Below are 57671 nucleotides of genomic sequence, written 5' to 3' on the forward strand. Positions count from 1 at the left end.
ACATTCCCATACATTCCTATAGTTAATATGTTTCTTTCTTCTGGAAGCTTATCTGAATCCTCATTTGGTATATACACTTTGCCTATTTCAAATAATCTAGCTTCTTCATTATTTCTCGAGTAATTACGACCTAAACATTCCATCATAGATGCTATGGTTGTAGTTCTCATTATACTATAATCTTCTCCTAGAGGATTTTTTATAGTAACCACGTTTCTAAGCTTACTATCTTCTGGCACTAAAATTTTATTAAAAATTTTAGGACTTACAAAAGAATAGCTTATAGATTGATTAAGCGCACTGGAAGTTAAAGAAAGCACTACTTTATCTTCTAATTTTTGCTTTTCACTTTTTCCACTTTTTGAAGTGGCACAATTAGGCACCGTAGATGGTATATTGTCATAACCATATATTCTAGCTATTTCTTCGGCGATGTCTTCTCTTATATTAATATCAGATCTATTTGTAGGTACTTTTATAATTAAATAATCACCTTTTATTTCTGTAGCTAGTTCTAATCTATCCAAATATGTTTTCATATCACCCTTGGATATATCGGTTCCTAAAAAGCTATTAATCCAAGTTGCATCCACTTCTAAAGTATGATGTTTTAGAATTTTCGGATATACATCTATACATCCTTCCATTATTTCACCTGCACCTAATTCTTGTATTAAATTGCAAGCCCTATCCATAGCCATTTGGACCATATTAGGATCTAAATCTTTTTCAAATTTTGAAGATGCATCAGTTCTTAGTGATAATCTTTTAGAAGCAAGTCTAATATTTACTCCATCAAAGTTCGCACTCTCGAATATTATGCTTGTGCTATCTCCTTTAATTTCGGAATTTAAACCTCCCATTATGCCTGCAAGACCTATAGTTCTATCTCCATCTTTTATATTTAAAATGCTTTCATCTAATTCTCTTTCTACTTCATCCAAGGTAATAAATTTTTCGTTAGGATTAGCTCTTTCAATTACTATATTATTAGTAGTAATTTGCCTAGCATCAAAAGCATGCATAGGTTGACCAAGCTCTACCATAACAAAATTTGTAATATCCACTATGTTATTTATTGGTCTAATTTCTGCTTCTAAAAGTCTTTCTTGCATCCATTGTGGAGAAGGCTCTATTTTAACATTTTTTATACCTTTTAACATGTACCTTCTACAAAGTTCATCTTTAATATTAACCTTATAAATATCTTCCACATTGTCAGCTGCGGTAGCTTTATAATCAAGGGCTGGTTTTCTATATTCTATACCTAAAGTCGCAGCTGTTTCTCTAGCTATGCCTAGAACACTTAAGCAGTCTGGTCTATTTGAAGTTATTTCAAAGTCTATTAGTACACTTTGAAGCTTTAAAACTTCTTTTATGTCTTTCCCAATAGGAGTATCCCCTGGAAGTATCATTAAGCCATGAACAGGTTCATCCCCAGCAATTCCCAGTTCTTCCTCAGAACAGAACATGCCATTTGAAACTATACCACGAAGCTTACCTTTTTTTATTTTTAATCCTCCATGCAAACTTGATCCATGAAGTGCTACTGGTACAATATCTTGCTCTTTCATATTAGTAGCCGCCGTAACAATTTGTGTTGGAAGGTCTAATCCTATATTTACTTGACATATAACCAACGCGTCAGCATCTGGGTGTTTTACTATTTCTATTATTTTTCCTGTAACAACATTTTCAATTTCAGCACCTGATATAATAATCTCTTCTACTTTTGAACCAGACATAGTTAGTTTATCGGAAAGTTCCTTTGCTGAAATATTTATATCAACATAATCTTTAAGCCATTTAACTGGTACTTTCATTTTATATCCTCCTAGCATTGTATTTTTACTAAACACTTGTCAAGAGTTTAGCTTCTTGTATTCTTATAAGTAGTAATTATAACTTTATACTTAGAATTGTTTTAAAAATCTCATATCACTTTCATAAAGTGCTCTAATATCATCTATTCCGTATTTTAACATTGTAATTCTATCAAGACCAAATCCGAAAGCAAATCCACTATAAACTTCTGGATCAATTCCACAATTTCTTAAAACGTCTGGATGAACCATTCCGCAACCTAAAAGTTCTATCCAACCACTACCACTACAAACCTTGCAGCCTTTACCATTACACACAAAACAAGTAGCATCCATCTCAGCTGAAGGTTCTGTAAACGGAAAATGATGTGGTCTAAACTTCATTTCCATTTTATCGCCAAACATCTTTTTGGTAAATAGCTCTAAGGTTCCTTTTAAATCGGCAAAAGTAATACCCTTATCTACTATTAATCCTTCAATTTGATAAAATATTGGTGAATGAGTAGCATCTACTGCGTCTGATCTATAAACCTTACCAGGTGAAATCATTTTTATAGGTGGTTTCTGAGCTTCCATAGTTCTTATTTGTACTGGCGAGGTTTGAGTTCTTAAAACTATACTATCATTTATATAAAAGGTATCTTGCTCACCTCTTGCCGGATGATTTTTAGGTATGTTTAAAGCCTCGAAATTATAATAATCTCGCTCTACTTCAGGACCTTCTTCAATAGCGAATCCCATAGATAAAAATATATCATTAACTTTTTCAAGCGTTAGATCTAATGGATGTCTTTTCCCTACTATTTGTTTTTTTCCTGGCAATGATATGTCTATAATTTCACTTTTTAGCTTTGTTTCCACTTCATGTTTTTTAAATAAATCTGAGGCTTTAGTTATAAGTATTTCTATGTCTTCTCGAACTTCATTTGCTAATTTACCAACAATTGGTCTTTCCTCATTTGATAGCTTTCCCATGCCCCTTAATATTTGTGTTAATTCACCTTTTTTACCTAAATATTTAACTCTAATATTTTCTAAATCTGTTTTAATATTTGTTCCTTTTAGTTCTTGCAACGCTGCTGCTTTTATGGATTCTAACTTTTCCTTCATAATCAACACTCCTTTCATATTTATGCAATTTTTACATTTAATAATCTTTTATAAAACAAAAAAAACCGTCCACAATGAAGGGACGGAAAATCCGCGGTACCACCCTAATTGACTTAAATAAAAGTCCTCTTAGATAAAGTTATCGATTCTACCCGCTAAGCAACTACTTTATTTCGCTGCTAGAACTCTGGAGTGAACTTCGATATAAAAATGTCCTTTAGAAGCTCTCAGTCTAAGGCTTCTTATCCCTGTAAGTATTCTTATATTTACTCTCTCCGTCATAGTTTATTATTATTTAAAAGTATACAAAACATTATAACCACAATCACAAAAAAATTCAACTATAAATTCAAAAATCCTATATTATTTTTTTGCCTTACCACTTCATACATCATAATTGATGCAGCCACTGCTACATTTAAAGATTCTGCACCACCAGGCATAGGAATTTTAATTTTCAAATCACATAGGTCATAAACTTGGTTGCTTATTCCATTGCCTTCATTTCCAACCGATATAATAACTTTTTCTTTTAAATCTACCTCATAAAAATTTTTATCAGTGTCCAGCGAACTAGCAACTAGTTTAAATCCACTATTCCTAAGTTTTTGCACCAATGATAAATCATTATCATAAAGAACAGGTATTTTAAAAATAGAACCCATGGTTGCTCTTAAAGTTTTCTCATTATAAATATCCACAGTACCTTTTGTAATTATAATCCCTAATGCTCCTGCCGCATGAGCTGTTCTAATTATAGTTCCCATATTACCAGGATCTTGAATTTTATCAGCTAGAATATAGAACCCATGGTGGTATTTAATTTCTACAGGCTTATTGCGAACAACAGCCATAATACCTTGTGGATTCTCCGTATCAGAAATACTTTTAAACAAACTGTCGCTAATGCTATAAACTTTAGTATTACTTTGTAGCTTGTTTTTCAAAGAAGAGTCTTCATATTTTATCTCTCCTCTTGAACTTATAAAAATATTTACCACTTCGAAATCGGAATCTATTGCTTCCTCTGCAAATCTAAAGCCCTCAACTAAAAACATATTACTGCTTATTCTATATTTTTTTTCTTTTAACTTTTTAATATCTTTAATCAATAAATTATCTTTACTTTGAATATATTCCAAACTCAATACCCCTTATTTAACTAGACTTTCTAATTTATTTAATTCTTCAATACTGCCTATCGCCACAATAATATCACCTTGTTCAATTACAGTATCCGGCAGCGGAGAAACATCAATGTCATTATTCCTTTTTATAGCCATTACATTTATGCCGTATCGAGCTCTTATATTCAATTCTCTTACGGTCTTATTATGCCACTCTTCCGGACTAACAACTTCTGCTATACTATAATCAGGAGATAATTCTATGTAATCTAATATATTCGATGAGACTAAATTATGAGCAACGCGTACACCCATATCTCGTTCTGGAAAAACCACTCTATTTGCACCTATTTTATATAATACTTTAGCATGCAGTGCATTAGTTGCTTTTGTAACTACATATTTTACGCCGAGTTCCTTAACTAAGAGTGTTGCTAAAATACTAGATTGGATATTAGTACCTATACTAATAACTGCACAATCAAAATTACGAATACCAAGAGCTCTTAAGCTATTTTCATCATTTGCATCAACTTGAACTGCATGAGTCACTTTATCTGAAATATTCTGAACTACATCTTCATCAAAATCAACTGCTAATACATCATTCCCTAGTGAATATAAGGTCTCAGCAACGGATGTTCCAAATCTTCCAAGTCCTATAACAATGAACTGTCTTTTACTCATTAACGCCACCCCTATCCAATTAAAATTTTCCCCTCTGGATATTTTATAGTTCCAGATTTAGAATTTTTAGTTTTAGCTAATGCCAATATTATAGTAAGCAGTCCAACTCTCCCTGCATACATTGTAAGACTTATTACTATCTTACCTACAAATGTTAATTTTGTAGTTAACCCTAGGGTTAACCCAACTGTAGCAAATGCTGAAGTAGCCTCATATAAAAAGTATTCAAAAGGAATATCCTGCTGCTCAGTAATAGATAATATCATGGTAACTGTTATAACAAGCAGTAAGGAAAGAATAGTTATTACAACGGCTTTATATACAATATCCTTGCTTATGCGTTTTTTAGATATTTCAGTATCGTCACGGCCGCGAACAACAGACACTACAGTCATAAAAAGCAAAACCGCAGTGGTTGTTTTTATTCCACCAGCCGTTGAGCCAGGAGATCCACCAATAAACATTAAAATTATTGTTAAAAACTTGCCTGCCATAGTCATTTTGTCTAAGGGGATAGAATTAAACCCAGCCGTTCTTGGAGAAACTGATGCAAAAATAGAAGATAAAAATTTGCCTTTAAAAGACATTCCTTGCATAGTGTAAGGATTATTCATCTCAAAAATATACATAAGTATTGCCCCTCCAACAACTAACACTAGGGTGGTATAAATAACTACTTTAGAATGTAAGGACAACTTTTTAAGCCCCTTGGAATTATAGACTTCTGCCCAAACATAAAATCCTAAACCACCTATTACAATTAGTGCTGAAATTGTCAATATTATTACAGAATTATTTGCATAAGCAGTAACACTACTGAAGTTTCCCATCAGGTCAAACCCAGCATTACAAAAAGCAGAAACCGCATGGAATATGCTATAATAAATTCCTTTGGCTAATCCAAATTGAGGAATAAATTGTGTTGAGAATAACACTGCACCTATTCCTTCAACAGAAAATGTAAATATCAATATATATCTAGCCATTTTAACTAACCCTTGTAGTGAATTAACATTCATAGCTTCCTGCATTATTAATCTTCCCGTTAATGTTATTCGTTTACCTAAAATCAAAAAAACTAGTGTGGTAATAGACATGAATCCCAGTCCACCGATTTCTATAAGTAACATTATCACCGTTTTACCAAAATATGTCCAGTATGTTCCTGTATCTAAAGTTACTAGTCCTGTAACACAGACAGCAGAAGTAGAAGTAAATATACAATCTATAAAGGGTGTAATTTTACCACTCTGAGAAGCTATAGGTAGACTAAGCAATATTGCACCTATGAATATCACTATAGCAAAACCTAATACAAGTATCTGAACAGGAGTATATATGTATTTCCTTTTAACAGCCTTAATACTTGATTCCAAATTAATCACCTCTAAATTTTACCATTAATGTCATATCACTATATTATAGCACCTAACATATTTTATTGCTAATTATATTATTTATAATATTTTTGTGAATAATGCAATAAAAAATGTAGCCTTAAAGGCTACATTTATAATAAATAGTTTTTAAGCTTGTAATTGTTTTTTTGCAACTTCTACTAATTCAGCAAAAGCTTTTGGATCATTTATAGCTATTTCAGAAAGCATTTTTCTGTTAATTTCTATGCCTGCAAGTTTCATTCCATTCATAAATCTTGAATATGAAAGGTCACTAAGTCTTGAAGCAGCATTGATTCTAGCAATCCAAAGTTTTCTAAAATCTCTTTTCTTTAATCTTCTTCCAATATAAGCATTTCTTAATGCTCTTATTACTGATTCATTAGCTGTTTTAAACAACTTGCTTTTTCCACCATAGTATCCTTTTGCAAGTTTTAATACTTTTTTATGGTTTTTACGAGCGTTAACTGCCCTCTTTATTCTTGCCATTTAATATTCCTCCTAATCACCATTCACTTATAAGTATGGTAACAATTTTCTCATTGCTTTCAGTTGAGTTGTTGAAACAAACGCAGTTTTTCTAAGGTTTCTTTTTGTCTTTGAGCTTTTGTGCGTTAATAGATGACTCTTAAAAGCTTTCGCTCTTTTTAACTTTCCTGTACCTGTCTTCTTAAATCTTTTTGCTGCGCCTCTATGTGTCTTCATTTTAGGCATAATAAAATTCCTCCTCTCGGTTATGCTCTTTTAGGAGCTAAAATCATTATCATATTTCGTCCTTCTTGCCTGGCTGCTTTCTCAACAATATAAACATCACCGATTTTTTCTACAAAAGAGCTTAGTATCTTATATCCCACTTTTGTATTTTCAATTTGTCTTCCTTTGAATCTAATGGTTATTTTTACCTTATCTTCATCCAACAAAAATCTTTTAGCATTGCTAGCCTTGATTGCAATATCATGGTCTTCTATTGTTGCATTTAGTCGTATTTCCTTAAGATTTACAACTTTTTGCTTCTTCTTGGCTTCTTTTTCTTTTTTCTGTTGTTCGTAGATAAACTTACCAAAATCCATTATTCTACATACTGGTGGCTTTGCAGTAGGGGACATCATAACTAAATCCATGTCTTTTTCCTCTGCTTGTTTTAAGGCATCTTTAGTATTCAAAATGCCTAATGCAGAACCATCAGCTCCTATAACTCTTATTTCTATGTGCCTTATTTCCTCATTCATCATGAAATCTTTGTTTTTACTAATAATTTTCACCTCCTAGGTGTATTAAGAAAATTTTATAATATTAAAATAATAAAAAGGACAGCAAATGCCGTCCTTAATAGTAACAAATTTAAATTACTAATTAACCTAACTAGCATTACTGTTAGGTGAGAAACGGCTGTTTCTTCTTGTGAAACACAATTCTATTATATTAAAATATTTTTTTATATTTTCATTCACAACAATTAAAACTATACTATTTAAATCTATGTTTGTCAACATTTTTTTGTTTTTATTTTAAATATAGACATCTTTGGCTTGTTGTTTTTTGAGATATCATGATTACCATAGTTTTATACCATTTTTTATCTTTTCACATGCAGCGCACTCTTCACAATAATAAACCTTATCCACAAAGACTTTACTTATAGTTTGTAATAATTCCTTGTTTTTACAATTATAGGCACAGTGTATAATTATCTTTTTAGGAGCACTAGTTATCATTGTACTAATTATAAGTTCTTCTGTATTTTCCTTTGAATCAAATTTAACTTTTGGTAGTTCCATTAGCATATCTCCTGCTAAATCATTTCCTTGTTCATCTCTTAAGTAATACTCTCCATTTTTTTCGATTAAAATATTAATCTCATCTACCTTGCTTTCTTGAATTTCAACAAAATATTTAAGTAGATTTATAAACTCATTATATTCTTTTTCTACCATATATTCTTCTACAACTTTATCAACCATACACTCTAAATCAGTTTTTAGGGCTTTTGTCCTAAAAGTTAAAAATCCACTTATATTAATTTCATTATTTTCTTCTATGCATTTAGTTATTTTATCCATTATACTATTTTTTCTATTTATACAATATACCGCATTAGGACCTGATATTGACCCCTCACCGAGCAAGGCTTCTTGTATTCTAGGCCTAACCTGTTTCATTTCATCATATCCAAGAAAAAAATAAGTTTCAGTTAGAAAATCATTCATTTCTTTTTTACAAAATTCCCTTATTACTATTTTATATAACATATTAGCAATATTTAAATTAAACATTTTTATACTACTATCACTTAAGTTATCATCCCCACAAAAAAATTTTATGAAGTGAGTGTCTTCTATTATACACTCTGCTATACCTAAAATCATCTTTTTATGTTCAAAGCACTTTGTAATGTCTTTGATTTCACCAATAATGCATTCCATACTGCTATTATATACAACAGTTAATAAAAGCATTTCGCACGCTCCCTTCTCATAAGATAGTATGTGTGTAAAATTAATGGATATGCAAAATACATTAAACAATAATCGACATATTGCAATCTATAATAGCTTTATGTTATAAAGTAAGCTATACAAATAAAAAAATATATATGAAATAAGAGGATGAAAATGAAAAATCTTATTGTTGATTTTAGAATTCATAATGAAGAGAAAAAAAATTTAATTTCTCTGGGATATAACTTACTTATTTGCCCTCCTAGTAATCTTTTATATGAGGCTATATGTGGTCACCCCGATATGCTCATGCATATTTGGGGTCATAGTATTATGGTGCATAAGGATATGAGCAATGAATTTATACAGGAGTTAGATTTGCTAAATTACAAAGTTTATAAATCAAATTCAACCCTGCAAAGTTTATACCCTTATGATATATGCCTCAATGCATTGTGCATTGGAAATCTTTTTGTTCACTCTGTTAATTATACAGATGGTAGTCTTTTATCATTTTTTAAAGACAAAAAAATAATAAATGTAAAGCAAGGTTATACAAAATGTTCTACTTGCATAGTAAATAATCACGCAGTCATCACTAGTGACGTTTCTATTGCCAAAGCCTTGAGTCTTGAAAAAATAGATGTTTTATTAGTACCTCCTGGGGATATTCTCCTTCCAGGACTTAACTACGGTTTTATCGGTGGAGCAACCGGCCTTCTTTGCGATAACGTCTTAGCTTTTTATGGTCACCTAGATAACTATTTGTATGGAAAAGAAGTATTAAAATTTTTGAACAAACACAAGGTAGAACCTGTGTTTTTAAGAAATGGGAAACTAGTTGATAGAGGGAGTATTTTTAGAATTTAGTAAAAACTAATGATTAGATTATCTTGCTACTCTGCTCCAACAGTTTTTTCTTAGATTTTGTTCATAATATAAAATAAAAAGGCTATTACCTAAGTTACTGGGTAACTTAGGTAATAGCCTTTTATTTCCCTTTATTTCATTTTTCATTTTATCCCACAGGATTTTTGAAAACATATTATATTTTGCTCTCTCAAAAACCGTTGAAAATTCTATATTTTTATTGGCACAATATAAAGTTTTTAATACAAAATATATAATTGATTTAATATTGTTGCATTAAAATTCCATTTATGATTTGTGCATTTAATTTTACATTATCATTATCAGTCATTTCATTGTGCTTACCATAACCTTGGTAAACCTTAAAGCATTTCTTAGTTAAATCTGCCCATTCATTTGCTTTCTTCAATTTAATATTTAAAGTATCTTCATCAATATTTTCAGATGAACTTAAAATCAAATTAATATTTGCATTGATTTTGCCCTCATTAATAAGTTCATTTAAATATGATGTAAATTTTTCTAATTTCCTTTGTACATTTTCGCTTATATATTCTAACATAAAAGGTGCATTTATACGTGCATATTCATTTACTCCATCAACCATACCTTTCATTACCTTTAAATTCTCTGAATCACCTTTAATTTTTTCATCTCGTATATTACTGTCCAGTAATATGATATGATCTACCTCGTAACCGCTATTCTCTAATTCTTTGGTTACTTCAAACGCTAAATTCCCACCTGCTGAATATCCCATTAAGATATATTTACCTCCTTTTTGAATATTAACAATCTGTTTTACATATTCCTTAATTCTATTTTCATCTTCAATAAAATCAAAACTATATAATGTATGATGCTCCATATACTTTGCAAAATCCTTATACGTGATTCCATATCCAATAATAGGTGGGAAAAGAAATATATTCTTAGTTTTTGTATCATTTAACTTTATTACTACCTCACTTTCCGAATAATCCTTATATGCGGTAAATATATCTTTATTTAGTAAGCATTTAGATATATCTTTAATAGTAGGTATTTTAAAGATAACCTTAAGTGGTACTTCTACATTAAACTCCTTATATATTTTTCCAACTAATATTGTAGCTTTTAATGAATGCCCTCCAAGCTCAAAAAAATTATCATTTATTCCTATTTTCTCTACTCCTAACACTTCACTCCATATTTTTACTAAATTTTCTTCTACCTCATTTCTTGGTGCTTCGTACTCTGTACCTGTTGCTATGTTTCCATCTGGTTTTGGTAATGCCTTTCTGTCTATCTTTCCATTTGGTGTTAATGGCATTTTCTCTATCTGCATAAAATATGATGGCATCATATACTCTGGAAGCTTTTTTAATAGATGTTCTCTTAGTTCCCCCACTGTTATTTCCTGTTCTGATATCAAGTATGCGCATAGGTAGTTATTTCCACCCTCATCTTCTCTAGCTATTACCACTACTTCCAGAACAGCTTCATAAGTTAAAATATTACTCTCTATTTCTCCAAGTTCTATTCTAAAGCCTCTTATCTTTACCTGCTGATCCACTCTTCCGAGGAATTCTATATTTCCATCTGGTAGCCATCTTGCTAAATCACCTGTTTTATATATTCTTTCCTTTGAAATAGAAGAATTTGCTATGAATTTTTCACTTGTTAATTCTTCCCTACTTAAATAACCTCTTGCGAGCCCCTCCCCTGACACACATAATTCTCCTTCTACTCCTATTGGTATAAGTTTGCTGTTTTTACTTAAAATATGACATTTAACATTATTTATCGGCCTACCTATTAATGTGTTAATGTTATCTTTATCCACTTTATAAACAGATGTACAAACACTGTTTTCCGTAGGTCCATATTCATTATAAAGCTGAACATTTTTTAGCTTTTCATAATGCTCAATTGCTAGTTCCCTAGTAAAACTCTCTCCAGCTACCGTGATTCCCTTCATATTTACAAATGAATTTCCTATTTCTTTTAACATTGTTCTATAAAAACTTGGCACTAAAAGCAAATATCCCACATTATTCTTTTTAATACAAGTTTCAATATACTGTAAATTCAACTTATTATCTTGCCCTATTAAAATAAGCTTTGCACCTGAAAGTAATGGCGTAAATATGTCTTCAACAGAACTATCAAAGGAAAATGATGGTATCTGTAATACTGCATCCTCGATACCAAATTTATAATATTTTATCCGCCATAAAAGAGTATTAATAATTGATTTGTGCTCAATCATGACTCCTTTTGGCATTCCGGTTGAACCCGATGTATATATTAAATAAGCTAAATTCTTTGAAGTATTTACATTTTCTAAGTTTTCTCCAATCTGCACATATGTTTTTTCATCTTCTAAATCTATAATTTCTCCATTGAAATTTGTTTTTTTAATAAATTTTCTTTGTACTAAAAGCACATTAGTTCCACTGTCGCGCAGCATATAACCTATTCTATCCTCTGGATATTCTGGGTCTATTGGTAGATATGCTCCTCCGGCTTTAAGCACTCCAATTATTCCTACTATCATTTCAATAGAACGCACTACCATTATTCCAACTATACTATCTGATTTTACCCCTCTTTCTCTTAAGTTTCTTGCCAATCTATTTGCTCTCTCATTTATTTCTCTGTATGTTAATTCTTTGTCTTCAAGTACTATTGCTATATTATCTGGAGTCTTCTGGGCCTGTTCTTCAAATAATTCATGTATTGTTTTATCTCTTGGATAATCTGCATAAGTATCATTAAACTCAAATAACAGCTTGCATTTTTCTTCTTCTGTTAACATATCTATTTCATTTAGCTTGATTTTTATATCTGTAGCTACTGCTTTAAGAATGTTTACAAAGTGTTCTACCATTCTTTCTACTGTTTCTGTTTTATATAACTTTGTACCATATTGCAACTCAAATATAACTTCTTCTTCTACTTCAGTTGCCACAAATGTTAAATCAAATTTAGATATCCTATTTTCCTGCTTATATCCTTTGAATATTAAATCTTTTAGTTCAGCATCCCCTGAATCCATATTCTGCATTGTAAACATTACATCAAATAATGGATTTCTACTTATATCCCTAGGTATATTTAATTTGTCTACTAACTCATCAAATTGATAATCTTGATTTTCATAAGCCTTTAACGCATTCTCTTTTACTTCATTTAGGAAATATTCATATGTCTTACTGCCATCTAGATGATTCCTCATAGCAAGAGTATTTACAAACATCCCTATGATCTTCTCAATGTCCGCATGTGGCCTCCCTGCTATTGTGCTTCCTACTATAATATCTTCCTGTCCACTATATTTTGAAAGTAATATATTTACTCCTGATAAAAGCACCATGTACATAGTACTGACTGTTTCTTTTGATATCCGCTTTAAATCTTTTGTAAGCACCTTATCTAATTTAAAGCTTATATTTTTTCCTTCAAAACTTTGCATTAATGGTCTTTTGAAATCTGTTGGCATATTTAATACTGGTATTTCATCTTTGAATATATTTGTCCAATATTCCTTTTGTTCTTGCATTACGTCTGATTTTAAAAGGTTATTTTGCCACTGCGAATAATCTTTATATTGAATTCTAAGCTGCTCGAGTTTATTGCCTTCATAAATCTTTGCAAATTCATTTGTTAATATTCCCATAGATACACCATCTGATATTATGTGGTGCATATCAAACATTAATATATACTTTTCTTCTTTCAGTTTTATAAGTCCCACTCTTAGTAATGGCGCCTTGTTTAACTCAAATGCTTTCACAAAATTTCTTACTATATTATCTATTTCTTTATCTGTACTTTCTATGCAATCTACATCAAAACGATCTAATTTAAAATTCACACCCTCATTTACTCTTTGTACTATTTTACCTTCTATTGTTTCAAAAGATGTTCTTAAGGTCTCATGTCTTATTATTAACTCCGCAAAGGATTTTTCTAATCTTTCTACATTAAGTCTTCCTTCTACCATCATAACTCCAGGCATATTGTATCCTGTACTTTTTAAATCAAACTGTTGTAGCAAATACATTCTCTTTTGCGCTGAAGATGCTTCATAGTATTCTTTCTCTTCCACTATTTCTATTGATGAATATATACTCTTTTCTGTGCTTTCTATATATTTGCTTGTCCCCTTTATAGTTGGAGATTTGAATATTTCTCTAAGTGGCACTTCCACATTTAACTCTTTGTGCATTTTTGAAACTAATGTTGTTGCTTTAAGGGAATGACCCCCAAGTTCAAAGAAATTATCATTTATCCCTACCTTTTCTACTCCTAGCACCTCGCTCCATATTACCGCCAGTTTCTCTTCCACTTCATTTCTTGGTGCTTCATATTCTGTTCCTGTTACTATGCTTCCATCTGGCTTTGGTAATGCCTTTCTATCTATCTTTCCATTTTGTGTTAATGGCATTTTCTCTAATTGCACAAAGTATGATGGTATCATGTACTCTGGGAGCTTCTTTGATAAATACGCTCTTAATTCTCCTACTGTTAATTCTTTTTCTAATACTAAATATGCACATAAATATTTAGCCGCATTTTCATCTTCTCTATCTATTACAACTGTTTCTATTACTTCTTCATAGTTTAATAGCTGACTTTCTATCTCACCAAGTTCTATTCTAAATCCTCGTATTTTAACTTGATGATCTATTCTTCCAAGGAATTCTATATTTCCATCTGGTAGCCATCTTGCTAAGTCCCCTGTTTTATATATTCTCTCACCTTCATTAAGTAGATTTAAAGTGAATTTTTCTGCTGTTAACTCTGGATTGTTTAAATAGCCTCGTGCCAAACCTTCTCCTGCTATACATAGTTCACCAGGTATTCCTATAGGACTTACTTTATTGTTTTTTCCTATAATATAAATCTTAGTATTTGCAATTGGACTTCCTATAGATACGTTTCCTGTGTTTTCATTTATGTCATTGATAACATAATATGTTGTAAAAACTGTACTCTCAGTTGGTCCATATACATGTATTATTCTGTTTTCGCCCATATATTCTAATGCCTTTTTAGCATGAGAAATTGATATCCGTTCCCCTCCAAACATTACTTTTCTTATATTATTAAAGCATTCTATTTCATTGTCCACTAGGATATTAAATAGAGCAGTTGTCACAAAAAAAACACTTACTTTTTCATGGACAATTAACATACTAAGTTTTTCTGTATTAAGTACAATTTCCTTTTCTATTAAAATAAGCTTAGCCCCATTAAGAAGCGCTCCATATATATCAAATACAGAACCATCAAAGGCATAATTTGATAATTGTAAAATTATATCATTCTTAGTTATATAAATATAATTTGTATTTTTTACAACTCTACTTACATTGTAATGTATTACCTCTGTTCCCTTAGGATTTCCTGTGGACCCTGATGTATATATTACATATGCCAAATCCTTTGATGTATTTATATGCTCTAAATTATATCCATTTTCCGCATACACACTTTCATCCTTTATATCCAATACCGTTATATTTGCTTCTACTCTATCTAACAAAGAGCTCTGTGTAAGAAGTATTTTTATGTTACTATCCTCAATCATATACTTAATTCTGTCCTCCGGATATTCTGAATCTATTGGTAAGTATGCTCCGCCAGCTTTTAGAACTCCCATTATTCCTACTATCATTTCAACAGAACGCTCTACCATTATTCCTACTATACTGTCAGGTTTTACTCCTTTTCCTCTTAAGTTTCTTGCCAATTTATTCGCTCTCTCATTTACTTCGCTATATGTTAGTCTTTTGTCTTCAAATACAATTGCTATATTATCTGGAGTCTTTTCGACCTGTTCTTCAAACAATTCGTGTATTGTTTTATCTCTTGGGTAATCTGCATAGGTGTCATTAAATCCATTCAGAAGTTTGTGTTTTTCACCTTCTGTCATCATTTCTATTTCACCTAATTTAATCTTTATATCCCCAGTTATCACTTTAATAATATTCACAAAATGTTCTACCATTCTTTCTATTGTTTCTCTTTTATATAGCTTTGTACTGTATTCAAGATTGAGTATAATTTCTTCCCTTACCTCACTTGCTAAGAATGTTAAATCAAATTTTGCTACTTTGTGTTCCTGTTTATATCCTTTTAATATTAAATCTTTTAGTTTAATATCCCCCGAATCAATATTCTGCATTGTAAACATTACATCAAATAATGGACTTCTACTTATATCTCTAGGTATACTTAACCTATCTACTAACTCATCAAATTGATAGTCTTGATTTTCATAAGCCTTTAACGCATTTCCCTTTACTTCCTTTAGGAAATCCTCATATGTTCTACTTCCATCTGGATGATTCCTCATAATAAGGGTATTTACAAATATTCCTATGATTTTCTCAAGGTCTGCATGTGGCCTTCCTGCTATTGGACTTCCTACTATAATATCTTCCTGCCCACTATACTTTGAAAGTAATATATTTACTCCTGATAAAAGCACCATGTACATAGTACTGCCTGTTTTTTTTGATATCTGTTTTAGATTTTTTGTAATTTCCTTATCTAATTTAAAGTTTATATTTGCTCCTTCAAAGCTTTGCACTAGTGGTCTTTGAAAATCTGTTGGCATATTCAATACTGGTATTTCATCTGTAAATCTGTTTATCCAATATTCTTTTTGTTTTTGCATACCGGCTGACTTTAAAGAGCTATTTTGCCACTGCGAATAATCCTTATATTGAATTCTAAGCTGTTCTAATTCATTGCCTTCATAAATTTCTGCAAATTCATTTATTAATATTCCCATAGATACACCATCTGATATTATGTGGTGCATATCAAACATTAATATATGCTTTTCTTCTTCCAGGTTTATAATCCCTACTCTTAGCAATGGTGCATTATTTAAATCAAATGCTTTTACAAAATCCTTTACTATTTTATCTATAGCCTTGTCTGAGTTTTCTATGCAACTTACTTCAAAATAATTTAATTTAAAATCTACACTTTCATTTATTCTTTGTACTATTTTACCTTCTATTGTTTCAAAAGATGTTCTTAGGGTCTCATGTCTTCTTATTAAGAGCGCAAAGGATTTTTCTAATCTTTCTGCCTCAAACCTTCCTTCTACAAGCATAACTCCAGGCATATTGTATCCTGTGCTTTTTAGGTCAAACTGTTGAAGCATATACATTCTTTTTTGTGCTGAGGATGCTTCATAGTATTCTTTCTCTTCTACTATTTCTATTGATGAATATATACTCTTTTCTGTACTTTCTATATATTCGCTTATTCCCTTTATAGTCGGTGATTTGAATATTTCTCCAAGTGTCACTTCTACGTCTAACTCTTTGTGTATTTTTGAAACTAATGTTGTTGCTTTAAGAGAATGGCCCCCAAGTTCAAAGAAATTATCATTTATCCCTACTCTTTCTGCTGATAATACATTCTTCCATATTTCTACAAGTTTTTCTTCTATCTCATTTCTTGCTGCTTCGTATTCTGCACCTGTTACTATGCTTCCATCTGGCTTTGGTAATGCCTTTCTATCTATCTTTCCATTTGGTGTTAATGGCATTTTATCTAATTGCACAAAATATGATGGTATCATGTATTCTGGTAGTTTCTTTGATAGATACTCTCTTAATTCTCCTACTGTTAATTCTTTTTTTGATACTAAATATGCGCATAAATATTTAGCTCCATTTTCAGCTTCTCTATCTAATACGATTGCTTCTTTTATATCTTCATAATTTAGTAACCGACTTTCTATTTCTCCAGGTTCTATTCTAAATCCACGCACCTTAACCTGATGATCTATTCGTCCAAGAAACTCTATATTTCCATCTGGTAGCCATCTTGCTAAATCCCCAGTCTTATACATTCTTTCTAAAGATACAAATGGACTTTCTATAAACTTTTCTGCTGTTAACTCAGGTCTATTTAAGTATCCTCTTGCGAGCCCATCTCCTGATATACATAGTTCACCAGACATTCCTATTGGTTGTAAAGCATTAGTCTTATCAATAATATATATTTGTGTATTAGATATTGGTTTCCCTATATTTATATCTCCCGACCCCGTAAGGTCTTTTATTGATGACCATACTGTAGTTTCTGTAGGACCGTACATGTTATATATCTTTATATTTGAATAATTATTAAGTTCCTTAAGTAGGTTTTTAGGAAAACTCTCTCCACCTACCATAACTATTTTCAAAATTTTAATACTTACTTTGAAGCTCTCATCTAACATTAATAGCTGTAACCTTGATGGAGTAATCTGTAATACTTCTATATTATTTTTTATGATAATCTCATTTAATTTCAAAGAATTCACTTGTTCATTTTCATCTGCTATAACTATTTTAATTCCTTTTAATAATGGTACTAATGTCTCAAGAGCAAATATATCAAAAGTAATGGTGGTTAAACAAAGAATATTTTTATACATTAATAAATCTATTCTATTACATACACTTACTCCAAAATTGTTTAATGCTTTATGATTAACCATAACCCCCTTTGGATTTCCAGTACTTCCCGATGTATAGATTATATAAACTAAGTCCTTTGAGGTATTTATATTTTCCAGATTTTCCATACTATAAGCATATATAAACTCATCACTTAAGTTTAATTTTTCCCCATCAAATTCTAATTTATTTAATAGGTGTTGTTGCGTTAACAATATCTGTATTTTACTATCCTCCAGCATGTAGCTTATTCTATCCACTGGGTATTCTGGGTCTATTGGCAGGTATGCTCCTCCAGCTTTTAATATTCCCATTATCCCTACTATCATCTCAAAAGAACGTTCCACCATTATTCCAACTATACTATCGGGTTTTACTCCTTTTGCTCTTAAATTCCTTGCCAGTCTATTTGCTTTCTCATTTAGTTCCCTGTAGGTTAGTTTTTTGTCTTCAAATACAATTGCTATATTGTCTGGTGACTTCTCTACCTGCTCTTCAAACAATTCATGTATTGTTCTATCTCTTGAGTACTCTGCATAAGTATCATTAAACTCATATAGTAGCTTATACTTTTCCTCTTCTGTCAGCATTTCTATTTCACTTAATTTAATTTTTGTGTCTGCGGATACTGCTTTAAGAATGTTTATAAAGTGTTCTATCATTGTTTCTATTGTTTCTCTTTTATACAATTTTGTACTGTATTGAAGATTTAGTATAATATTTTCTACCATCTCACTTGCTGAGAATGTTAAATCAAATTTTGCCACTTTTTGTTCTTGATTATATCCTTTAAATACTAGGCCTTTTAGCTCAATCTCCTCTGAATCCATATTCTGCATTGTAAACATTACATCAAATAATGGATTTCTACCTATATCCCTAGGTATACTTAGCTTGTCTACTAACTCGTCAAATTGATAATCTTGATTTTCATAAGCCTTTAGCGCATTTCCTCTTACTTCCTTTAGAAAATCTTCATATGTCTTACTTCCATCTAGATGATTCCTCATAGCAAGCGTATTTATAAATATTCCCATGATTTTCTCAAGGTCTGCATGTGGTCTTCCTGCTATTGGGCTTCCTACTATAATATCTTCCTGTCCGCTATATTTTGAAAGTAATATGTTTACACCTGATAAAATCACCATGTACATAGTACTACCCGTTTCTTTTGATATCCGTTTTAAATCTTTTGTAAGTTCCTTATCTAATTTAAAACTTATATTTTCTCCATCAAAGCTTTGTATTAGTGGCCTTTGAAAGTCTGTTGGCATATTTAATACTGGTATTTCATCTTTGAATATATTTGTCCAATATTCCCTTTGTCCTTTCATTAAGTCTGATTTTAAAAGGCTATTTTGCCATTCTGAATAATCTTTATATTGAATTCTAAGCTGTTCTAATTCAATTCCTTCATAATTTTTTGAAAATTCATTTATTAATATTCCCATAGATACGCCATCTGATATGATGTGGTGTATATCGAAGATTAGTATATGTTTATCTTCTTCTAGTTTTATAAGTCCCACTCTTAGTAAAGGTGCCTTATTTAAATCAAATGCTTTTATAAAATCTTTTACTATACTATCTACTGCTTTTTCTTGATTTTCTATGCGACCTACTTCAAAACAATTTAATTTAAAATTCACACTTTCATTTACTCTTTGTACTATTTTATCTTCTATTGTTTCAAAAGATGTTCTTAAGGTCTCATGTCTTCTTATTAATTCAACAAAGGATTTTTCTAACCTTTCTACGTTAAGTCTTCCTTCTACCTGCATAACTCCAGGCATATTGTATCCTATGCTTTTTAGATCAAATTGCTGAAGCATATACATTCTCTTTTGCGCTGAGGATGCTTCATAGTATTCCTTCTCTTTCACTATTTCTATTGATGAGTATATACTCTTTTCTGTGCTTTCTATATATTCGCTTATTCCCTTTATAGTCGGTGATTTGAATATTTCTCTAAGTGGCACTTCAACGTTTAACTCTTTGTGTATTTTTGAAACTAATGTTGTGGCCTTAAGTGAATGTCCTCCAAGTTCAAAGAAATTATCATTTATCCCTACTCTTTCTGTTGCCAGTACTTCCTTCCATATTGCTACAAGCTTTTCTTCTACCTCATTTCTTGGTGCTTCATACTCTATTCCTGTTATTATGCTTCCATCTGGTTCTGGTAATGCCTTTCTATCTATCTTGCCATTTGGTGTTATTGGTATTTTCTCTAATTGCACAAAGTATGATGGTATCATATACTCCGGCAATTTTTTTGATAAATACTCTCTTAATTTCCCTACTGTTAATTCTTTTTCTGATACTAAATATGCACATAAATATTTAATTCCATTATCATCTTCTCTATCTAATACGATTGCTGCCTTTACTGATTCATAATTTAGTAACTGGCTTTCTATTTCTCCAAGTTCTATTCTAAATCCTCGTATTTTCACCTGATGATCTATTCTTCCTAAGAATTCTATATTCCCATCCGGTAACCATCTTGCTAAATCACCTGTTTTGTACATTCTCTCTTCAGATACAAATGGACTTTTTATAAATTTTTCTGCTGTTAGATCTGGATTATTTAAGTATCCTCTACCAACGCCCTTTCCCGCTATATATATTTCTCCAACAATTCCTACCGGAAGTATTTCAAGATTTTTTCCTAATATATATATAGATTCATTACTCATTGGTTTACCAATAGGAATTGTTTCTAAGTCTTTTATTTTATTCGAATCGATATCATAAGATATTGAATCAACACAACATTCAGTAGGTCCATAGATATTTACTATATTATGTTTAGTTTCGCCAAATTTATCAAAAAATTTTCTTACTGTTTCGCACGAAAGAACATCCCCACCTATAATAAAACATTTTACATTTAAGCTTGTATTTTCTTTGTATCTAGCATTAACTAACATACTCATATGAATAGGTGTTCCATCAGAAATATCAATTAAGTTATTATTATAGTATTCTAGTAATAACTCGCCAGATGTTCTTGCCTCTTCAGGTACAATAAGTAATTTATGCCCCAATAAAATCGCAGGAAATATCTGTTGTACAGATGCGTCAAACACATATGGTGCAACTAAGGCAATATTTAAATTTAATCCATTATTCAGATATATATCATTAATCAATGCAAAAATTGTATTCAAAACATTTTTATGTTCAATTAGTACTCCTTTAGAATGACCTGTAGAGCCTGATGTATATATCACATAGGCCAAATCCTTAGGTGTGTTTGTATTCTCTAGTTTCGAAGAACTTTCCGCATATACTTTTTCATCTTGCAAATCTATTTTCTCACCTTTAAACACAACTCTTTCTATTAATGTATTTTGTGTGAGTAATATGCTTGCATTGCTATCATTAAGTACATACTTTATACGTTCCTCTGGATATTCTGGATCTATTGGCAAATATGCTCCACCAGCTTTTAAAATTCCCATTATTCCTACTATCATTTCAATAGAACGCTCTACCATTATTCCTACTATACTGTCAGGTTTTACTCCTTTTTTCCTCAAGGTTCTTGCCAATCTATTTGCTTTCTCGTTTAGTTCTCTGTAGGTTAGTTTTTTGTCTTCAAATACCACTGCCACATTATCCGGAGTCTTTTCTACTTGCTCTTCAAATAACTCATGTATTGTTTTATCTCTTGGATAATCTGCATAGGTGTCATTGAATTCATACAGAAGTATATGCTTTTCTTCTCCTGAAATCATTTCTATTTCACTTAACTTAATATTTGTATCACTAGTTATTGCTTTAATAATGTTTACAAAGTGTTCTACCATTCTTTCTACCGTTTCTGTTTTATATAGCTTTGTACTATATTGCAATTCAAATATAACTTCTTCTTCTACTTCAGTTGCCACAAATGTTAAATCAAATTTAGCTATCCTATTTTCCTGCTTATATCCTTTGAATATTAAATCTTTTAGTTCAATATCCCCTGAATCCATATTCTGCATTGTAAACATTACATCAAATAATGGGTTTCTACTTATATCCCTAGGTATATTTAACTTGTCCACTAATTCATCAAATTGATAGTCTTGATTTTCGTAAGCTTTTAACGCATTTCCCCTTACTTCCTTTAGAAAATCTTCATAAGTCTTACTCCCCTCCGGGTGATTCCTCATAGCAAGGGTATTTACAAACATTCCTATGATTTTCTCAAGGTCTGTATGCGGCCTTCCTGCTATTGGGCTTCCTACTATAATATCTTCCTGTCCACTATATTTTGAAAGTAATATATTTACTCCTGATAAAAGCACCATGTACACAGTACTGCCTGTTTCTTTTGATATCCGCTTTAAATCTTTTGTAAGCCCCTTATCTAATTTAAAGCTTATATTTTCCCCTTCAAAACTTTGCATTAATGGTCTTTGAAAATCCGTTGGCATATTTAATACTGGTATTTCATCTTTGAACCTATTTATCCAATATTCCATTTCTTCTTGCATTATCCCTGATTTTAAAAGGTCATTTTGCCACTGCGAATAATCCTTATACTGAATTCTAAGCTGCTCGAGTTTATTGCCTTCATAAAGCTTTGAAAATTCATTTATTAATATTCCCATAGATACGCCATCTGATATGATGTGGTGCATATCAAACATTAATATATGCTTATCTTCTTCCAGTTTTATAAGTCCCACTCTTAGTAATGGTGCCTTATTTAACTCAAATGCTTTTACAAAATCTCTTGCTATATTATCTGTTTCTTTATCTGTACCTTCTATGCAATCTACATCAAAACGATCTAATTTAAAATTCACACATTCATTTACTCTTTGTACTATTTTACCTTCTATTGTTTCAAAAGATGTTCTTAATGTTTCATGTCTTATTATTAACTCCGCAAAGGATTTTTCTAATCTTTCTACATTAAGTCTTCCTTCTACCATCATAACTCCAGGCATATTGTATCCTGTACTTTTTAAATCAAACTGTTGTAGCAAATACATTCTCTTTTGCGCTGAAGATGCTTCATAGTATTCTTTCTCTTCCACTATTTCTATTGATGAATATATACTCTTTTCTGTGCTTTCTATATATTCGCTTGTCCCCTTTATAGTTGGGAATTTGAATATTTCTCTAAGTGGCACTTCCACGTTTAACTCTTTGTGCATTTTTGAAACTAATGTTGTTGCCTTCAGTGAATGTCCTCCTAGTTCAAAGAAATTATCGTTTATCCCTACTCTTTCTGCTGCCAATACGTCCTTCCATATTGCTACAAGTTTTTCTTCAACTTCATTTCTTGGTGCTTCATACTCTGTTCCTGTTACTATACTTCCATCTGGTTTTGGTAATGCCTTTCTATCTATCTTTCCATTTGGCGTTAATGGCATTTTCTCTAATTGTACAAAGTATGATGGTATCATGTACTCTGGCAAGTTTTGTGATAAATAACTTCTTAATTCTCCTACGGTTAATTCTTTTTCTGCTACTAAATATGCACATAAATATTTAGTTCCATTTTCATCTTCTCTATCTATTACGATTGCTTCTTTAATTGCGTCATAATATAGTAATTGACTTTCTATTTCTCCAAGCTCTATTCTAAATCCACGTATTTTTACCTGATAATCTATCCTTCCCAGGAATTCTATATTCCCATCTGGTAGCCATCTTGCTAAATCTCCTGTTTTGTACATTCTGTCACCTATAAATGGATTTTTAATAAACTTTTCTGCTGTTAGCTCTGGATTATTTAGGTAACCTCTTGCTAGTCCTTCTCCTCCAACACACAATTCTCCATATATTCCTACTGTTTGTAAATTACCATACTTATCTATAATATAAGCCGTTGAATTACTAATTGGCCTACCGATAGGAATATTAGTTTCGTATTCTTTATCTATTAAATAGCAGGTTGAAAAAGTTGTGTTTTCTGTTGGTCCATACCCGTTAATTATTTTTAAATTTCTGCATTCCTCAATTACTTTATTTATATGATTAGTTGGTAATACATCTCCACCTACTAGCAAATATCTTAAATTTGCAAACATTGCAGGTCTTTCTTCAGCCATAAAATTAAACAATGAGGCCGTTAACCACAGTATGGTAATATCGTTTTCATTTATATACTCTTCCATGCTTTCTATATTTAAAATAATATTCTTACTGCCTAAATGCAACTCTAATCCATTTAAAATTGCCCCCCAAATTTCAAAAGTAGATGCGTCAAAGGCTAATGTTCCTGTTTGTAATATTTTATCGTCTTTTTTAAAAGATATATAATTAGTGTTTTTTACTAGTCTTATTACATTCTTCTGTTCTACCATAACTCCCTTAGGATTTCCTGTGCTTCCTGATGTATAGATTACACAGGCCAAGTCCTTTGAAGTATTTAGGGTACCTACGTTGTCCACATTTCGCCCGTATACACTCTCATTTCGTATATTAATTATTTCTCCATCAAAGTCTAATTTGTCTAACAAATATTCTTGCTTTAGGAGGATTTTTGCTTTTGCATCCTCTATCATATACCTTATTCTATCCTCTGGATATTCTGAATCTATCGGCAAATATGCTCCTCCGGACTTTAATATCCCAATTATCCCCACTATAGTTTCAACAGAACGTTCTACCATTATTCCAACTATACTATCAGCTTTTACTCCCTTTTCTCTTAGCATTCTTGCTAATCCATTAGCTCTATGGTTTAACTCTCTATAGGTTAATTTCTTATTTTCAAATACAACAGCTACATTATGCGGAGTCTTTTCAACCTGCTCTTCAAATAATTCATGTATTGTTTTATCTCTTGGATAATCTGCATAGGTATCATTGAACTCGTACAATAGTTTATGTTTTTCTTCCTTTGTAAGCATTTCTATTTCACTTAACTTAATTTTTGTGTCTGCAGCTACTGCTTTAAGAATGTTTACAAAGTGTTCTATAATTGTTTCTATTGTTTCTCTTTTATATAGCTTTGTACCGTATTGAAGATTTATTACAATCTCTTCTTTTACCTCACTTGCTGAGAATGTTAAATCAAATTTTGCTATTTTATATTCCTGCTTATATCCTTTGAATATTAAATCCTTTAGCTCAATCTGCTCCGAATCCATATTTTGCATTGTAAACATTACATCAAATAATGGATTTCTACTTATATCTCTAGGTATACTTAACTTATCTACTAACTCATCAAATTGATAATCTTGATTTTCATAAGCCTTTAGCGCATTTCCTTTTACTTCCTTTAAGAAATCTTCATAGATTTTACTTCCCTCTGGGTAATTCCTCATAGCAAGGGTATTTACAAATATTCCTATGATTTTCTCAAGGTCTGCATGTGGCCTTCCCGCTATTGGACTTCCTACTATAATATCTTCCTGTCCACTATATTTTGAAAGTAATATATTTACTCCTGATAAAATCACCATGTACATAGTACTGCCTGTTTCTTTTGAAATCCGCTTTAAATCTTTTGTAAGTTCCTTATCTAATTTAAAGCTTACATTTTCTCCTTCAAAGCCTTGCATTAGTGGTCTTTGAAAATCTGTTGGCATATTAAGTACTGGTATTTCATCTGTAAATCTATTTATCCAATATTCTTTTTGTTCCTGCATTCCATCTGATTTTAAAAGTCTATTTTGCCACTGCGAATAATCCTTATATTGAATCCTAAGCTTCTCTAATTCCTTGCCTTCATAAATCTTTGAAAATTCATTTATTAATATTCCCATAGATATACCATCTGATATTATATGATGCATATCAAACATTAATATATGCTTATCTTCCTCTAGTTTTATAATCCCCACTCTGAGTAATGGTGACTTATTTAAATCAAATGATTTTATAAAACCTTTTACTATTTTATCTATAGCCTTGTCTGAGTTTTCTATGCAACTTACTTCAAAACAATTTAATTTAAAATCTACACTTTCATTTATTCTTTGTACTATTTTATCTTCTATTGTTTCAAAAGATGTTCTTAAGGTTTCATGTCTTCTTATTAAAAGAGCAAATGATTTTTCTAATCTTTCCGCCTCAAACCTTCCTTCTACCAGCATAACTCCAGGCATATTGTATCCTGTGCTTTTTAGGTCAAACTGTTGAAGCATATACATTCTCTTTTGTGCTGAGGATGCTTCATAGTATTCTTTCTCTTCTACTATTTCCATTGATGAATATATACTCTTTTCTGTACTTTCTATATATTCGCTTATTCCCTTTATTGTTGGTGATTTGAATATTTCTTTCAAAGGCACTTCCACATCCAGTTCTTTATGCATTCTGCTTGATAGCACTGTTGCCTTTAATGAATGTCCTCCAAGCTCGAAGAAATTATCATTTATTCCTATTTTTTCTATGCCTAATACTTTACTCCATATTACTGCAAGTTTTTCTTCTACCTCATTTCTTGCTGCTTCATATTCTACACCTGTTACTATACTTCCATCGGGTTTTGGTAATGCTTTTCTATCGACCTTCCCATTTGGTGTTAACGGAATTTTCTCTAATTGTACAAAGTATGATGGTATCATATAGTCCGCTAATCTTGTATGTAAATACTGTCTTAACTCTCCTACATTCATTTTTTTATCCATTACTAAATATGCACACAAATACTTATCGCCATTATTATTATCTTCAACTGTTACCACGGTTTCCTTTATTAGTAAATGTGACAATAATACATTCTCTATTTCTTCTATTTCTACTCTAAATCCACGTATTTTTATTTGCTTATCTATTCTACCTATAAACTCAATACTTCCATCTCTTAAAAATTTTCCATAATCACCAGTTCTATATAGTTTAAACTGTTTATTATCTATAGTTTTCATTATATATTTTTCTGCCATAAGCTCAATACTGTTTATATATCCAGTCCCTACACCGTCTCCACCTATACATATTTCTCCCACCACCCCCACTGGCAGAAGGTTGAAATGTTTATCTAATACATATACCTGAGTATTATTTACTGGCTTACCTATAGATGTTAAATTTGAATCGGCTTCAAAATCTATTAAATTTGCAATACACCCTATAGTTGTTTCTGTTGGACCATAATGATTCATTATCCTTATATGATCATAATATTCATGAATTTTATTTATATCCTCTACCTTTATATTTTCTCCACCCACTGCAATAAACCTTAACTCATTCCACTTGTCTACCTCTTTAAAGCTATCGCTATTGATAAGTATATTAAGTAATGACGGAGTAATCTTTATAAATGTTATGCCCTTGTCTGACATATAATTTATCAATTTCTTAGGTTCCAAGCACATTTCCTTCTTAATAATATGAATTTCACACCCGCTTAAAAGTGCAGAATAGAAACCTGTATAACTTAAATCAAATGCTAATGATGTAAGTATCATCGTCTTATCTACATATTGAAGTTCAGCTACACTCTTAAACCAAGTTATATAATTTGTAATATTACTGTGCTTTATTCCAACACCCTTAGGTTTTCCTGTAGTTCCTGATGTATATATTACATAACTCAGGTTATCCGATGTACACTGAACATTTAAGTTCTTATTACTGCCAACATATAGTTTTCTATCATTTAAATCTATTATTTCTCCATCAAATGATATATTTTCTACAATCTTGCTTTGTAATAATAGTATTTTAGTTTTACTATCCTGAAGCATATACAATATTCTGTCCACTGGATACTCTGGATCTATTGGTAAATATGCTCCCCCTGCTTTTAAAATTCCTATTATTCCTATAATGGTTTCTAAAGAGCGTTCTACTATTATTCCTACTGTTCTATCTGGTTTTACTCTCTTTTCCGTTAAAATTTTTGCCAACACATTTGCTCTTTCATTAAGCTCTCTATATGTTAGACATTCATCATCAAATACCACTGCCACATTATCTGGCGTCTTCTCAACCTGCTCTTCAAATAATTCATATATTGTTTTATCTCTTGGATACTCTACATAAGTATCATTAAAATCATATAAAATCTTTTGTTTTTCCTCTTCAGTTATAAATTCTATTTGATCTAATTTTATATCCAGATTATTAAGTACTTGATGTGAAATATTCAAATACTTATCACAAAATCTTTTAACTGTATCCCTTTTAAATAACTTAGAATTAAAAACCACTTCAAACAAAATCGAATCCTCGTTTTTTTCAATTAAAAAAGTCATCTCATTTTTAGGTGAATTAGTTATATATTTTATATGTTCTTTATTATGAATATTTTTCATTACAAAATTAACAGGTAATAATGACATAATTTCATCATTACTATCCATATGTTTAAAAATTTCTTCTAAAGGATAAATTTGATTTTCATATGTTTCTTGTACTGTTTTTCTTAGATTTAATATTATTTCTTTAAATGTCATATTTTCATCTAAGTAACTTTTCATTAATAAAACTGTATTTAAACTTTCTTGTTGATTCGATTTATAATAAACAGTTGTTCCTATAGTCAGCTCCTCTTGTGCACTATACTTAAACATCTCTATTTCAAAAACTGAAAGTAACACAACATAAATGGCTAGATTTTCACCCTTTGTGATATTAACTGTTCTATTATATGAATTGCCAGTTAATTCGAAACTAATACTCTCTTTTTCATAATCAAATTTTCTTTCAAAATCCGTAGGCAATAATAGTTTTTCTGTTGGCGTTGAAAATATATTAACCCAATATTGTTTTGCCTCTTTCATTTGTTCCAATGAATTAATTACAATATTATGTTCACTCATTAAAATTTCCTCCTTAATTAAAAATCAAACTCTATATCGTGTTTGGAATCTTCTTTTATTCTTTTGACTTTTTCACTAATCGTATTAACCTCAATTTCATTCAATAATAAAATTTTATTAAGTTTAATATTTTTATCACTAATCACTGTTGTAATTATATTTTTAAAATACCTTATCATTTTATCTATGGTACCTCTTTCAAATAAATCTGTACTATATTCAATACTAAATATAATTTCTTCTCCAACTTCGCTTGCTATAAACTTCAAGTCAAATTTAGCTATTTTATGATCTATATCATAGTTTCTAAATGTTAAATCCTTTAGTTCTATCTTCTGTAAGTCCATATTCTGCATTACAAACATTACATCAAACAGTAAATTTCTATTTCTATCCCTAGGTATCTTCAGCTTGTCCACTAATTCTTCAAATTGATAATCCTGATTTTCATATGCCTCTAATGCATTTTCTTTTACTTCCTTTAAGAAATTTCGAAAAGTTTTATTTCCTTTTGGATAGTTTCTCATGAGAAGAGTGTTTACAAATACCCCTATAATTTTCTGTAAATCTGCATGCCTCCTTCCTGCTATGGGGGTTCCTATTACAATATCTTCTTGTTCACTATATTTTGTTAATAGTATATTTACGCAGGATAATATTACCATATACATTGTTCCGTCAATTTCTTTCGCTATTCTATTCAACTCACCTGTAACCATCCTATCTAATTTAAAGCTTATGATGCTGCCTTCATATCTTTGGATTATTGGTCTTGCATAATCTATTGGCATATTTAATGTTGGTATTTTACCTGAAAATCTATTTATCCAATATTCTTCTTGCTTTTTCATTCCCTTTGATTTTAACAGTTTATTTTGCCACTCTGAATAATCCTTATATTGAATTCTAAGCTGTTCTAATTTATTTCCCTCATAAATTTTTGCAAATTCATTTATTAATATTCCCATGGATACCCCATCTGATATAATATGGTGCATATCAAACATTAATATATGTTTTTCTTCTTTCAGTTTTATAAGTCCAACTCTTAGTAATGGTGCCTTATTTAAATCAAATGCTTTTACAAAATCTCTTACTATATTATCTACAGCTTTTTCTTGATTTTCGTTGCAATCTACTTCAAAATGATCTAATTTTAAATTCACACTTTCATTTATTCTTTGTACTATTTTATCTTCTATTATTTCAAAAGATGTTCTTAAGGTTTCATGTCTTCTTATTAATTCAATAAAGGCTTTTACTAATCTTCCTGCCTCAAATCTTCCTTCTACCCACATAACTCCAGGTATATTGTATCCTGTACTATCTAACTCAAACTGTTGTAGCATATACATTCTCTTTTGTGCTGAAGATGCTTCATAGTATTCTTTATCTTCCACTATTTCTATTGATGAATATATACTCTTTTCTGTGCTTTCTATATATTTGCTCATCCCCTTTATAGTTGGGAATTTAAATATTTCTCTAAGTGGTACTTCTACATTTAACTCTTTGTGTATTTTTGAAACTAATGTTGTTGCCTTAAGCGAATGTCCACCAAGTTCGAAGAAGTTATCATTTATCCCTACTCTTTCCACTGCCAATACGTCCTTCCATATTGTTACAAGCTTTTCTTCTATCTCATTTCTTGCTGCTTCGTATTCTGCACCTGTTATTATTTTTCCATCTAGCTCTGGTAATGCTTTTCTATCTATCTTTCCATTTGGTGTTAATGGCATTTTATCTAATTGCACAAAGTATGACGGTACCATGTACTCTGGTAAGGTTTTTAATAGATGCTCTCTTAATTCTCCTACTGTTAATTCTTTTTCTGCTACTAAATATGCACATAAATATTTAGCTCCACTTTCATCTTCTCTATCTATTACAATTATTTCTTTAATCTCTTCATAATTTAGTAACTGACTTTCTATTTCTCCAAGTTCTATTCTAAATCCACGTATTTTTACCTGATGATCTATTCTACCTAAATATTCAAGTTCTCCATTAACAAGTACTCTTGCTAAATCACCTGATCTATAAATTTTTTCTTCTGGTTTATATGCATTAAATACAAATTTTTGTTCTGTTAATTCCTTATTATTTAAATATCCGCGTCCTACACCTTCCCCTCCAACACATAGCTCTCCTGCTACTCCTATTGGTTGAAGCTTTAAGTTCTTATCCATTATATAAGTTGATAACGTTGGAATCGGATTTCCTATATTGCTTATCTTTTGATTTATTTCTTTTTTTCCGATTTCTTTGTAAGTAACATGCACTGTTGTTTCTGTTATTCCATACATGTTAATTAATTTTGTTTCTGAATATTTTTTCATCCATTCACTTAACATTTCAGGTTTTAATGGTTCCCCACCAAAAATTACATATCTTAATTTCAAATCTTCTGTATTGTAATTTAATTCTTTATTCATAAGATTATAAAACGGTGTTGGAATTTGATTTAGTATTGTAACCCTTTCTTGTTTAAGAGTCTTCAAGTATTCTTCTGTATCTCTTGCTGTATTTCTTGAAATTAAAACTAATTTACCCCCATAAAGTAATGCACCATACATTTCCCAAACTGAAAAATCAAAACAATATGAATGAAACATTGTCCATACGTCTTTATCACTAAAGTCAAACTTCATTTTTTCATTAAACATTAACCTTACTACATTTCTATGTTCTATCATTGCACCCTTGGGCCTTCCTGTAGTTCCCGATGTGTATATTATATAGGCTAAATCCTTTGGCATATTTATATTCCTTAAGTTTGTCTGATCATGCACATACGATTTTTCATCTATTAAATCTATTATCTCTCCTTGAAAAGCTACCTTCTGTACTAGGTTGTTTTGTGTTAAAAGTATGTTAGTTTTGCTATCATCTAGAATATACTTTATTCTATCCTCTGGATACTCATTGTCTATTGGTAAGTACGCCCCTCCAGATTTTAATATTCCCATTATTCCTACTATCATTTCAACAGAGCGCTCTGTCATTATTGCTACTATACTGTCTGGTTTCACTCTTTTTCCTCTTAAGTTTCTTGCCAATCCATTTGCTCTATCATTCAACTCTCTGTAAGTTAGTTGCTTATCTTCAAATACTATTGCTATATTATCTGGCGTCTTTTCAACCTGTTCTTCAAATAATTCATGTATTGTTTTATCTCTTGGGTAATCTGCATAGGTATCATTAAATTCATACAGAAGTTTATGTTTCTCTCCTTCTGTTAGCATATCTATTTCACTTAGCTTAATTTTTGTATCTATAACCACTGCTTTAATAATATTTACAAAGTGCTTTACCATTCTTTCTATTGTTTCTCTTTTATATAATTTTTTACTATATTCTAGTTCAAATATAATTTCATCCCCTACTTCACTTGCTGAGAATGTTAAGTCAAATTTTGCAACTTTATGTTCTTGCTTATATCCTTTCAATATTAAATCTTTTAGTTCAATATCCACTGAATCCATGTTCTGCATTGTAAACATTACATCAAATAATGGATTTCTACTTATATCCCTAGGTATACTTAATTTATCTATTAATTCATCAAATTGATAATCTTGATTTTCATAAGCCTTTAATGCATTTTGCATTACTTCCTTTAGAAAATCTTCATAGGTCCTGCTTCCCTCTGGATAATTCCTCATAGCAAGCGTATTTACAAACATTCCTATAATTTTCTCAAGGTCTGCACGTGGCCTTCCAGCTATTGGGCTTCCTACTATAATATCTTCCTGTCCGCTATACTTTGAAAGTAATATATTTACCCCTGATAAAAGTACCATGTACATTGTACTTCCTGTTTCTTTTGATATTTTTTTTAACTCCTTTGTAAGTTCCTTATCTAATTTAAAGCTTATATTTTCTCCTTCAAAGCTTTGCATGAGTGGTCTTTGAAAATCTGCTGGCATGTTTAATACTGGTATTTCACCTTTGAATCTATTTATCCAATATTCCTTTTGTTCTTGCATTGCCGCTGATTTTAATAGGCTATTTTGCCACTGCGAATAATCTTTATACTGAATTCTAAGCTTCTTAAGTTTATTACCTTCATAAATCTTTGAAAATTCATTTGTTAATATTCCCATAGATACACCATCTGATATGATATGGTGAATATCAAACATTAATATATGCTTATCTGCTTCTAGTTTTATAAGTCCCACCCTTAGCAATGGTGCCTTATTTAAATCAAATGCTTTCACAAAATCTTTTACTATACTATCTATCGCTTTTTCTTGATTTTCTATACGACCTACTTCAACACAATTTAATTTAAAATTCACACTTTCATTTACTCTTTGTACTATTTTATCTTCTATTGTTTCAAAAGATGTTCTTAAGGTCTCATGTCTTATTATTAATTCAATAAAGGATTTTTCTAACCTTTCTACGTTAAGTCTTCCTTCTACCTGCATAACTCCAGGCATATTGTATCCTGTGCTTTTTAGATCAAATTGCTGAAGCATATACATTCTCTTTTGCGCTGAGGATGCTTCATAGTATTCCTTCTCTTTCACTATTTCTATTGATGAGTATATACTCTTTTCTGTGCTTTCTATATATTCGCTTATTCCCTTTATAGTCGGTGATTTGAATATTTCTCTAAGTGGCACTTCAACGTTTAACTCTTTGTGTATTTTTGAAACTAATATTGTTGCCTTAAGCGAATGTCCTCCAAGTTCGAAGAAATTATCATTTATTCCTACCCTTCCTATTCCTATTCCTAGTACATGCTTCCATATTGTTGCAAGTTTTTCTTCTACCTCATTTCTTGGTGCTTCGAATTCTGCACCTGTTACTATGCTTCCATCTGGCCTTGGTAATGCCTTTCTGTCTAGCTTCCCATTTGGTGTTAATGGCATTTTATCTAATTGCACAAAGTATGATGGTATCATGTACCCTGGGAGTTTCTTTGATAAATACGCCCTTAACTCTCCTACTGTTAGTTCTTTTTCTGATACTAAATATGCACATAAATATTTAGCACCATTTTCATCTTCTCTATCTAATACAATTATTTCTTTAATGGCTTCATGGTTTAGTAACTGATTTTCTATTTCTCCAAGCTCTATTCTAAATCCACGTATCTTTACCTGATAATCTATTCTTCCAAGAAATTCTATATTTCCATCAGGCATCCATCTTGCTAAATCCCCAGTCTTATACATTTTCTCTCCAGATACAAATGGATTGTCTATAAACTTTTCTACTGTTAACTCAGGTCTATCTAAGTATCCTCTTGCCAGGCCATCTCCTGATATACATAGTTCCCCAGGCACTCCTATTGGCTGCAAGTTCTTGTTTTTATTGATTATAGCTATTTGGTTATTTTGTAATGGTGTTCCTATTGTTGACTCATATATATTACATTTAGTAGTAATTGAAACAACGGTAGTTTCTGTTGGTCCATAATGATCATACAAATTATATCCTTTTTCAATTACCTTGTTTTTTACATTTTCATTCAATTTTTCTCCACCACAAATTATTATAGATAAACTTTTCATGTAATCATTTTCTACAATTAATTCTTTTAATGTGGCTGGTACAAGTTGGACTATGTTTATATTCTTTTCTGTCACATACTGTAAAAATTTATGTTTATCGATAATATCATATTTAGGTAGAATGTACATTGTAGCACCATTTAATAAAACAACTATTGTTTCCTCTATAGATGCATCAAAGGATATATTCGTACTTTGTAACATATTCAAATTCTCTTTAAGATTATATCTATCACCATACCAATAAGATAAATTAACAACACCTAACTGTTCAATCATTACCCCTTTAGGCTTGCCTGTTGAACCTGATGTATAAATAACATAAGCTAAATCTCTAGAACTATTTACCACATCTAAATTTTGCCCAATCCCCCCATAGTATTTTTCATCTTCTAAATCTAAAAGTTCTCCTTTAAAGGTGGTTTTCTCCTTTAATTTACTTTGAATTAGAAGTATCTCTACGTTGCTATTTTCTAACATATACTTAATTCTTTCCTCTGGATATTCTGGATCTATTGGCAAGTATGCTCCACCAGCCTTTAGAACCGCCATTATTCCTACTATCATATAAGTAGAACGCTCTACCATTATTCCTACTATACTATCAGGTTTTACTCCTCTTTCTCTTAAGTTTCTTGCTAGCTTATTTACTTTCTCATTTAGTTCTCTGTATGTTAATCCTTTGCCTTCAAATACTACTGCTATATTGTCTGGAGTCTTTTTAACCTGTTCTTCAAATAATTCATGTATTGTTTTATCTCTTGGATACTCTGCATAAGTATCATTAAACTCATGCAGCAGTTTTTGCTTTTCCCCCTCTGTAAGCATTTCTATTTCACTTAACTTTATATATATCTTTCTAGTTATTACTTTAAGAATGTTTACAAAATGTTCTACCATTCTTTCTATTGTTTCTCTTTTATATAATTTTTCACTATATTCTAGTTCAAATGTAATTTCATCCTCTACTTCACTTGCTGAGAATGTTAAATCAAATTTTGCTACTTTATGTTCTTGCTTATATTCTTTAAATACTAAATCTTTTAGTTCAATATCCTCTGAATCCATATTCTGCATTGTAAACATTACATCAAATAATGGATTTCTACTTATATCCCTAGGTATACTTAACTTGTCTACTAACTCATTAAATTGATAATCTTGATTTTCATAAGCTTTTAATGCATTTTCTTTTACTTGCTTTAGGAAATCTTCATAGGTTCTGCTTCCCTCTGGATAATTCCTCATAGCAATAGTATTTACAAACATTCCTATGATTTTCTCAAGGTCTGCATGTGGTCTTCCTGCTATTGGGCTTCCTACTATAATATCTTCCTGTCCACTGTACTTTGAAAGTAATATATTTACCCCTGATAAAAGTACCATGTATATAGTACTGCCTGTCTCTTTTGATATGCGCTTTATTTCTTTTGTAAGTTCCTTATCTAATTTAAAGTTTATACTATCGCCTTCAAAGTTTTGCATTAGTGGTCTTTGAAAATCTGTTGGCATATTTAAGACTGGTATTTTATCTGAAAATCTATTTATCCAATATTCTTTTTGTTCTTGCATTACCTCTGATTTTAAAAGTCTATTTTGCCACTGCGAATAATCTTTATATTGAATTCTAAGCTGCTCGAGTTTATCGCCTTCATAAATCCTTGCAAATTCATTTGTTAATATTCCCATAGATACACCATCTGATATAATGTGGTGCATATCGAACATTAATATATGCTTATCTTCTTTTAGTTTTATAAGTCCCACTCTTAGTAATGGCGACTTGTTTAACTCAAATGCTTTTACAAAATCGCTTACTATATTATCTATTTCTTTATCTGTACCTTCTATGCAATCTACATCAAAACAATCTAATTTAAAATTCACACATTCATTTACTCTTTGTACTATTTTACCTTCTATTGTTTCAAAAGATGTTCTTAATGTTTCATGTCTTATTATTAACTCCGCAAAGGATTTTTCTAATCTTTCTACATTAAGTCTTCCTTCTACCATCATAACTCCAGGCATATTGTATCCTGTACTTTTTAAGTCAAACTGTTGTAGCAAATACATTCTCTTTTGTGATGAGGATGCTTCATAATATTCTTTTTCTTCTACTATTTCTATTGATGAATATATACTCCGTTCTGTGCTTTCTATATATTCGCTTGTCCCCTTTATAGTTGGAGATTTGAATATTTCTCTAATTGGTACTTCCACATTTAATCCTCTGTGTATTCTTGAAACTAGCGTTGTTGCCTTCAGTGAATGTCCCCCAAGTTCAAAGAAATTATCATTTATCCCTACTTTTTCTGCTGCCAATACGTCCTTCCATATTGCTACAAGTTTTTCTTCAACTTCATTTCTTGGTGCTTCATACTCTGTTCCTCTTACTATACTTCCGTCTAGTTTTGGTAATGCCTTTCTATCTATCTTTCCGTTTGGCGTTAATGGCATTTTCTCTAATTGTACAAAGTATGATGGTATCATGTACTCTGGCAAGTTTTGTGATAAATAACTTCTTAATTTTCCTACGGTTAATTCTTTTCCTGATACTAAATATGCACATAAATATTTAGTTCCATTTTCATCTTCTCTATCTATTACAATTGATTCTTTTATATCTTCATAATTTATCAATTGACTTTCTATTTCTCCAAGTTCTATTCTAAATCCACGTATCTTAACTTGATGGTCTATTCTTCCGTGGAATTCTATATTTCCATCTGGTAGCCATCTTGCTAAATCACCTGTTTTGTACATTTTCTTCTCCAAAGCAAAAGGACTTTCTATGAACTTTTCTAAAGTGAACTCCGGCATATTTAAATAACCTCTAGCTAATCCTTCTCCTGATATACAAAGTTCACCGCAAACACCAATAGGCACAATGTTATTCTCTTTATCTATAATGTACACCTCAGTGTTTTGTATAGGCCTTCCTAATGTTACTTTTTCGCTCTCTTTACATACAGCTGTTAATGCATCTATTGTTGTTTCTGTAGGTCCATAATGATTAAATACATTATATCCCATCTTCATTAATTTATTTTTAACGCTATCTTCTAATCTTTCTCCACCAATAATAATTGTATCTACTGTGTTAAACCTTATATTATCAATCAATAGTTCTTTTATCATAGCAGGAACAAAACTAATAACATTTATCTTGTTGTTAATTACATATTCAGCAAATTTGTTTTTATCCAATATTTCTTCTTTTTTAGGTATATATAATTTAGCCCCAGAAATAAGCGTTCCGAAAATTTGCTCTACACTAGGGTCAAAGGTATATTCAATTAAATTCACAATATGCTTTTGGTGGCTAATATTGTATTTACCTACAAACCAAGTTAAAATATTGACAACATTCCTATGCTCTACCATTACTCCTTTAGGTTTACCCGTAGACCCTGATGTGTATATTACATATGCCAATTCTCTTGCTGTACTTACATTTTTAATATTTTCTCCATTTGCTGCATATGTCCTTTCACACTCTAAATCCAGTGTTTCTCCATTAAACACCACATTTTCTTTAAACCTGCTTTGTGTCAAAATTATATTAGTTTTACTATCCTCAAGCATATATGTTACTCTATCTTCTGGATATTCTGAACCTATTGGCAAATATGCTCCACCTGACTTTAATATTCCAAGCATCCCTACTATCATTTCTATTGAACGATCTACCATTATTCCTACTATACTATCAGGTTTTACGCCTTTTCCTCTCAATGTCCTTGCCAATCTATTTGCTCTCTCATTTAGTTCTCTATATGTTAATTCTTTATCTTCAAACACAACAGCCACATTATCCGGAGTCTTTTCAACCTGCTCTTCAAATAATTCATGTATTGTTTTATCCCTTGGATACTCTGCATAAGTATCATTAAAATCGTATAATATCCTATTCTTTTCTTCTTCTGAAATTATTTTTATTTCAGATATGCTTATAGCTACACTACTTACTATTTCATTTAATATATTTTCAAAATGCACTGTCATTGCAATTATGAATTCATCTTCAAATGATTCTTTATTGTATGAAACTTTTATCTCCAAATCATCAAATATGCCAATCCCAAAAGTAAGATTAAAATTTGTTGTTTCTGATATAAAACAATCCTCTATTTTAATTTTACTATTCTTATCTCCTACTTTGTCTAATGGATAATTTTCAATAACCACAATATTATCAAAAACACTTTTTTCATGATTATACATAGCATAAGATTTTATATCTAATAAAGATGTGTTTTCAAACTCTTCATGTGCTCTTAACGACTCTTCTACACTTTTTATAAATGTAGAAACTTCTTGATTACTATGTGTTTTTACTCTTAAGGGAATAGTATTAATAAACATCCCAACAATATTATCTATCCCCTTAATTTTCGCTGTTCTACCTGATACTGTCATTCCAAATATTATATCTTCCGAGTTTTCATATCTTTGCTGAAGTATTGACCATGCACTATATAGTATTGCAGCAACTGAAACTTGAAGTTTTTTTGCAGATGCTTCAATTCTATTTTTTGTTAAATCAGATATTGTGTAAATATACTCGCCGATATATTTATGCATCTTACTAGTATTGTTTGAACTAAACATATTACTTTCATGTTCAAAACCTTTTAAATACTTCTGCCAATACTCCTTTTGTCTATTTTTATCCTGCTCTTTATTCCATTTAACTAACTCTTTAAACTTATTTTTCACCTGTTTTATAGGCTCTTCCCCTTGAAAATAACAATTATATGCTTCAATAAATTCTTTTAAAATAATTCCATTGCTCCAACCATCATATAATATATGATGATTCTTTATAATCATTTTACATTTATGCTCTTCAATTTTACATATAGTTATCTTTATGGATTCATTTGTAATATTAATATTTTCATTTTTATGGTTTTCTAAAATTTCCTTGAATAATTTATCCCTTGCTTCATTACTTTCCTTTGATAAATCAAAGAATTTAAAAGGAATGTCATAGTTTTTTAGAACTATCTGAACAGGTTTATCTAATTTATCCCACTTATAAACAGTTCTCAGCATTTCATTAGTTTCAATAATGTAATTCCATGTTTTTTTTAATATCTCTATATCTATTTCACCAGTTATAGTTATGCAGGTCTGCTCTTGATACTCCTTAGTTTCAGAATCTTTAATATAATGATAAAGCATTCCCTTTTGGGTATCTGTTAAATCCATAATATCTTCTATGTTGTCTTTTCTAATTTTATTCATAAAATAACGCCCTCCTATATTACACCAATTTACCCATTTCCATTTTAATAACTTTATCAGCAAGATTAAAATAATGATCATCATGAGTTATTGCTAAAACACATTTACCTCGTTCCTTTAAATCAGGTAAAAGTGTTTCATAAAAAAACTTTCTAAACTCTGGATCTTGATCCGCAGCCCATTCATCAAAAAGATAAATCGGCTTATCTTCTAAATAACTAATTAATAAAGCCAGTCTCTTTTTTTGTCCAGTAGATAACTTTATTGTGCTAAATTTTCCATCTTTAATCTCTACCTTATCATCCATCTTCAATATTTTTAAATATTTACTTATGCCATTTTCTTTACTTTTGCAATCAACACCATATAATTTATTAAATAGATAAAAATCACTAAAAATTGTAGAGTAATACTGACTCAATGCTTTTCCGCTAATTTCCATACTATTTAAAGTTATATTCCCCTCTGTTGGCATATACAATCCAGTTATTAATTTAGCTAAAGTTGATTTACCACTTCCATTTCCCCCAGTGATAAATACTATTTCACCCGACTTAAATTCATAATCAATAGGGCCTACTTTAAACTTTCTATCCTCAGTACTATCATATTCATACTCTACTCCCTTTAATTTTAATTTAACATCATTCTTTAACATTAGGTCTTGTTCATCTAACTCTTCAGACTTCATAAGTGATATTTGATTTAACATCTCATTAATTCTTTTAAAACTTATTTTAACTTGTATTGCATTTGGTATAGCATTCAGTATTCCGTGAACTGGTCCTGTCATATATAGCAGTACAAAAACATAGCTTACCAAACTGCCACGTTCAATGTCTTTAAATACTAAAGGGAAAATGAATACAACAGCACCTATGGCAATTGTAAATAGTAGTTCGCCTATTACAAACATATTTGCAAAGGCTAAACCTGCTTTTACTCGTTTGAGCCTATAGTTGTTACAACTATCTTGCATATCCATTTGAAATTCATTTTTTTTATTTTCATTAAGACTCAATTCTTTGAAGCCACTTATAAAATCATTTATAAACTTAAAAAATATATTTTGAATATCTCTAGCTTCTTCTCCGACTCTATTAGCATATCTTCCTACCATATAATATAAACTAGCTATAACCGCGATTATTAAAACAGATAATAACAGTCCATAAAAGCTAATAATACCTAAGTATATAAAACAACAGATAAGTGTGACTAAACTCGTTACACCTACAATAACAATATTGGCTAAATTGCTAATTGTCTCCGTATCATTATTTAAGGTAGCTTGAATTCTACCACTTTCAATCTTCTCAAAACTATCATAAGAAGTTTTTAATATTTTTTTTACAATTTCCATTCTTTTGGAATACACTATATTGTTTGTTATCTCTATTAGCCTAACGCTGACTAATCTTTGTCCATAAACATAAAGTATTATTCCTAAAACAAAATACACCAATAGTTTTACCCTTAATTCATTACTAGAAGTAATAGCCATATTTATTGTAATAATAATAAGGGAATTCCCTAATCCGCTAATAGCACTAAGTATACCTATTAAAACTAGTGATTTATCTTGTTTTTTTTTTAAAACACGTGTGAATATAAAATATATATAAGCTATCCATATAGTTGCATACAATAAGCAAATGGAAATTTTCAAATTTGCTGGAAGCCATACATACACGAATTTCCAAGATACTCCATTATATAAAATGTAGGGTATCAAATATATACAATAAGTAAGTCCAATCATGAATAGCATTGAAAATATTAATCCCAAAATCACTTTCACACTTTTAATTTGAAATTTTCTTTCCTTTTTAATTAATTGTTTTACACCAATGAACATAAAATAAAAAGTAACAATAATAATTGGAATTGACATGCAAATAATAGCTATAGAAATAATATCTACACTTTTATTTATGTCTGTTGCAGTTTTCTTAGGTTGATTACCTTGTAATATTTCAATTACACCTTGTCCGATCACTTGTGCATGTGGAGAATTGCTATTACATAACACTGCAACCCCTATATTTTCTTCAGGTCTAAACACTATAAAAGAAGAATAGTTAGGATTACTTGCTCCATGTGAAATTTCTCCTCCACCCTTTTGATATACAAACCATCCATCTGCATAAGATGCACCATCCCCTAGTGGCGCTACCCTACGATTAGCAATATGTGATTCTTTAACTAAATCTTTATCGAATTTATTATCCTTATCTGTTCCAAGTTGTATTTTAAGCCACTTTGATATATCTTCTGCATTTGAAATATAGTATCCAGCTGGTTTATTTCCACGATACATTGGTGCTTCATATTTACGAGGTTTTAAAAATCCAATCTTATACCCTGTAGCCATATCATGCAAAGCTGCTTCATCTCGAAATAAGTAGGTGTTATTTAAATTCAGTGGATTTAATACATTTTCTTTTATATACTCCTCATAGGACTTTCCTGTAACTTTTTCTATTACTAATCCCAATACGTCATAGTTTATAGTGGCATATTGAAACCTACTCCCTGGATAACTATCTAATTCTATATTAACCATAGTTTTAATTGTTTCCTCTAACGCATCATCTTTAGAAGAAATCGGGATATTAGCTATTGTTTTAAATGGTACTCCGCTAGTTTGGTGCAAAAATTGTTCTATAGTTATTGAAACTTCTTTTCCTTTATATTTCATTTTTAGCCATGGAATATGCTTAGTTACTGGCTCATTTATATTGATTAATCCATCACTCTGCAGTTTAAGCACTCCAAGGGCAGTAAATGCTTTACTATTGGAACCAAGTTCAAATAATGTTTCTGGTTTTACCGTTTTTTTTGATTCTATGTCTCCATAACCAAATCCCTTTTCATAAATAGTTTTATCTCCTTTTACTACCACCACTGACATGCCTGGAACTTTTCCTTTATCCATTTGTTCTTCTATAAACTTCTCTATTTTACTTGTTTGAGATTCTGATAAAATGTTAACTCCGCCATCTTGATTATTGTTCAAAGCAAAACTTTGAATAGATAACGTTATTGCTATTAAAGCAATTCCCATCATAATGAAAATTCTATTTATTTTCTTCATAGTACCTCCCTATATCACTTTTCTATCTAACTAAATAAACTATCTAAGTCTTCCTGAGAAATATCTGCGGCATCAAAATCTGATGGAGTAAATTCTTTATAATTTTTTTCATAGCAATGACTCAATATTTCCTTAAGTTTTTCAATATAACTATCCATAAATTTTTGTATGGTTTCATCTTTAAACTTATTTTTACTATAAGTAATGTTTAGCTTTAATTTTTTTTCTAAAATCATTCCTGTTATGTCCATGAGACAAGTTAAATTGTTATTTTCACCAATATCTGCTCCACAATTTATATCCGAAACTTTAAAGGTTTCATTGTTTAATATATTGTCAAAATCTCCAAGGTAATTGAATCTTATATACTTATTCTCATTTATATTTAATTCATTATTTAGATATTTAAGAATGCTGAAATTAAATCCTTTACTTGGTATGCTTCTTAGTTGCTCTTTTAGTGATTTAATATTGAAATCTAGATCCTCATCTAACACCATAAAATTAGCAGGATACATACTTGTAAACCATCCTACTGTTCTTGAAATATCAATTTCATCATTTATTGCTTCTCTACCATGTCTTTCAAGCTCAATTACAATATCTTTCTGCTTGGTTATATTGTTAATAGTCATAACTAGTGCAGATATTAATATTTCATTCAATTCCATGCCATACATCTCATTAATTTTCATTGATAGCTCTTGTGTTGTTTCTTTATCAACTTCACCATATATAATCGATGAGATCTTCATAGTGTCTTGTCCACAATCAAATTCAACAGGGTAGCAATATTTCTTCTCCAAAATAGATTCCCAGTATCTCTCCTCCATTTTAATCTTGCTTTTACTATATTCAATAAGTTTCTCTGACCATTGCATAAATGAATGCGTCTTTAACTGCAATACTATTTCTTCATTATTATTTAACTGCTCTATTATAGTTGTAAAATCGTCCAGAAGTATTCTCCATGAAACACCATCAATAATTAAATGATGTGCAGTAAATAAAATTGATTGTCCCCTTTCCCCTAAGTCGAAAATACACACTTTAAATAGAGTATTGTTTTCAATATTAAAATTTGATTTTAAATTATAACCTAATTCTTTTATTTTCTTATGTTGTTCATACGGTGAGTATTCAGACAAATTGAAGTGTTCCACATTAGTACCTTCATTTAAATAGTCATTATTATAATACAATTCATCAATTTCTCCATTATAATTAATTCTTAGTGCATCATGATGTTCTATAAGTTTTTCAACAGCCTTTTCAACTTTATAAGCTTCTAACGCCTTATTACTTTCTAATAATACAGACTGATTATAGTGGTGCACATTAATAAAGTTTTGCTGGAAAAACCATTCAATAATAGGAGTTTTCTTAATATTTCCTGTACTGATATTCTGGTCTATAATTTTATTTTTGCTACTTACTTCAATACTTGCAGCTATTTCTTCAATACAATCTTGAGAAAGAATATTCTTTATACTAACATCTAGTCCTAAATTTTTAAGTTTTGAAGAAATTTGAATTGCCTTTATTGAATCCCCCCCAATTTGATAAAAATTATCCTTCATGCTTATACCACTTACACCTAAAACTTCCTTCATAGCTTTTACTAATTCTTTCTCTATATCAGTTTTACATTTAACAAATTCTTTTTCAATTTCACTGCACTCAGGTAGTAACGCAACATTTATTTTTCCATTAGATGTTAAAGGAAATTCCTCTAAATATATAAAGTTAGTTGGAATCATATATTTAGGTATAAATCTTGAAAGCCATTTTTTAAGTTCGGATTTATCCAGTTCTTTTTCAATTATCAAATAAGCATATAGTACTTTATTGCCTATAATATTTTCTCTATCTATTACAAAAGCATCTTTGATAAATTCATTTTCTTGCAGGTACTTCTCTATTTCTCCAAGCTCAATACGATGTCCCCTTATCTTTACTTGGTTATCACTTCTACCAACGTATTCAACATTTCCATTACTTAAATATTTACCATTATCCCCCGTCTTGTACATTCTTTTTCCTTTAATAAATGGATTTTCTATAAATATCTCCTTATTTAAATCTTCTTTATTTATGTATCCCCTAGCTACTCCATCACCTGATATATAGATTTCACCTATTGCCCCTTGGGATACTATATTAAAATTCTTGTCCAGTATATAAACCTGAACATTATCTACTGGAACTCCTATTGGTACTGATACCCCCATATCTTTTGCAATATTATATTGATATATCATACATCCAACTACCGTCTCTGTAGGTCCGTATTCATTATATATTTCTATATTTCCACCAAATCTATCATGGATATCATTAGCAAGACTAACCTTTAAATTTTCTCCACCAACTATAAATCTTCTTACAGATGAATCTTTATTTTCAATATCTTTTAGTAATGTCAAGTGTGAAGGAGTCAATTTTACAACTGTAGCCTTATTCTCTCTAAGTATCTTATACAAAATAAACTCTGTTCCATCATCATAATAGATTGCAATTGTGTTTCCAGAAATTAATGGAGTAAATATAGATGTAACTGTAAGGTCAAAGGATATGGAAGAATAAAGTGCAAATATATCATCTTCGTCTTTTAAGTACATTTTCTTAGCCCAGCATATATAATTAACTAATGCACTATGTTCAATCATTACTCCTTTTGGTTTCCCAGTAGATCCTGAGGTATATATAATATAAGCTAAATTTTCCGAATCATTTATTTTATTCAAATTTTCTGTTTTTTCTAAATATATTTCACCATTGTTTAAATTTAATATTTGTCCTTTAATTTTAATTTCACTTGTGATTTCCACATTAGTAATAACCATTACTGCTCCAGAATCTTGAAGCATATAATTTACTCTCTCAATTGGATAACTAGGATCTATGGGTAGGTATGCTGCTCCAGCTTTCATAATTCCTAAAATACTTACAATCATTTCAAACGAATGTGTCACCATAACTCCTACAATTTTTTCTTTTTTAACATCCTTTTTTCTTAAATACACTGCTAATTGATTTGATCTTTCATTTAACTCTCTGTAAGTTAGATTTTCACCTTGAAAACTTAAGGCGATTTTATGTGGTGTCTTTTCTACCTGATGTTCAAATAATTCATATATTGTTTTATCCCTTGGATAATAACATTTAGTTGAATTAAGTGTACAAATTTTTTCTTTAATTTCCAATTCATCAAGTAAACTTATTTTACTTATTTTCTCATTTTTATTGTTTAGTATCTGGTTAATAATGTTGTTAATATATTTATACATATCAAAAATATCTTCCTCTGTATAATCGCTTGTTTTATAGTCAAAACTCAATGTTATGTTGTCATCTTGCCATTCTTTTATTACCAATTGAAGCGAGTAGCTTTGATTCCCACTATAGTATTCTTCAACTCCTGCCGTTATACCATCAATCTGATTTATGTACTTGGTATTATAATAATTTACGCACACTTTAAATAAACTATCATAACCTTTTTTATTTAGCCCTAAGTCATCAATTAAAATATCATAGGGGTACTTTTGATTAAAAAAACAAATTTTAAGTTCAGAGTTAACTGCATGCATTAGTTCCTCCATTGAGAACTCAGTATTTAAATTAAGTCTAAAAGGCATTGTACTTGTAAACATGCCTATTGTATTCTTATCTTTCTTGCCTGATCTATTAAATACTGGTGTACCTATTACTATATCTTCCTGCTGCATTGTCTTGTTTAAATAAATAAGAATGATAGATATGAAAAAAGTATTTAATGAATATCTATGCTGATTTAAAAAGTTTTTAATCTTAGTTGATTTATTATTATCAATGTCAAAAGACTTACGTTTACCCTCTAAACTTTCAGAACTCTTATATAAAAATGTTTCTGGTAAATCACTATATTTTTCATTCCAAAATGTTTTGTTTTTTATGAATCTATCAGATTCTAAATATATTCTTTCTTTCTCAATATAATCAGTATAAGAATACTCAATACTAGAATTTAAATTATTGTCTTTTAATAAATTGCCGTACACTTCACATATTTGTTTTTGCATAAGACTAATTGACCATCCATCTGATATTATGTGATGAATACTTAGCAATAATCCGCATTTATTTTCGCCTACTTTATACATTACAAAACAAAATAATGAGCTGTTTTCTAATAAGAATGTTTTTTTATAGATGCCCTCTGCCCACTTTCCAAGCTCCATTAATGGATCTTCATATGTACTGAAATCTAACAATTCAATCTTTTCTTCCTGAAATTCACTAACATATTGATAAGGTTGTCCACTTATTTCAGAAAATCTCAATCTAAGTCCAGGGTTTTTTTCAATTACTATATTCACAGCTTTTTCAAATATTTCAAAATCAATCTCGCCTTTTATATTTAAGCATCCGCCAATATTATGTAGTGGAGAATTTGAATGTATTTTTTCTATATACCATATTCTCTTTTGCGGATGTGTTAAATTATAATAAATTATTTTTTCATTATTCATAGCACTCTGCCTTCCTGCATTTTTTGATTTTCTTTTTCTAATAACGTATACTTAATAATGCTGGTAATATTTTGAACATTATCATTTATAAAAAAGTGATCCCCCTTTAGGGTATATACCTTTGATTCTTTGCAAGTATGCTTTTGCCAATCAATAATCTCGCCTAATTTTAATGAATCCTTATCACCATTTAATATTGATATGTTACATGCAATTTTATTTTCTCTTTGTTTATAGTTATATGTTTCTAATATTTTAATGTCACTCTTAATTATTGGTAAAAAGAAATCAAATAATTCTTTATTATTAACTATTTCTTCTGGTGTACCTCCTAGTTCTATTATCTTTTTCATAAACTCATAGTCTGGCAAAGTATGGGTTATCTCTCTTTCTTCGATAATACTAGGTGCGCCATATCCAGAGAAAAATATATGTTTTGGTTGCCTCTTACCCATTTTCCTTATCTTATAGTATAGTTCATAAGCTAAAAGACTCCCCATACTATGTCCATAAATAGCATAATCACTATTATCAATTTCATCTTGAATTAAATTATATATGTCCTCAATTGCTTCACTTATATTTTCATAGAACGGCTGATTATATCTTTTTCCTCTACCTTTTAATTCTATAGGATATAATTTTATTGATGGTTCTAGATAATTTCTCCATTTGTAATACATAACTTCTGAACCACCAGCATACGGTAAACAAAACAAAATCATATTAATCCCCTTTCATTACTAATCTCACAAATTTAATGTAACTCCCTTTACACTAAGTCAAATCTAGAAATTTATTAATTAAGCTATTTTGATCTATCACTATTATATTATTTGAAATCTCTTTATTTACTGAACACACAGCCATTTTATAACCTAACCCTATATCAAACCTTCTAAATACATGTTCATTATGTTCGTTATTAATAGTCACTTTAATATTATCGTATTGATCTATATCAATGGAAAATGATTTTAATAGTATCGATAGACCTCTCCCACAGCATTTAATATAGCTTTCTTTCAATGTCCATATTTCATAAAATTTATATAATTTAATGTTTAAATCTTCTTTATCAATATATTGAAATTCACTTGACGAAAAAAAACTTTCAGCTATCTCTTCATATTCAATATACTTTACCTTTTCAATATCAACTCCAATAGGCTTATCATCAATAGCACATACAACAAACTCTCCAGAATGAGATATGTTGAATTTAAATTTGGGATAGCCCTTCAGATATGGCTTCCCATATAGATTCTTCTCAAATGTTATGTCTTTATTTGTAATACTCAATTTTTGAAAAATTATTGTCCTTATCAATATTTCTCCAATTAATGTTCGAATCTTATCTTTTTTATTAATGATTTTTTCAATTTTACATATTTTATCTGAATCAATCAATAAACATATCTTTTCTAGATTTTCTTGGCTAATATCTAAAATTTTTACAGCATAAATTTTCATAAAGTACCTCATTATATGTTTTTATTTATATTCAGTTTCAAAATAATATTTATTTACTTATACAACTTGTTCCAATTGCAGTATACTCCTATTTAACGTATTTTTTTGTAATATCTTGTATTTATACCGCTTTTTTTTTAGCAAATTATTACTTTTTTTAGCAAAATATGCATACATTCTATTGTATCTTTTGTTTTCCGTTCTTTTTATGATTGAATTATGTTATTTGTAAAACTTTAATTTATTAATTATTATGCAAATTATTTTCTCTTTTACTATATAACTAAATAGTATATATAGTATTGTTTTTATATACTTATCTTTAAAATTATGATTTTTACCAAATAAATTTTTTCTACTTTTAATTTCTATATAAATTCTCCATCTATCTTAACAATAAAAGCCAGATTCACAAAATTCATTTGTAAAATCTGACTTTATATCATAATTACCAAAACCTACACAACTATTTTTACGCAAACCTTAATACGAATGCATATAAGAACAAAATCTCCCTACGGTCGAGTAAAAACCCTTATGCCAAGCAAATCTGATAATTTCATCGTCCTTTAATTATCATATTTGCATCACATTCTGGGCATAGAACAATAGGACTACCACTCTTCTTGTCAAATTCCTCAGGTGTATAACATTCAAACGCAACAAATTCTGGTACCTCTTCTTCATACCCACATTTCTTACATTTAAAAAGTATCATCTTATCGGGCCCCTCTGTTTGAAATGGTATCTCCCTTTCATCCATTTTAATTTTAAAAATCCTTTTAATACGTTCCCATATCATAAATATACCCATACTTTCTGTGCCAAATTTGGAATAACTCCATTAGCTGACCGCATTTTGAACATTTCCCTGGATCTTTAGAAAAATTAATAATCATTAATTCTCTATACTTCATTTTTCTTATTTCCTTTTTCCAATTTATTTTTAATGTGTACTGAATTGCTTTAAGCCCACTTTTTATGTATTGCAATAAACCAAAACATTTTCTAATCTTTATACTTATACTTCCAGCATATACTCCATATAATCTAACCATTTTAAAATATTTAGGCGATATATGCATTAGTAACCTGCCTATAAACACTTGTGCCGTAACTGTTTCTTCTACTCTCTCATTAGTTTCATGACTCTTATACCAAAACGTTACATTTTTCCCATCATAGCTAAGTATTCTATATTCTGCTATCGCAGGTCTTGCTAAATATCTACCGATATATCTTGCTGCACCTCTTGCACTTTTCATTCTTGATTTGGCATTTATGTAAAATCCGTTAGGATAATCTTTGAACATTTTTAAGTACTCTGCTTTTTTATCTGGGTTTTTACTAACCATATAATTTATTAATTTGTACTGCCAAACTTTTCTAAAATATTTATAGTCAAAGAATTCCATATCCTTAACTTCATTATCCCTTGTTTTTATTTCTGGAACCAATGCATGCACATGTGGGTTAAACCCTATATTCCTTCCAAAAGTATGCACTACGCCAATCATTCCACTTTGCCAAAGCACTCCACCTTTTTTGCTTCTTTTCTTCTTTTTATATTCTTCTCTATTTTTATAGTTTACACCATTTGCAAACTCATTTATAACCTCATATACCATGTCTTGCAGGTCTTTCAGACTCTCTCTATTCCAAAAAAAATATTTTCTGTACTCAGTCGGTATCGTAAAAACACAATGCCTATGTGGAACATCCAAGATTTTACTTACTTGTTTCTCTACCCATTCGCTTATGTATTTTTTACCACATTTACTACAAAACCTACTTTTACATGTAAATCCTATTTTAAATACTTCCAGACATTTTAAACATATGTACGCAACAAAACCTAATGAAATATCTCCACATCCTATCATTTTCATTACTTCGATATTCATATGTTCTCTCATCTTTTCAGGATACTTTTCTTTATTCAATTTCCAAAACTTTGAATAATTATCTTCAAATATTTGTTTTATGGTAATCTTATTTTTTCTCATGATTTAATCATCTCATATTTATCTGATTTTTTCTATATATCTTTTAGCTAGAATGTTATCCACAGCGGCTTCCGCAAGCTGTTTCCTATATAAGGACAATTCAAATATAAAAAAAAATAGCCTACCTACTGAAATATCAGTATTTAGACTACTTTTCTTCTGCTTTGGAGGCGCCACCCGGATTTGAACCGGGGAATAAAGGTTTTGCAGACCTTGACCTTACCGCTTGGCTATAGCGCCATTAATTGAATTTAAAATTGGAGCGGAAGACGAGATTCGAACTCGCGACGTTCACCTTGGCAAGGTGACGCTCTACCACTGAGCCACTCCCGCAACATTGGTGGCTAGACCAGGAATCGAACCAGGGACACGAGGATTTTCAGTCCTCTGCTCTACCGACTGAGCTATCCAGCCTTGATAATCTTTCCAATTTTAAAATGGCGACCCAGAACGGACTCGAACCGTCGACCTCCGCCGTGACAGGGCGGCACTCTAACCAACTGAGCCACTGGGCCATATATGGTGGGAACAACAGGGTTCGAACCTGTGACCCTCTGCTTGTAAGGCAGATGCTCTCCCAGCTGAGCTATGCTCCCATATATTTTCATCAACTATTTCATTATACATCACTTCTTGGAACTTGTCAACAACTTTATGCATTAATTGTTTTGCACTCTTTTGTTTGTTTGCTAAGAACTAAGTACATTTATATATTATAAGATTTTCTTAAACTTGTCAACAATAACTATCATGGCTATTCATATATATTTCACTTATACTCCTCAATTGTCAATTTTACTCTATTTATCTGTGTTTTTCAATATATGCAACTTAGGGAGTTAAAAATATAAATAACAAGCCAAGTATACTATCCTTAATTTAGTGATATAAGAAAGTTACGAAGCAATCTTCTCGAATGATCAATGATCATTCGTTGCTTCACAACTTTCTCCTTTTAAAAAGTATATCTTAATCTATGAATTAACATTTTTAAGCAATTGCCCAATGTCTTCATGATTAAATTCATAATTCTTATTACAAAAATGACATTTAATTTCCTCTGTTTTACCATCATCATATAATTCTTCTAGGTCCTTTTTACCTATACTTATTAATGCCCTCTCCACTCTTTCTCTACAACAATCACATTTATATATTGGCACGATTTCTTCATGTATTTTAAGTTCCATATCTTCAAATATAAATTCTAAAATTTCTTCAATAGTCATACCTTTTTCTATGAATTCAGTTATTGATGGAATTTCTTCAAGCCTATATGTTATTATATCAGCCAAAAATTCATCTGCACCAGGCATCATTTGGATTATAAACCCTCCTGAGGCTTTAATGCTCATGTCCGTATCCACTAACACTCCAAGGCCCACAGCTGATGGTGTCTGCTCTGAAACAGTAAAGTAATAAGCTAGATCGTCTCCGATTTCTCCTGTGGAAATTGGTACTTGCCCTACATATGGCTCCTTTAGTCCCATATCTCTTATAATTCTTAAATAACCATCCACACCAATGGCGCCACTTACATCAAGTTTCCCCTTGCTATTCGCCGGTAAATCTACATCAGGATTTCCTATATATCCTTTTACACTTGAATCTGCATGAGCGGTTACTACAACCCCTCTAGCTTTTCCTCCACCATCTATTTGCAGTGTTAAACTATCACTCTGCGACTTTAGCATAGTCCCCATAAGCGTCCCAGCTGTTAGCATCCTACCTAATGCTGCGGCTGCAGTAGGCGCACATTTATGCATGTTTACTCCCTCATTTACTAAATTCGTAGTTATGGCTGCAATTATTCTAACCTGTCCACCCTTTGCAGTAGCTCTAACCAATTTATCCATATACTAATTCCCCCTTATATCCTTTTATTATTTTTTGACTTGCTAAGCACATAACATATTCGCTCTGTGTTTTCACTTACTATCTTATCTTCATAGTTATCCATTTTTTTTATTATTTCAAATCCAATTTTTTTTATAACATTTTCTACATATCCTTCTTTATAGGCCCTTTCTGAATGCTCCTCATCAAAGCGTCTATATACTTGTCCTTCTTTTACAAAAAAGGTTAAATTCATTTCTACTATATCATTTTCTAAATAATTCTCCCAGATATAGACTACATCATCGGAGTCGTAATTATAAATATTATTTCCAAGCACATTAGTGAGTTTATAATAAGAGTTAATATCAAAAATAAATAACCCATCCTCTTTTAGTACATCATAAACCCCTAATAGATACTTTTTAAAATTTTCTTCTTCTAATATATAGTTAGTAGAATCTAAACAGCAAGTTATGAGATTAAAGGTATTATTTAAATTCAATTCACAAATATTTTGACATACGAATTTTGCCTTTATACCTGCATCCCTGATTTTTTTCTCTGCTTCACACAACATATCACAAGATAAATCAACTGCCCATATTTGCTTAAATCCATTTGCAATTTCTACAGTAAGATTTCCTGTACCACAGGCTAAATCTAAGTAACTCGACCTATCAATGCCATATTCACTGCAAATACATAATATATTTGCAGCCCATGTTTTATAATCAATATCAGAATTTATAAGTTCATCGTATATATGAGCAAACTCTTTATAACAATCCATTTTAATATTTCTCCTTTTTCAAAGATCTTTCCATTTAAAACTATAATGGTATATAATATTCTAACCTATACACCAAATATTGTCCAAAATAATTTGCTGATTTTTTTAAAATTCTTTGTTTTTAGGGAGATTGATACTTTTCTTTTTTTTAGTCATTAGTCCCCCAACTCTTCCTGTTTCCTCTGCTGTTAGTCCACTCCATCCGCAGGCTTCTATCTTCTCTGTTAGACCTAATTCTTCGGCTATTTCATATTTTAATGTTTCACGGAGCATTTCGTTTTCAGTTAACTCTTTATTCCCTTTTAGTTTAGCTTTAATAATTTTCTTTAAAGGTGTTTTTCCCATGATAACCCTCCAAATTGTAATATATAATATTTTAATATTTTTTACAATTTGAAGTTTTTTTATTCATAATAAAAAAATAAAAAGATAGTGCGATAATTTTTATTACCGCACTATCTTCTTATTTATAGTTTATACTATTTTCTTCCCTCAGTATAAGTATATTTGAAGTCATTAGCTCCAAATAATGGTGACATTACATTTTTTACATATTTAGCTCTAAAATTGTTATTAACTCTATATACAGTCGGAGCGATAACTGCATCATCCACTAATAATATTTTTTCTGCTTGTTTAAAGAACTCTATTCTCTTTTCTGGTTCAATTGTGTTAGCAGCTCCTTTAATTAAATTATCGTATTTTGGATTTGACCATCCAGTTGCAATTTGATTAGCTCCAGTCATAAACAAATCAAAGAATGTATTTGGATCGTTGTAGTCTCCGTTCCATGCTACACCAGTCATTTGATAGTCAAATGCATCCGATCTCTTTTGAGCTATTGCCCAATCCACATATTCTACCTTTAAATTTATGCCTAAATTTTTCTTATACATTTCTTGATTGTATTCAGCAGTTTCTCTATGTTTAGCATCAGTTCCTGCCTCTAGGTAACTAAATACAGCTTTCGCTGGATCTGGACTTTCTCCAATTTCTTTTAAACCTTCAATCAACAATTTTTTAGCATCTGGATTTGCTGCCTTGAATTCTTTAAGTGGCTCTATACCAACTTTTTCTCTATAATCTTTTCCGCCTATTTGGAGTGTTGGTGGGCACCATCCATATGCTGGTTGAGCTAACCCTTTATATATAACTTTAACTAACTGTTCTCTGTCAACAGCTAAACTGAATGCCTGACGGATTTTAGCATTTTTAAAATATTTGTCCTTTTGATTAAAATAAGTATAGCTTTCTAATGGCTGATTAATTGTTGATACATCAAACTTATTTGATGCCTTAAATCTTTCTACCCATTCTGTTTTATCTGCTAAAACATAATCTATTACACCACTTGATAATGAGTTCATTCTTGCTGTTTCGTCTTTCAGAATACTAAGAGTTAATTTGTCCAATTTAACTGAACCTTTATCCCAATAAGTTGGATTCTTTTCGAATTCCATCTTACTTTGGTGCGCCCAATTTTTTAGTATAAATGGTCCATTATAAATCATTGTATTTGCTTCTGTACCAAATTTTTCTCCACTAGCTTTAACTATATCTTCTCTTTGAGGATACATAACTTTAAAATATGTTAAATCTAAGAAATATGGGCATGCTTTATCTAATGTAAATTCCAATGTTTTTGCATCTAATGCCTTAATACCCACTTCTTCAGCTTTTGCTTTCTTAGAATTATATGCTTTAGCATTTTTCAAAGGAAATAAAATAAATGCATATGTTGAAGCAGTCTTTGGATTAAGAGCTCTTTTAATTGCAAATTCAAAATCTTGAGCTGTTACTGATCTTCCGTCATTCCACTTAAAATCTCTTAAATGGAATGTCCATACAGTTTTATCTGCATTAGATTCCCATTTTTCTGCTCCTGCAGGTTTTATAACATCTTTTCCATCTTTATCTTGCTCAATTCTAGTTAAACCTTCCATACAGTTAACTAAAGTTTCTGTTGAATACTTATCAGTTGCAATTGATGGATCAAGTGACTTCGGCTCACCTTGTATATAACCATTTAAAAATTGATCTTTGTCCATCTTAACTGCAGAAGCATCACCAGGTTTTGTTTCAGGCGCTGCAACAGGTTTCTTTCCACAACCTACTAGTGCAATTGAAGCAGTTAGTGACAGTGTTAGTAAAGTAGCCATTAATCTTTTTGTTTTCACGAAAAAACCCCCCTTTAATATGTTTAGACCGATAATAAGACTTTATTAAATTTGTACAATAAGTATTTATATATATTATCAATATAATTTGTATAAAAATAAATCGATAATATAACCTATTTAGCTTTATTAACATCATATATAATATGTCTGTTGTATACTGCATATTATATATACACAATATACTAACTTTTTACGCACTACCTAAATTCTTATTCTCATAATATACCATCTATTTCAGAAAATCAAGTATAATTTTCTGAATATAGCAATTATAGTTTATTATTATGTTATTGGATTAAATATTTTGAATCTTCATCATATTCCGTTTAGTAATTTTAATCAAATAAGTGGCAAGCAACATAATGCTCTTTTTCTATTTCTTTAAGCATTGGTGTTTGTTCACTGCAAATTGGTTTTGCGTATCTACATCTAGGTGTAAATCTACAACCTGGTTTTGGATTTATAGGACTTGGTACTTCACCCTCTAGTTTAATCCTTGCCTTTTTCCTTTCAACTTCTGGATCTGGTACTGGTATTGCTGATAATAAGGCTTGAGTATATGGATGAAGTGGTTTCTCATATAAATCATGACTACTTGCAAGCTCTACCATTGATCCAAGGTACATTACTCCTACTCTATCCGATATATGTTTAACCATTGATAAGTCATGAGCTATAAATAAATAAGTGAGTCCTAGCTCCTGCTGTAGTTGTATCAATAAGTTAACAATTTGTGCTTGTATTGAAACGTCAAGAGCTGAAATTGGCTCATCACATACTATAAAATCTGGTTCTATAGCAAGGGCCCTTGCTATTCCTATTCTTTGTCTTTGTCCACCTGAGAATTCATGTGGAAATCTTGAGCCATGCTCTTTATTAAGTCCTACTAATTGTAAAAGTTCATATATTCTATTAGTTCTTTCTTGACCAGTGTAAAGATTATGGATATCTATGCCCTCACCAATTATATCTCCAACAGTCATTCTTGGATTTAATGAAGCATAAGGATCCTGAAATATTATTTGTGCTCTTCTTGCAAAATCTTTTTTTGCTTTCTTATTTAATTTATGAACATCAATTCCATCAAACAATACTTCACCATCAGTTGCACTATACATTCCCATTACAGTTCTTCCACAAGTAGTTTTTCCACAACCAGATTCTCCAACAAGCCCCAGTGTTTCACCTTTTCTTATGAAAAAGCTAACATCATCCACCGCTTTTAAGGTAGCATTTTTACCAACCTCAAAATACTTTTTAAGATTTTTAACCTCTATTAAAATATCATTATTGTTAGCCATTATTTATCACCTCTTAATGCTGCAGGAATATCAACCTTTGGTGCCATAGAATGTTTTAACCAACAGCAAACTTCATGGTTTTCACTTAAAGTTGTAACTTCTGGCATTTCTTCTCTGCATATTTGCATACAATGCTCACATCTTGCTGCAAAGGAACACCCTACAGGTGGTTTAAGTAAATCCGGTGGCGTTCCACGCAACGAATAAAGTTTGCCTTTATTTTTCGTGTCCAGTCTTGGAACTGATTGAAGCAATGCCCAAGTGTATGGGTGTTGTGGATTTTTAAATATTTCGTCTGTTGTTCCATGCTCTATTATTTGTCCTGCGTACATTACTTGTATTCTATCCGCAACGTCTGCAACAATTCCTAAATCATGAGTTACAAGAATAACTGCTGTTCCAAGCTTTTCTTGAAGATCCGAAATAAGATCCATTATTTGAGCTTGTATTGTAACATCTAGTGCAGTTGTTGGTTCATCTGCTATAAGTATTTTAGGATTACAAGCTAGTGCTATAGCAATCATTGCCCTTTGCCTCATACCGCCTGAAAATTCATGTGGATATTGATGCGCACGTTTATCTGCATCAGGAATATTAACTAAATCTAACATTTTTATTGCTTCATTCATAGCTTCAGTTTTACTCATGCCCCTGTGTATAATTAAGCTTTCTGATATTTGTCTTCCAATAGTCATAGTTGGGTTCAACGATGTCATAGGGTCTTGAAATATCATAGAAATATCTGAACCCCTAAGCTCTCTAAGTTCTTTTTCTGACATAATACTAATATCTTTGCCATCAAATAGTATCTTTGAGCTTTTTTTTATTTCACCTGGTGGCTCTGGAATTAATCTCATTAACGATTTTGAAGTAACAGTTTTTCCACATCCAGATTCTCCAACTACAGCTAAAGTCTCTCCTTTTTTTAGGTAAAAAGAAATTCCTCTTACCGCTTGTACCTCACCAGCATAAGTATGAAATGAAACTCTTAAGTCTTTTACATCTAATATTTTTTCCATGATTTTTCCTCCCTATTGACGTAATCTCGGATCTAG

General features: G+C 30.6%; 25 protein-coding genes, 5 tRNA genes and 2 other annotated features (2 of these 32 running past the window's edge). Of the genes, 1 reads left to right on the plus strand and 29 read right to left on the minus strand.

Features of this window, described 5'->3' with window-relative positions:
- The 9 genes from pheT to ytxC form a co-directional block, all read right to left on the minus strand.
- Nucleotides 1–1823 carry the 5' portion of a phenylalanine--tRNA ligase subunit beta gene (gene pheT / locus G9F70_RS19135; protein WP_164946527.1) on the minus strand. The gene continues 556 nt to the left of window position 1, outside the view, so the window shows 1823 of its 2379 coding nt (coding positions 1–1823); the start codon lies at nt 1821–1823; its stop codon lies off the left edge, out of view.
- A gap of 90 nt (nt 1824–1913) precedes the next feature.
- Entirely contained in the window at nt 1914–2933 is a 1020-nt protein-coding gene (gene pheS / locus G9F70_RS19140; protein WP_164946528.1) for a phenylalanine--tRNA ligase subunit alpha, read from the minus strand.
- A 75-nt stretch (nt 2934–3008) separates the two neighbouring features.
- Nucleotides 3009–3224, minus strand: a binding site (T-box leader).
- A gap of 50 nt (nt 3225–3274) precedes the next feature.
- Nucleotides 3275–4075: a TrmH family RNA methyltransferase gene (locus G9F70_RS19145; protein ID WP_164946529.1), complete on the minus strand. Its 801-nt coding sequence runs from the start codon at nt 4073–4075 to the stop codon at nt 3275–3277.
- A 12-nt stretch (nt 4076–4087) separates the two neighbouring features.
- A complete protein-coding gene (locus G9F70_RS19150; RefSeq protein WP_125004338.1) occupies nt 4088–4747 on the minus strand; it encodes a potassium channel family protein in 660 nt (219 codons plus the stop codon).
- Between the two features lie 11 nt (nt 4748–4758).
- Nucleotides 4759–6123, minus strand: coding sequence for a TrkH family potassium uptake protein (locus G9F70_RS19155; RefSeq protein ID WP_224617687.1), 1365 nt, complete (start codon nt 6121–6123; stop codon nt 4759–4761).
- 150 nt (nt 6124–6273) lie between these two features.
- A complete protein-coding gene (rplT, locus tag G9F70_RS19160) occupies nt 6274–6633 on the minus strand; it encodes a 50S ribosomal protein L20 (RefSeq protein ID WP_125004336.1) in 360 nt (119 codons plus the stop codon).
- A 27-nt stretch (nt 6634–6660) separates the two neighbouring features.
- A complete protein-coding gene (rpmI, locus tag G9F70_RS19165) occupies nt 6661–6858 on the minus strand; it encodes a 50S ribosomal protein L35 (RefSeq protein WP_125004334.1) in 198 nt (65 codons plus the stop codon).
- A gap of 20 nt (nt 6859–6878) precedes the next feature.
- Entirely contained in the window at nt 6879–7406 is a 528-nt protein-coding gene (gene infC / locus G9F70_RS19170) for a translation initiation factor IF-3 (protein WP_125004332.1), read from the minus strand.
- A gap of 34 nt (nt 7407–7440) precedes the next feature.
- Nucleotides 7441–7551 (minus strand) — a sequence feature (ribosomal protein L20 leader region).
- Between the two features lie 146 nt (nt 7552–7697).
- Entirely contained in the window at nt 7698–8600 is a 903-nt protein-coding gene (gene ytxC, locus G9F70_RS19175) for a putative sporulation protein YtxC (protein ID WP_164946530.1), read from the minus strand.
- Between the two features lie 156 nt (nt 8601–8756).
- On the opposite strand from ytxC, the gene G9F70_RS19180 reads away from it, so the two are divergent.
- Entirely contained in the window at nt 8757–9452 is a 696-nt protein-coding gene (locus tag G9F70_RS19180; protein WP_164946531.1) for a DUF6873 family GME fold protein, read from the plus strand.
- A 262-nt stretch (nt 9453–9714) separates the two neighbouring features.
- Here G9F70_RS19180 and G9F70_RS19185 read toward each other — a convergent pair whose 3' ends face one another.
- From G9F70_RS19185 to G9F70_RS19280, 20 genes are all read right to left on the minus strand, one after another.
- The gene (locus tag G9F70_RS19185; RefSeq protein ID WP_164946532.1) at nt 9715–28635 is read right to left on the minus strand and encodes a non-ribosomal peptide synthase/polyketide synthase; all 18921 of its coding nucleotides are present in this window, start codon (nt 28633–28635) and stop codon (nt 9715–9717) included.
- A gap of 17 nt (nt 28636–28652) precedes the next feature.
- Nucleotides 28653–39416, minus strand: a complete 10764-nt coding sequence (locus G9F70_RS19190) for a non-ribosomal peptide synthetase (protein WP_164946533.1) — start codon at nt 39414–39416, stop codon at nt 28653–28655.
- Nucleotides 39417–39435: 19 nt separating this feature from the next.
- Nucleotides 39436–42513, minus strand: a complete 3078-nt coding sequence (locus G9F70_RS19195) for a cyclic peptide export ABC transporter (RefSeq protein ID WP_164946534.1) — start codon at nt 42511–42513, stop codon at nt 39436–39438.
- A 26-nt stretch (nt 42514–42539) separates the two neighbouring features.
- Entirely contained in the window at nt 42540–47027 is a 4488-nt protein-coding gene (locus tag G9F70_RS19200) for a non-ribosomal peptide synthetase (RefSeq protein ID WP_164946535.1), read from the minus strand.
- Complete coding sequence (locus tag G9F70_RS19205) at nt 47024–47752, minus strand: thioesterase II family protein (RefSeq protein WP_164946536.1); 729 nt, start codon at nt 47750–47752, stop codon at nt 47024–47026. Before G9F70_RS19205 ends, G9F70_RS19200 begins: the two co-directional genes overlap by 4 nt.
- A 52-nt stretch (nt 47753–47804) precedes the next feature.
- Nucleotides 47805–48500: a 4'-phosphopantetheinyl transferase family protein gene (locus tag G9F70_RS19210; RefSeq protein ID WP_164946537.1), complete on the minus strand. Its 696-nt coding sequence runs from the start codon at nt 48498–48500 to the stop codon at nt 47805–47807.
- Nucleotides 48501–49059: 559 nt separating this feature from the next.
- Nucleotides 49060–49314, minus strand: coding sequence for a hypothetical protein (locus G9F70_RS19215; protein WP_224617360.1), 255 nt, complete (start codon nt 49312–49314; stop codon nt 49060–49062).
- Nucleotides 49283–50506, minus strand: coding sequence for a transposase (locus G9F70_RS19220; protein ID WP_224617359.1), 1224 nt, complete (start codon nt 50504–50506; stop codon nt 49283–49285). Before G9F70_RS19220 ends, G9F70_RS19215 begins: the two co-directional genes overlap by 32 nt.
- A gap of 165 nt (nt 50507–50671) precedes the next feature.
- Nucleotides 50672–50746 (minus strand) — tRNA-Cys (locus G9F70_RS19225).
- Between the two features lie 18 nt (nt 50747–50764).
- Nucleotides 50765–50839, minus strand: a tRNA-Gly gene (locus G9F70_RS19230).
- A 5-nt stretch (nt 50840–50844) separates the two neighbouring features.
- Nucleotides 50845–50920, minus strand: a tRNA-Phe gene (locus G9F70_RS19235).
- A gap of 24 nt (nt 50921–50944) precedes the next feature.
- Nucleotides 50945–51021: transfer RNA gene (locus G9F70_RS19240), tRNA-Asp, on the minus strand.
- A gap of 5 nt (nt 51022–51026) precedes the next feature.
- A tRNA-Val gene (locus G9F70_RS19245) sits at nt 51027–51102 on the minus strand.
- 378 nt (nt 51103–51480) lie between these two features.
- On the minus strand, nt 51481–52362 hold the full coding sequence (gene hslO, locus G9F70_RS19250; protein WP_164944595.1) for an Hsp33 family molecular chaperone HslO: 882 nt from the start codon (nt 52360–52362) through the stop codon (nt 51481–51483).
- Between the two features lie 14 nt (nt 52363–52376).
- Nucleotides 52377–53135 carry a class I SAM-dependent DNA methyltransferase gene (locus G9F70_RS19255; protein WP_164944596.1) on the minus strand — a complete coding sequence of 253 codons (759 nt, stop codon included), beginning with the start codon at nt 53133–53135 and terminating at the stop codon, nt 52377–52379.
- Nucleotides 53136–53240: 105 nt separating this feature from the next.
- Nucleotides 53241–53480, minus strand: a complete 240-nt coding sequence (locus G9F70_RS19260; protein WP_164944597.1) for a small, acid-soluble spore protein, alpha/beta type — start codon at nt 53478–53480, stop codon at nt 53241–53243.
- Nucleotides 53481–53614: 134 nt separating this feature from the next.
- A complete protein-coding gene (locus G9F70_RS19265; protein ID WP_164944598.1) occupies nt 53615–55312 on the minus strand; it encodes a peptide ABC transporter substrate-binding protein in 1698 nt (565 codons plus the stop codon).
- Between the two features lie 338 nt (nt 55313–55650).
- The gene (locus tag G9F70_RS19270; protein ID WP_164944599.1) at nt 55651–56616 is read right to left on the minus strand and encodes an ABC transporter ATP-binding protein; all 966 of its coding nucleotides are present in this window, start codon (nt 56614–56616) and stop codon (nt 55651–55653) included.
- Nucleotides 56616–57635 (minus strand): ABC transporter ATP-binding protein, encoded by a 1020-nt coding sequence (locus tag G9F70_RS19275; protein ID WP_164944600.1) that lies wholly within the window; start codon nt 57633–57635, stop codon nt 56616–56618. Before G9F70_RS19275 ends, G9F70_RS19270 begins: the two co-directional genes overlap by 1 nt.
- A 12-nt stretch (nt 57636–57647) precedes the next feature.
- On the minus strand, nt 57648–57671 hold the end of the coding sequence (locus G9F70_RS19280; RefSeq protein ID WP_164944601.1) for an ABC transporter permease. 894 nt of this gene lie beyond the right edge of the window; only the last 24 of its 918 coding nucleotides appear in the window; its start codon lies beyond the right edge, outside the window — the gene reads right to left on this strand; the stop codon is at nt 57648–57650.

The organism is Clostridium sp. FP1 (assembly GCF_011065975.2).
Taxonomy (GTDB): Bacteria; Bacillota; Clostridia; order Clostridiales; family Clostridiaceae; genus Clostridium_AD; species Clostridium_AD tagluense.

Coding starts and splice junctions, on each gene's coding strand:
- G9F70_RS19185 (WP_164946532.1), bottom strand. CDS start 28,635: ATGAGTGAACATAATATTGTAATTAATTCATTGGAACAAATGAAAGAG.
- G9F70_RS19180 (WP_164946531.1), top strand. CDS start 8,757: ATGAAAAATCTTATTGTTGATTTTAGAATTCATAATGAAGAGAAAAAA.
- G9F70_RS19205 (WP_164946536.1), bottom strand. CDS start 47,752: ATGATTTTGTTTTGTTTACCGTATGCTGGTGGTTCAGAAGTTATGTAT.
- G9F70_RS19210 (WP_164946537.1), bottom strand. CDS start 48,500: ATGAAAATTTATGCTGTAAAAATTTTAGATATTAGCCAAGAAAATCTA.
- G9F70_RS19260 (WP_164944597.1), bottom strand. CDS start 53,480: ATGGGAAAAACACCTTTAAAGAAAATTATTAAAGCTAAACTAAAAGGG.
- G9F70_RS19220 (WP_224617359.1), bottom strand. CDS start 50,506: ATGAGAAAAAATAAGATTACCATAAAACAAATATTTGAAGATAATTAT.
- pheS (WP_164946528.1), bottom strand. CDS start 2,933: ATGAAGGAAAAGTTAGAATCCATAAAAGCAGCAGCGTTGCAAGAACTA.
- ytxC (WP_164946530.1), bottom strand. CDS start 8,600: ATGCTTTTATTAACTGTTGTATATAATAGCAGTATGGAATGCATTATT.
- G9F70_RS19255 (WP_164944596.1), bottom strand. CDS start 53,135: ATGGATTGTTATAAAGAGTTTGCTCATATATACGATGAACTTATAAAT.
- hslO (WP_164944595.1), bottom strand. CDS start 52,362: ATGGATAAATTGGTTAGAGCTACTGCAAAGGGTGGACAGGTTAGAATA.
- rplT (WP_125004336.1), bottom strand. CDS start 6,633: ATGGCAAGAATAAAGAGGGCAGTTAACGCTCGTAAAAACCATAAAAAA.
- rpmI (WP_125004334.1), bottom strand. CDS start 6,858: ATGCCTAAAATGAAGACACATAGAGGCGCAGCAAAAAGATTTAAGAAG.
- G9F70_RS19275 (WP_164944600.1), bottom strand. CDS start 57,635: ATGGAAAAAATATTAGATGTAAAAGACTTAAGAGTTTCATTTCATACT.
- G9F70_RS19215 (WP_224617360.1), bottom strand. CDS start 49,314: ATGGGTATATTTATGATATGGGAACGTATTAAAAGGATTTTTAAAATT.
- G9F70_RS19270 (WP_164944599.1), bottom strand. CDS start 56,616: ATGGCTAACAATAATGATATTTTAATAGAGGTTAAAAATCTTAAAAAG.
- G9F70_RS19195 (WP_164946534.1), bottom strand. CDS start 42,513: ATGAAGAAAATAAATAGAATTTTCATTATGATGGGAATTGCTTTAATA.
- G9F70_RS19200 (WP_164946535.1), bottom strand. CDS start 47,027: ATGAATAATGAAAAAATAATTTATTATAATTTAACACATCCGCAAAAG.
- G9F70_RS19190 (WP_164946533.1), bottom strand. CDS start 39,416: ATGAATAAAATTAGAAAAGACAACATAGAAGATATTATGGATTTAACA.
- G9F70_RS19150 (WP_125004338.1), bottom strand. CDS start 4,747: ATGAGTAAAAGACAGTTCATTGTTATAGGACTTGGAAGATTTGGAACA.